This is a genomic window from Variovorax sp. TBS-050B, from assembly GCF_029893635.1.
Classification (GTDB): domain Bacteria; phylum Pseudomonadota; class Gammaproteobacteria; order Burkholderiales; family Burkholderiaceae_C; genus Variovorax.
In genome coordinates this window covers 835,118-890,281 of sequence record NZ_JARXYR010000002.1, presented here as the reverse complement: position 1 = coordinate 890,281, position 55,164 = coordinate 835,118, and the positions used below count along the sequence as shown (strand labels likewise).

53 protein-coding genes, 2 pseudogenes and 1 riboswitch (1 of these 56 running past the window's edge) are annotated in these 55,164 nt (G+C 68.9%); of the genes and pseudogenes, 34 read left to right on the top strand and 21 right to left on the bottom strand.

All coding sequences use genetic code 11. The features are described from left to right. Window positions 1-5 precede the first annotated feature (5 nt). From phhA to hppD, 3 genes and pseudogenes are all read right to left on the bottom strand, one after another. Window positions 6-881: a phenylalanine 4-monooxygenase gene (phhA, locus tag M2165_RS07195; RefSeq protein WP_280813991.1), complete on the bottom strand. Its 876-nt coding sequence runs from the start codon at window positions 879-881 to the stop codon at window positions 6-8. Between the two features lie 16 nt (window positions 882-897). Beyond that, a complete protein-coding gene (locus M2165_RS07190) occupies window positions 898-1,704 on the bottom strand; it encodes a transporter substrate-binding domain-containing protein (RefSeq protein ID WP_280813990.1) in 807 nt (268 codons plus the stop codon). 31 nt (window positions 1,705-1,735) lie between these two features. Next, window positions 1,736-2,864 (bottom strand): annotated as a pseudogene (hppD, locus tag M2165_RS07185) (4-hydroxyphenylpyruvate dioxygenase). A gap of 167 nt (window positions 2,865-3,031) precedes the next feature. Here hppD and M2165_RS07180 point away from each other — a divergent pair. The 4 genes from M2165_RS07180 (at window position 3,032) to lnt (ending at window position 6,910) form a co-directional block, all read left to right on the top strand. Beyond that, window positions 3,032-3,505: an Lrp/AsnC family transcriptional regulator gene (locus M2165_RS07180; protein ID WP_280813989.1), complete on the top strand. Its 474-nt coding sequence runs from the start codon at window positions 3,032-3,034 to the stop codon at window positions 3,503-3,505. A gap of 110 nt (window positions 3,506-3,615) precedes the next feature. Further along, complete coding sequence (locus M2165_RS07175) at window positions 3,616-4,344, top strand: GNAT family N-acetyltransferase (protein WP_280813988.1); 729 nt, start codon at window positions 3,616-3,618, stop codon at window positions 4,342-4,344. A gap of 110 nt (window positions 4,345-4,454) precedes the next feature. Further along, entirely contained in the window at window positions 4,455-5,333 is an 879-nt protein-coding gene (locus tag M2165_RS07170) for a transporter associated domain-containing protein (protein WP_280813987.1), read from the top strand. Next, entirely contained in the window at window positions 5,333-6,910 is a 1,578-nt protein-coding gene (gene lnt / locus M2165_RS07165) for an apolipoprotein N-acyltransferase (RefSeq protein ID WP_280813986.1), read from the top strand. The genes M2165_RS07170 and lnt overlap by 1 nt, the downstream gene beginning before the upstream one ends. A 12-nt stretch (window positions 6,911-6,922) precedes the next feature. Here the strand turns inward: lnt and M2165_RS07160 are convergent, their stop codons facing one another. From M2165_RS07160 to M2165_RS07125, 8 genes are all read right to left on the bottom strand, one after another. After that, on the bottom strand, window positions 6,923-8,299 hold the full coding sequence (locus tag M2165_RS07160; RefSeq protein ID WP_280813985.1) for an FAD-binding oxidoreductase: 1,377 nt from the start codon (window positions 8,297-8,299) through the stop codon (window positions 6,923-6,925). An 11-nt stretch (window positions 8,300-8,310) separates the two neighbouring features. Next, on the bottom strand, window positions 8,311-9,114 hold the full coding sequence (locus tag M2165_RS07155; protein ID WP_280813983.1) for an ABC transporter permease: 804 nt from the start codon (window positions 9,112-9,114) through the stop codon (window positions 8,311-8,313). Next, the gene (locus M2165_RS07150; RefSeq protein ID WP_280813982.1) at window positions 9,111-9,947 is read right to left on the bottom strand and encodes an ABC transporter ATP-binding protein; all 837 of its coding nucleotides are present in this window, start codon (window positions 9,945-9,947) and stop codon (window positions 9,111-9,113) included. Before M2165_RS07150 ends, M2165_RS07155 begins: the two co-directional genes overlap by 4 nt. Before the next feature lie 31 nt (window positions 9,948-9,978). Then, on the bottom strand, window positions 9,979-10,962 hold the full coding sequence (locus M2165_RS07145; protein WP_280813981.1) for an ABC transporter substrate-binding protein: 984 nt from the start codon (window positions 10,960-10,962) through the stop codon (window positions 9,979-9,981). Between the two features lie 66 nt (window positions 10,963-11,028). Continuing rightward, complete coding sequence (locus M2165_RS07140; protein WP_280813980.1) at window positions 11,029-11,892, bottom strand: creatininase family protein; 864 nt, start codon at window positions 11,890-11,892, stop codon at window positions 11,029-11,031. A gap of 17 nt (window positions 11,893-11,909) precedes the next feature. After that, window positions 11,910-13,190, bottom strand: coding sequence for an amidohydrolase family protein (locus tag M2165_RS07135; RefSeq protein ID WP_280813979.1), 1,281 nt, complete (start codon window positions 13,188-13,190; stop codon window positions 11,910-11,912). Beyond that, a complete protein-coding gene (locus M2165_RS07130) occupies window positions 13,187-13,774 on the bottom strand; it encodes an NAD(P)H-dependent oxidoreductase (RefSeq protein ID WP_280813978.1) in 588 nt (195 codons plus the stop codon). Before M2165_RS07130 ends, M2165_RS07135 begins: the two co-directional genes overlap by 4 nt. 95 nt (window positions 13,775-13,869) lie before the next feature. Continuing rightward, complete coding sequence (locus M2165_RS07125) at window positions 13,870-14,145, bottom strand: hypothetical protein (RefSeq protein WP_280813977.1); 276 nt, start codon at window positions 14,143-14,145, stop codon at window positions 13,870-13,872. Between the two features lie 15 nt (window positions 14,146-14,160). Between M2165_RS07125 and M2165_RS07120 the strand changes: the two genes are divergently transcribed. Continuing rightward, window positions 14,161-14,403, top strand: coding sequence for a helix-turn-helix domain-containing protein (locus M2165_RS07120; protein ID WP_280813976.1), 243 nt, complete (start codon window positions 14,161-14,163; stop codon window positions 14,401-14,403). Here M2165_RS07120 and M2165_RS07115 read toward each other — a convergent pair. After that, entirely contained in the window at window positions 14,393-15,073 is a 681-nt protein-coding gene (locus M2165_RS07115; protein ID WP_280813975.1) for a TetR family transcriptional regulator C-terminal domain-containing protein, read from the bottom strand. The two genes, M2165_RS07120 and M2165_RS07115, sit on opposite strands and share 11 nt — an antisense overlap. A 145-nt stretch (window positions 15,074-15,218) precedes the next feature. Between M2165_RS07115 and M2165_RS07110 the strand changes: the two genes are divergently transcribed. Further along, window positions 15,219-16,289, top strand: coding sequence for an asparaginase (locus M2165_RS07110; RefSeq protein WP_280813974.1), 1,071 nt, complete (start codon window positions 15,219-15,221; stop codon window positions 16,287-16,289). A gap of 7 nt (window positions 16,290-16,296) precedes the next feature. On the opposite strand, the gene M2165_RS07105 is transcribed toward M2165_RS07110, so the two are convergent. From M2165_RS07105 to M2165_RS07095, 3 genes are read right to left on the bottom strand one after another with little or no spacing between them, the layout of a single operon-like run. Continuing rightward, on the bottom strand, window positions 16,297-17,118 hold the full coding sequence (locus M2165_RS07105; RefSeq protein ID WP_280813973.1) for a phosphatase PAP2 family protein: 822 nt from the start codon (window positions 17,116-17,118) through the stop codon (window positions 16,297-16,299). A gap of 10 nt (window positions 17,119-17,128) precedes the next feature. After that, on the bottom strand, window positions 17,129-17,938 hold the full coding sequence (locus M2165_RS07100; protein WP_280813972.1) for a metallophosphoesterase: 810 nt from the start codon (window positions 17,936-17,938) through the stop codon (window positions 17,129-17,131). Next, window positions 17,935-18,900: a diacylglycerol kinase family protein gene (locus M2165_RS07095; RefSeq protein ID WP_280813971.1), complete on the bottom strand. Its 966-nt coding sequence runs from the start codon at window positions 18,898-18,900 to the stop codon at window positions 17,935-17,937. The genes M2165_RS07100 and M2165_RS07095 overlap by 4 nt, the downstream gene beginning before the upstream one ends. A gap of 231 nt (window positions 18,901-19,131) precedes the next feature. Here M2165_RS07095 and glyQ point away from each other — a divergent pair, with 231 nt between their 5' ends. The 7 genes from glyQ to M2165_RS07060 are packed head-to-tail and all read left to right on the top strand — an operon-like array spanning window position 19,132 to window position 25,420. Beyond that, complete coding sequence (gene glyQ / locus M2165_RS07090) at window positions 19,132-20,040, top strand: glycine--tRNA ligase subunit alpha (protein WP_280813970.1); 909 nt, start codon at window positions 19,132-19,134, stop codon at window positions 20,038-20,040. A gap of 15 nt (window positions 20,041-20,055) precedes the next feature. Beyond that, the gene (gene glyS, locus M2165_RS07085; protein WP_280813969.1) at window positions 20,056-22,191 is read left to right on the top strand and encodes a glycine--tRNA ligase subunit beta; all 2,136 of its coding nucleotides are present in this window, start codon (window positions 20,056-20,058) and stop codon (window positions 22,189-22,191) included. A gap of 26 nt (window positions 22,192-22,217) precedes the next feature. Continuing rightward, window positions 22,218-22,547 carry a hypothetical protein gene (locus M2165_RS07080; protein ID WP_280813968.1) on the top strand — a complete coding sequence of 110 codons (330 nt, stop codon included), beginning with the start codon at window positions 22,218-22,220 and terminating at the stop codon, window positions 22,545-22,547. Beyond that, entirely contained in the window at window positions 22,537-23,070 is a 534-nt protein-coding gene (locus M2165_RS07075; protein ID WP_280813967.1) for a DUF6036 family nucleotidyltransferase, read from the top strand. The genes M2165_RS07080 and M2165_RS07075 overlap by 11 nt, the downstream gene beginning before the upstream one ends. Beyond that, window positions 23,067-23,645 (top strand): D-glycero-beta-D-manno-heptose 1,7-bisphosphate 7-phosphatase, encoded by a 579-nt coding sequence (gene gmhB, locus M2165_RS07070; RefSeq protein ID WP_280813966.1) that lies wholly within the window; start codon window positions 23,067-23,069, stop codon window positions 23,643-23,645. Before M2165_RS07075 ends, gmhB begins: the two co-directional genes overlap by 4 nt. Next, window positions 23,645-24,418, top strand: coding sequence for a lysophospholipid acyltransferase family protein (locus M2165_RS07065; RefSeq protein WP_280813965.1), 774 nt, complete (start codon window positions 23,645-23,647; stop codon window positions 24,416-24,418). Before gmhB ends, M2165_RS07065 begins: the two co-directional genes overlap by 1 nt. A gap of 51 nt (window positions 24,419-24,469) precedes the next feature. Next, window positions 24,470-25,420, top strand: a complete 951-nt coding sequence (locus M2165_RS07060) for a SprT family zinc-dependent metalloprotease (RefSeq protein WP_280817488.1) — start codon at window positions 24,470-24,472, stop codon at window positions 25,418-25,420. 19 nt (window positions 25,421-25,439) lie between these two features. On the opposite strand, the gene M2165_RS07055 is transcribed toward M2165_RS07060, so the two are convergent. The 4 genes from M2165_RS07055 to M2165_RS07040 form a co-directional block, all read right to left on the bottom strand. Next, window positions 25,440-26,219, bottom strand: coding sequence for an SDR family oxidoreductase (locus M2165_RS07055; protein ID WP_280813964.1), 780 nt, complete (start codon window positions 26,217-26,219; stop codon window positions 25,440-25,442). A 76-nt stretch (window positions 26,220-26,295) separates the two neighbouring features. Next, window positions 26,296-27,216 carry a pseudouridine synthase gene (locus M2165_RS07050; RefSeq protein ID WP_280813963.1) on the bottom strand — a complete coding sequence of 307 codons (921 nt, stop codon included), beginning with the start codon at window positions 27,214-27,216 and terminating at the stop codon, window positions 26,296-26,298. Next, complete coding sequence (locus tag M2165_RS07045; RefSeq protein ID WP_280817487.1) at window positions 27,213-28,526, bottom strand: leucine-rich repeat-containing protein kinase family protein; 1,314 nt, start codon at window positions 28,524-28,526, stop codon at window positions 27,213-27,215. Before M2165_RS07045 ends, M2165_RS07050 begins: the two co-directional genes overlap by 4 nt. 30 nt (window positions 28,527-28,556) lie before the next feature. Next, window positions 28,557-29,615 (bottom strand): MBL fold metallo-hydrolase, encoded by a 1,059-nt coding sequence (locus M2165_RS07040; RefSeq protein WP_280813962.1) that lies wholly within the window; start codon window positions 29,613-29,615, stop codon window positions 28,557-28,559. 103 nt (window positions 29,616-29,718) lie between these two features. On the opposite strand from M2165_RS07040, the gene M2165_RS07035 reads away from it, so the two are divergent. The 8 genes from M2165_RS07035 to iaaH all read left to right on the top strand — a co-directional run bounded on the left by M2165_RS07035 (window position 29,719) and on the right by iaaH (window position 39,100). Beyond that, entirely contained in the window at window positions 29,719-30,117 is a 399-nt protein-coding gene (locus M2165_RS07035) for a MerR family DNA-binding transcriptional regulator (RefSeq protein WP_280813961.1), read from the top strand. Between the two features lie 42 nt (window positions 30,118-30,159). Beyond that, the gene (gene can, locus M2165_RS07030; protein ID WP_280813960.1) at window positions 30,160-30,891 is read left to right on the top strand and encodes a carbonate dehydratase; all 732 of its coding nucleotides are present in this window, start codon (window positions 30,160-30,162) and stop codon (window positions 30,889-30,891) included. A 13-nt stretch (window positions 30,892-30,904) separates the two neighbouring features. After that, window positions 30,905-32,725 carry a bifunctional isocitrate dehydrogenase kinase/phosphatase gene (aceK, locus tag M2165_RS07025; protein ID WP_280813959.1) on the top strand — a complete coding sequence of 607 codons (1,821 nt, stop codon included), beginning with the start codon at window positions 30,905-30,907 and terminating at the stop codon, window positions 32,723-32,725. Between the two features lie 162 nt (window positions 32,726-32,887). Next, window positions 32,888-34,072 carry an acetyl-CoA C-acyltransferase gene (locus M2165_RS07020; protein ID WP_280813958.1) on the top strand — a complete coding sequence of 395 codons (1,185 nt, stop codon included), beginning with the start codon at window positions 32,888-32,890 and terminating at the stop codon, window positions 34,070-34,072. Window positions 34,073-34,155: 83 nt separating this feature from the next. After that, the gene (locus M2165_RS07015) at window positions 34,156-35,403 is read left to right on the top strand and encodes a glutamate carboxypeptidase (protein WP_280813957.1); all 1,248 of its coding nucleotides are present in this window, start codon (window positions 34,156-34,158) and stop codon (window positions 35,401-35,403) included. Between the two features lie 118 nt (window positions 35,404-35,521). Further along, the gene (locus M2165_RS07010; protein ID WP_280813956.1) at window positions 35,522-36,652 is read left to right on the top strand and encodes an acyl-CoA dehydrogenase family protein; all 1,131 of its coding nucleotides are present in this window, start codon (window positions 35,522-35,524) and stop codon (window positions 36,650-36,652) included. Then, on the top strand, window positions 36,649-37,485 hold the full coding sequence (locus M2165_RS07005) for a metallophosphoesterase (RefSeq protein WP_280813955.1): 837 nt from the start codon (window positions 36,649-36,651) through the stop codon (window positions 37,483-37,485). The genes M2165_RS07010 and M2165_RS07005 overlap by 4 nt, the downstream gene beginning before the upstream one ends. 97 nt (window positions 37,486-37,582) lie before the next feature. Continuing rightward, window positions 37,583-39,100, top strand: coding sequence for an indoleacetamide hydrolase (gene iaaH / locus M2165_RS07000; protein WP_280813954.1), 1,518 nt, complete (start codon window positions 37,583-37,585; stop codon window positions 39,098-39,100). A 21-nt stretch (window positions 39,101-39,121) separates the two neighbouring features. On the opposite strand, the gene M2165_RS06995 is transcribed toward iaaH, so the two are convergent. Beyond that, window positions 39,122-39,892 carry a helix-turn-helix transcriptional regulator gene (locus M2165_RS06995; protein ID WP_280813953.1) on the bottom strand — a complete coding sequence of 257 codons (771 nt, stop codon included), beginning with the start codon at window positions 39,890-39,892 and terminating at the stop codon, window positions 39,122-39,124. A 111-nt stretch (window positions 39,893-40,003) separates the two neighbouring features. On the opposite strand from M2165_RS06995, the gene M2165_RS06990 reads away from it, so the two are divergent. The 5 genes from M2165_RS06990 (at window position 40,004) to M2165_RS06970 (ending at window position 45,247) form a co-directional block, all read left to right on the top strand. Beyond that, entirely contained in the window at window positions 40,004-40,435 is a 432-nt protein-coding gene (locus M2165_RS06990) for a YchJ family metal-binding protein (protein WP_280813952.1), read from the top strand. A 27-nt stretch (window positions 40,436-40,462) separates the two neighbouring features. Continuing rightward, a riboswitch (TPP riboswitch) is annotated at window positions 40,463-40,568 on the top strand. 86 nt (window positions 40,569-40,654) lie between these two features. Next, window positions 40,655-42,538, top strand: coding sequence for a phosphomethylpyrimidine synthase ThiC (gene thiC / locus M2165_RS06985; protein ID WP_280813951.1), 1,884 nt, complete (start codon window positions 40,655-40,657; stop codon window positions 42,536-42,538). Window positions 42,539-42,612: 74 nt separating this feature from the next. After that, entirely contained in the window at window positions 42,613-43,305 is a 693-nt protein-coding gene (locus M2165_RS06980; protein ID WP_280813950.1) for an HAD family phosphatase, read from the top strand. An 86-nt stretch (window positions 43,306-43,391) separates the two neighbouring features. Beyond that, entirely contained in the window at window positions 43,392-43,709 is a 318-nt protein-coding gene (locus M2165_RS06975; RefSeq protein ID WP_280813949.1) for a thioredoxin family protein, read from the top strand. Between the two features lie 197 nt (window positions 43,710-43,906). Further along, window positions 43,907-45,247 (top strand): HEPN domain-containing protein, encoded by a 1,341-nt coding sequence (locus tag M2165_RS06970; RefSeq protein ID WP_280813948.1) that lies wholly within the window; start codon window positions 43,907-43,909, stop codon window positions 45,245-45,247. 48 nt (window positions 45,248-45,295) lie between these two features. Here M2165_RS06970 and M2165_RS06965 read toward each other — a convergent pair whose 3' ends face one another. Further along, entirely contained in the window at window positions 45,296-46,321 is a 1,026-nt protein-coding gene (locus M2165_RS06965) for an AraC family transcriptional regulator (protein WP_280813947.1), read from the bottom strand. Between the two features lie 134 nt (window positions 46,322-46,455). Here M2165_RS06965 and M2165_RS06960 point away from each other — a divergent pair, with 134 nt between their 5' ends. The 8 genes and pseudogenes from M2165_RS06960 to M2165_RS06925 all read left to right on the top strand — a co-directional run. Continuing rightward, entirely contained in the window at window positions 46,456-47,628 is a 1,173-nt protein-coding gene (locus M2165_RS06960) for an isovaleryl-CoA dehydrogenase (RefSeq protein WP_280813946.1), read from the top strand. Between the two features lie 46 nt (window positions 47,629-47,674). Next, on the top strand, window positions 47,675-48,643 hold the full coding sequence (locus tag M2165_RS06955; protein WP_280813945.1) for a tripartite tricarboxylate transporter substrate binding protein: 969 nt from the start codon (window positions 47,675-47,677) through the stop codon (window positions 48,641-48,643). A 28-nt stretch (window positions 48,644-48,671) separates the two neighbouring features. Continuing rightward, window positions 48,672-50,340, top strand: a pseudogene (locus M2165_RS06950) (AMP-binding protein). 144 nt (window positions 50,341-50,484) lie between these two features. After that, entirely contained in the window at window positions 50,485-52,095 is a 1,611-nt protein-coding gene (locus tag M2165_RS06945; RefSeq protein ID WP_280813944.1) for a carboxyl transferase domain-containing protein, read from the top strand. A gap of 18 nt (window positions 52,096-52,113) precedes the next feature. Then, the gene (locus M2165_RS06940; RefSeq protein WP_280813943.1) at window positions 52,114-52,629 is read left to right on the top strand and encodes a DinB family protein; all 516 of its coding nucleotides are present in this window, start codon (window positions 52,114-52,116) and stop codon (window positions 52,627-52,629) included. Further along, window positions 52,626-53,414, top strand: coding sequence for an enoyl-CoA hydratase/isomerase family protein (locus tag M2165_RS06935; protein WP_280813942.1), 789 nt, complete (start codon window positions 52,626-52,628; stop codon window positions 53,412-53,414). The genes M2165_RS06940 and M2165_RS06935 overlap by 4 nt, the downstream gene beginning before the upstream one ends. A 159-nt stretch (window positions 53,415-53,573) precedes the next feature. Beyond that, a complete protein-coding gene (locus tag M2165_RS06930; RefSeq protein ID WP_280813941.1) occupies window positions 53,574-54,245 on the top strand; it encodes a DUF4126 domain-containing protein in 672 nt (223 codons plus the stop codon). Next, window positions 54,238-55,164 carry the beginning of an acetyl/propionyl/methylcrotonyl-CoA carboxylase subunit alpha gene (locus M2165_RS06925; protein WP_280813940.1) on the top strand. It continues 1,074 nt past the right edge of the window, so the window shows 927 of its 2,001 coding nt (coding positions 1-927); it begins with the start codon at window positions 54,238-54,240; the stop codon falls past the right edge of the window. Before M2165_RS06930 ends, M2165_RS06925 begins: the two co-directional genes overlap by 8 nt.

Below are 55,164 nucleotides of genomic sequence, written 5' to 3'. Positions count from 1 at the left end.
CCGGTTCAGGCCTTGCCGGTCTCGCCCGGCAGCAGCACCCCGGCGGGGATGTCGGGCTCGACCTCGAGCGCCTTGTAGAGCGGCGTGAAGTCCGGTGCGGTGAGTTCGAACAGCTGCGCGAAGCTCTCGATCACGAAATAGTTGCTCTGGTAGGTGTCGATCTTGTATCGCGTGCGCATGGTCCGCATCAGATCGAGCGGCAGCCGGTGCGGTTCGTCGCTGCGCACCGCGTGCTGCAGTTCGCCGACCGAACTCAGGATGCCGGCCCCGTACGCGCGCAGGCCGTCGCGCTGGCGGATCAGCCCGAACTCCACCGTGTACCAGTACAGCCGCGCCAGCTTCTCGCCGGCGCCGAGCTCGTGCGCCTTGATGCCGCCCTGGCCGTAGCGCTGCACGTAGTCGGCGAAGGTCGGGTCGAACAGCATCGGCACATGCCCGAAGAGGTCGTGGAACACGTCGGGCTCGACGATGTAGTCGAACTCCTCGGGCTTGCGGATCCAGTCGGTCACCGGAAACTTGCGGTTCGCGAGCAGGGTGAAGAACGGCAGCTCGGGAATCAGCCCCGGCACCGCCACGATCTCCCAGCCCGTCGCCTTGGAAAGCCGCTCGTTGATCTCCTCGAAGCGCGGGATGCGGTCCTTCACGCCCAGCGACGGCAGCGCCTGGATGAAGGCATCGCAGGCGAGGCCCGGCAGCTGCGCCGCCTGGCGCTCGTAGAGCCGCCGGTAGGTGTCGTGGTCGGCCGCCGTGTAGCTGGCCCAGTTCTGCGGGCAGGTGTAGTCGGCGTGCACCGCGCCGCCGCGGGCGTAGTCGCCGCGCGGCGGGCGATCCGAGGCACCGTAGACGGCAGGCGTGACGACGGCAGCGGCGGGGATTTCCATGGAAAGTGCTCTCCGGTTATTTGAGCCAGCGGTTCATCACGCGCTGGAAGTCGCCGCCGGCCTGCTGCAGGTGCAGCCATTGGTCGACATAGGCCTTGAAGGCCACGTCGTCGCGCGGCAGCATCCAGGCCATTTCGCCGTACTGCAGCGGCTTGTCGGGGTTGATCGCGCAGAGTCCGGGCTTGAGCTTCTGCTGGGTGATGGCTTCCGCAGACTCGGTCACGAACACGTCGGCGCGGTTCGCGAGGATCTCGTCGAAGATCGTCACGTTCTCGCCGTGCATCGTGAGCTTCGCCTGCTTGAAGTTGGCGCGCGCGAAGCGCTCGTTGCTGCCGCCCGGGTTGAAGATCACGCGCGTCGCGGGCTTGTCGATGTCCGCCACGCTCTGGTACTTGGCCACGTCGGCGCAGCGTGCGATCGGCGTCTTGCCGTTCACCATGTAGGGCGCGCTGAAGAAGGCGCGCTTCTGGCGCTCGGTCGTCACCGAGACGCCGCCCACCGCGATGTCGCACTTGCCGGCCGCGAGGTCCGGCAGCAGGTTGGCCCAGGTGGTCTTGACCCATTCGGGCTTCGCGCCGAGGCTGGCGCTGAAGCCGGTCATCAGGTCGACGTCGATGCCCTCGAAGGAACCGTCGGCCTTGTGGAAGCTGAACGGCCGGTAGTCGCCCGGCGTGCAGATGCGCAGCACGGCGCTCTTCTGGACCGCATCGAGGTGCGAGCCGGCGGCCGGCGACGGGCCCGGCGCCGTGGCGCAGCCCGCCAGCGCGGCGGCTACCGCGATGATGCTCCAACCGATCGAGAACGTGCGGCAACTGCTGCGCATGAGGGCTCCTGGGCCAAGTGTGAAGGGGCGCTTATTTTGCGGCCGTCAGCACGCCCCGGCGCATCTGGTCGAGCTCGATGCTCTCGAACAGCGCCTTGAAGTTGCCGTTGCCGAAACCGTCGTCGCCCTTGCGCTGGATGAACTCGAAGAAGATCGGGCCGAGCTGGTTCTCGCTGAAGATCTGCAGCAGCAGCGCGTCCTTCTTGCCGTCGATCAGGATCTTGCGCTTGTGCAGCTCGGCCACGTCCTCGCCATGGCCCGGGATGCGCTTGTCGACCAGTTCGTAGTAGGTGTCGATGGTGTCGAGCAGCTTCACGCCATTGGCGCGCAGCGCGTCCACCGTCGCGTACAGGTCGTCCGAGCCCATCGCGATGTGCTGGATGCCTTCGCCGTGGTACATGTCCAGGTACTCCTGGATCTGGCCGGCCTGCTCCTTGCCCTCTTCGTTGATCGGGATGCGGATCTTGCCGCAGGGGCTGGTCATGGCCTTGCTCTTCACGCCCGTGACCTGGCCTTCGATGTCGAAGTACTTGATCTCGCGGAAATTGAACAGCTTCTCGTAGAAGGCGGCCCAGGTGTTCATGCGGCCGCGGTAGACGTTGTGCGTCAGGTGGTCGATGTAGGTCAGGCCGTTGCCCTTGGGCGCCTTGGCCAGTTCCGACGACACGCCCGGCAGCGGCTCGAAGTCCACGTCGTAGAAGCCGATGTTGCCGATGTCGCCGGGCTTTGCGCCGTTCTTGCCGGGCCAGCGGTCGACCAGATAGATCAGGCTGTCGCCGATGCCCTTGATCGCGGGGATGTTCAGCTCGCCGGGACCCGCCTTGTCGGCGAAGCCCCAGGCGCCGAGCGAAATGGCGCGCTCGTAGGCCTGCTTCGCGTCCTGCACGCGGAAGGCGATCGCGCAGACGCTCGGGCCGTGCTCGCGCGCGAAGCGCTGCGCGAACGAATCGGGCTCGGCATTGACGATGAAGTTGATCTCGCCCTGCCGGTACAGCAGCACGTTCTTGTGGCGGTGCTTGGCCACCGCGGTGAAGCCCATGCGCTCGAAGACCTTGCCCATGGCGACCGGGTCCGGCGCCGCGTACTCGATGAATTTCGAAGCCGTCGGTGCCCATGGGGTTCTCCCAGGGGGTGAAGGCGGGTGCGTCGGCGTGGCTCATGTGCGGTCTCCAGAAGATTCGGATCGGGGGCTAGAAGAAGGAAGCGGCCGGCCCCGCAACGGCGGAAAACGGCCAGGCGCCCAATGTAGGCCGGATGGCACTCATGATTTCAGCGTTATCGGGCGCTCGCGCACGGCACGACGCAACAAAACTGCAAAAATGGCAAAATGGAAGCACTCGACAAGATTGATAAACTGATTCTGCGCACGCTGCAAGCAGACGGACGCGCGACCTACGACCAGATCGCCGAGCAGGTCAGCCTGTCCCCGAGCGCCGTGCTGCGCCGGGTCAAGCGGCTCGAGGAAAGCGGCGTCATCGACCGCTACGTCGCGCTCGTGCGGCCCGAGGTCGTCGGCCTCGGCCTCACCGCCTACCTCAACGTGCGCCTCGAGAAGCACACCGAAAGCCACAAGCGCAATCCGATGGACCTCTTCCGCGCCAGCGTCCAGACCTGGCCCGAGGTGGTCGAGTGCGCGGCGCTGACCGGCGACATGGACTACCTGCTGCGCGTGGTGGTGGCCGACATGGGCCACTACAGCCGCTTCATCATGGACACCCTGCTCAAGCACCCCAGCGTCGAGGACTGCAAGACCAGTTTCGTGCTCGACCGTGTCAAGGCCACCACGGCCGTGCCGGTCTAGGCATGACTCCCGTGGCGTGAATCCCACGAGAAATCCACAATGGTTCACAAATGAAGCCGGAAAGTACCCTGTGAACTTGAGGTTTAAGGGAAAACCCTTATATTTGAGCCATGCTCACCGCCAAGACCCTTCTCCAGGCGTCTCTCGGCCTCGGCTCGTTCCTGAAGGCGCCGATGGTTGAGGCGCAACCGCGCGCCACCCCGGCGCCCAACCCCGTCATGGTGCCGATCCGCTCGATCGGCCCGCGGGAGCGCGACCGCATCGCCGCGCACCTGCTGGCGCTCTCGCCGCACGACCGTTACCTGCGCTTCGGCTATGCCGCGGGCGACGCGCAGATCCAGCGCTACGTCGACGGGCTCGACTTCGACCGCGACGAACTTTTCGGCATCTACAACCGCCGCCTCGACCTGATCGCGATGGCGCACCTGGCCTTTGCGCCGGAGGGCCAGCACAGCGACTGCGCGGAGTTCGGCGTCTCGGTGGCGGCGCATGCGCGCGGACGCGGCTATGGCGCGCGGCTGTTCGAGCGGGCGGTGGTCGTTGCGCGCAACGAAGGCGTGGGCATGCTCTTCATCCACGCGCTGAGCGAGAACGCGGCGATGCTCAAGATCGCCCGCAACGCAGGCGCCACCGTGGTGCGCAGCGGCTCGGAATCCGAGGCCCATCTGCAGTTGCCCAGCGCCACCCTCGACAGCCGCATGAGCGAGATCGCGCTCGAGCACTTCGCGGCGGTCGACTACCACCTCAAGAGCCGCGCCAAGCAGTTCTGGGCCTTCCTCGCCAGCCTGCAGGAAGTGCGCAGCGGCGTGCGCGACGCGCGCGGCAAGTCGGCCCAGTAGCCGTCGCACGCCGCGCGGCGCGGCCCTCCGCCGCCGCACCGGATCGCCAGGGGTAGAGCCTGTCACACGCAATCCGGTATCCTTGCATCTCTTCAACTACGCCTGCCGCAGTGGCCGAACCTCACCCTGAACGCGCACCCGTCGAACGGGAAGACAAGCGCGGCTTTCTCCAGAAGCTGGCTGAATTCATTCACCCGGGACCCGACTCCCGCGACGAGCTGATCGAAACGCTCGCGGACGCCGAGGACAACGAGGTGATCGGCGCCGAATCGCGCGTGATGCTCGAAGGCGTGCTGCGCATGGCCGACATGACCGCGGGCGACGTGATGGTGGCCGCGCCGCGCATGGACCTGGTGAACATCGACGCGCCCTACGACGCGCTGCTGCACCTCGTCATCGACACCGCGCACTCGCGCTTTCCGGTGTACGAGGGCGAGAAGGAAAACATCATCGGCATCCTGCTCGCGAAGGACCTGCTCAAGCTCCAGCGCGCGCCCGGCCTCAACATCCGCGCCCTGCTGCGCCCCGCCACCTTCGTGCCCGAGAGCAAGGGCCTGAACGACCTGCTGCGCGAGTTCCGCGGCAACCGCAACCACCTGGCGATCGTGATCGACGAGTTCGGCCGCGTGGCCGGCCTCATCACCATCGAGGACGTGCTCGAGCAGATCGTCGGCGAGATCGAGGACGAGTTCGACATCGCCGAGGACGAGGGCGACATCTTCGGCCTCGCCGACCACACCTACCGCGTCTCGGGCGACACGCCGATCGAGCGCGTGGCCGAGGCCTTCGGCATCGTCTTCGATGCAGAGCAGCTGAGCGAGGACTTCGACACCATCGGCGGCCTGATCGCGCACGAGATGGGCCGCGTGCCCAAGCGCGGCGAGCACCATGCGATCGGCGGCTTCGACTTCGTGGTGCTGCACACCAAGGGCGGGGCCGTGCGCTGGTTCAAGGTCTCCCCGGCCCGCGGCGGCAACGCGGCCGACTGATGCGGTCCGCCGCAGCGGCGCCGCTGCGCGCATGGCCTGCCCTGTCCGCCGTCGGGCTGCTGCGCCTTTTGGGCTTCGCGCTCGCGGGCCTCGCGCAGGCCGCTTCGATTGCCTGGCCCTCCAACGGCCGACCGCTCTGGTGGCTGCAACTGCTCTCGCTGGCCGCGCTCGTCGCGCTGCTCGACTGGCTGCGCGCCGAGGGCGCCGGCTGGCGCCGTGCGGGCCTGCATGGCTGGCTCTTCTCCACTACCTGGCTCACGGGCAGCTTCTGGTGGCTCTTCATCTCGATGCACACCTACGGCGGGCTGGCGGCACCGCTCGCGGCCCTCGCGGTGGTGGCGCTCGCGGCGGCGCTGGGGCTCTACTACGCCGTGGCCTGCGCCTGGTTCGTCGTGCGCGGCCCGCGCGGTGCGCCGGGCGGCGCGCTGGTGTTCGCCGCGCTCTGGACCCTGGCCGAACTGGTGCGCGGCAGCTGGTTCACAGGCTTCCCGTGGGGTGCCGGCGGCTATGCGCACGTCGACGGGCCGCTGGCCGCCTGGGCGCCCTGGATCGGCGTGTACGGCATCGGCGCGGTCGCCGCGCTGGTGGCGGCGCTGGGCGTGCTGGTTCGGCCGACGCGGCCCATGGAAGTGGCGGTCGCCGCGATGCTGTCGGCCGGCGCGCTCACGGCGCCGCACTTCGCCACCGCACCGGCCGGCACCGGCGCGTCCAGCGGCACGCTGCAGGTCGCGCTGCTGCAAGGCAACATCCCGCAGGACGAGAAGTTCATCCCCGGCGGCGGCATCGACATCGCGCTGCGCTGGTACGGCGAGCAACTCCGCGATGCCAGGGCCTCGCTCGTCGTCACGCCCGAGACCGCCCTGCCGCTGCTGCCGCAGCAGTTGCCGGCAGGCTACCTCGAAGCCATCCAGGCGCGCTACGCCCAGGGCACGCAGGCCGCGATCGTCGGCCTGCCGCTCGGCGGGCAGGGCACCTACCGCAACGCGGTGCTCGGCTTCCGGCCCGGCGCCGCCGCGCAGCCGTACAGCTACAGCAAGCACCACCTCGTGCCCTTCGGCGAATTCATCCCGCCGGGCTTCCGCTGGTTCATCGACATGATGAGCATCCCGCTCGGCGACTTCGCGCGCGGCGGTCTCGCGCAGGCGCCCTTCGCCTGGCAGGGCCAGCGCATCGCGCCGAACATCTGCTACGAAGACCTGTTCGGCGACGAGATCGGCGCCAACTTCAAGGACGAGGCCACGGCGCCGACCATCCTGCTCAACGTCAGCAACATCGCCTGGTTCGGCAACACCGTGGCGATCGACCAGCACCTCGCGATCTCGCGCATGCGTGCGCTCGAGTTCGCGCGGCCGATGGTGCGCGCCACCAACACCGGCGCCACCGTGGTCATCGATGCCGAAGGCCGCGTCACGCATGCGCTGCCGCGCCTCACGCGCGGCGTGCTCGAGGCCACGGTCGAGGGACGCAGCGGCCTCACGCCCTTCGCGCGCTGGGTCGCGCCCTTCGGCCTGTGGCCGCTGTGGATCGCGGCCTTCGCGATCGTGGCCGTGGCCTTCGCGCTGCGCCGCAAGGGCTGAGGCCCGGCGGGCTCAGGCCGCCACCGGCTCGGCCGCCCGCACCGGCCAGTCGCGCAGCTTGCCGGGGTTCAGCAGGCCCATCGGATCGAAGCGCTTCTTCATCTCGATGACCTCGGGCGGCAGCGGGCCGCCGGCCTTGCCGTCCTCCACGATGTTGACGTGCGGATTGTTGATGTGCACCTCGTGCGCGCGGTGGAGCCGGATGATCTCGGCCAGCCGCTCCTCGGTGCTGAAGCGCACCAGCTGCAGGCCGCTGCAGGTCATGAGCCCCGCCACGTTGCGGATGAACTCGATGTGCATCATCACCTCGCCGCCGAGCAGCTTCTCCATCTCGATGATCTGCGCCACATGACGGCCCGGCACGAAGCCGCTCTGGAGGTAGGTCAGCGTGGGATCGACCTTGAGCGCATGCAGGGTGGTGTGGTTCCAGGTGAACTCCATCAGCGTGCGGTTGCTCTTCTGCACCTCGGCGGCGGTCTTGCGGTAGCTCACGGTGCCGCCGTGCGCGGCCGCGAACTGCAGCATCGCGCCCTCGCACGACTCGGCCACGAGCGACAGCACCGCATGGCAGCCCTTGGGCAGGTAGGCCGACAGCTGCGCGAGGTGGTCCGGGATCGGCGCCGCGAAGAAGGCGATCTCGCGCTTCACGATGCCGGGTGCGTTGGCCAGCTTGTCGGCGAAGTGCAGCGCGTCCGCGAAGTCGTCGAAGGTGACGAGCGTCTCGAGCCAGGGATGCGCCGGCGCGAGCGCGACCTCGAGCTCGAGCACCAGCCCGTTGGTGCCCCACAGGTGGTGCATGCGCATCGCCTCGGGGCCGCGCAGCTCGACCACCTGCGGCTCGGCCTCGATGGTCATCGCGCGGATGCCGAGCACGTTGCCGGGCGCGCCCAGCGGCCCGTAGTTGATCGAGCCGACGCCGCCGAAGCCGCCGCCGAACAGGCCGCCCAGCGTGGCGCTGCGGTAGGTGGAGGGCACGCAGCGCATTTCCTGGCCCGAGGCCTTGGTCTGCTTCTCGAGCTCGCCGAGGCGGATGCCGGCCTGCGCGCGCGCCACGCCGGGCTGCACCCAGAGGCAGGCGTTGTAGCCCGTCATGTCGAGCACCACGCCGCCCGCGAGCGGCGTGGTCTGGCCGTAGTTGCCGGTGCCGCTGCCGCGGATCGTGATCGGCACGCGGTGGCGCGCGCAGGCGCCGACCACGGCGCGGATCTCGTCCTCGCTGCGCGGGCGCACCACCGCGTCGGCGCGCTTGTCCTTGAGTTGGCGGTTCAGCACCGGGCTGAACCACGAGAAGTCCTGCGACAGCCGCGTTACGCGGCCCTCGTCGGTGATCCAGTCGAGGTTCGGCAGTTCGGCGATCAGTGCTTCGATGGTGGAGGCGGAGGCGTTCATGGTCGGTTCAATCAATCCTGGGAAAGTTCGCTCGCATGCCAGGCGCCCAGCGCGAGCTTGGTGAGCCAGGCCATCAGCACGAAGAGCGCGACGCCGGTCAGCGAGATCAGCAGCAGGGCCGCGAACATGCGCGGGATGTTGAGCTGGAAGCCGGCCTGCAGGATCTGGTAGGCCAGCCCCGCGCCCGAGCCGCCGGTGCCGGCGACGAACTCGGCCACCACCGCGCCGATCAGCGCGAGGCCGCTCGAGATGCGCAGCCCGCCGAAGAAGTACGGCAGCGCGCTCGGAATGCGCAGCCGCACCAGCTGCTGCCAGCGCGTCGCGCGGTTGAGCTTGAAGTAGCTCTGCAGGTCGGGATCGATGCTGCGCAGCCCCAGCGTGGTGTTGCTGATGATCGGGAACAGCGCCACCAGCGCCGCGCACACCGTCATCGCCGCCACCGGGTTCTTGACCCAGATGATGATGAGCGGCGCCACGGCCACGATCGGCGTCACCTGCAGCAGCACCGCATAGGGGAAGAGCGCGGTCTCGATGCGCTTGCTCTGCACGAAGAGGAACGAGATCAGCACGCCCGCGACCGTCGCGAGCACGAAGGACAGCAGCGTGATCTTGAGCGTGACGAGCAGCGCGCTGCCGAGCGGCGCCCAGTCGGTGAACAGCGTCTGCACCATGAGGAGCGGCGAGGGCACGAGGTAGGGCGGCAGTTCCATCGCCACCACCAACCATTGCCACAGCGCCAGCAGCACCAGGCCGATGAGCACGGGATAGAGCACGCGCTGCACGCGCGGCCGGGCGAGGAGCGGGACGGTCTTCATCGTGCATGCTCCTCGTCGGCGCGGCTCGCGCGCAGCAGGCTGTCCTGCAGGCGCTTGGCATGGCGCGCGAACTCAGGCGTCACCATGAAGTCGGGGCTGCGCGGATAGGGTTCGTCGATGTGGAACTGCTCCACCACCCGGCCCGGCCGCGCGGCCATCATCACCACGCGCGTCGACAGGAACACCGCCTCGTGGATCGAGTGCGTCACGAAGATCACCGTGAGCTTCTTCTTGCGCCACAGCTCGAGCAGGTCGGCGTCGAGCTTGTGGCGCGTGATCTCGTCGAGCGCGCCGAAGGGCTCGTCCATCAGCAGCAGGTCGGGCTGGGTGACGAGGCCGCGCGCGATCGACACCCGCATCTGCATGCCGCCCGAGAGCGCACGCGGCAGTGCGTCGGCGAACTTCTCCAGGCCCACCAGCGCGAGCGACTCCATCACGCGCGCATCGGCCTCCCTGCGCGGCACGCCGGCCAGGTCGAGCGGCAGCCGCACGTTGGTCTTCACGCTCGCCCAGGGCATCAGCGTGGCCGACTGGAACACGAACGACAGCTTGCGCGGGCAGCTGTGGAGCTCGGCCACCGGCCGGCGCCACACCAGCAGGCGTCCGTCGCTCGGTTCGAGCATGCCGGCCACCATCTTGAGCAGCGTGCTCTTGCCGCAGCCCGAGGGGCCGAGCAGCGTGACGAACTCGCCCTCGGCGATCGACAGGTCCACCGGCAGCAGCGCCTGCGTGCCGTTGGGATAAGTCTTCTCGGCCGAGAGCACCTCGACCGCGGGCACGGCGGGCGCGAGCTCCGCCGGCGGCGCGAGCGTGTGGGGATCGATGCGGTTCATGCGCGGGATTCCGGCTGCTGCAGGGTCGAGGTCAGGGGATGACTTTCGCGTCCTTCACGAACTCGGTCGTGTAGGTCTTCGCGAGTTCGACCTTCGCGGGGTCGAGCAGCTTGGCGCCCACGAGGAAGTCGTAGCTCGCCTTGGCGCGCGCATCGGTGATCACGCCGATGCCGAGCTGCGCCGCGTCGCCGCCGGTGATCATGCCCATCTCCTTGAGCTTGGCCACGCTGTAGGCCAGCTGGTCGTCGGTCATGTTGGGGTTGTCCTTCTTGATCAGCGCGTTGGCGGGCGCGGGATCGGCGAGGTAGCTCTTCCAGCCCTCGGCCGAGGCCTTGACGAAGGCGGCCACCTGCTTGCTGCGGTCCTTGACCGTCTTCTCCATGCACGACACCGTGGTGGCGTAGGCGGGGAAGCCGTGGTCGCTGAACATCAGCACCGTGCTCTTCACGCCGGCCTTCTGGATCGCATAGGGCTCGGAGGTCAGGTAGCCCTGCTGCGCGGTGTTCCTGTCGGCCACGAAGGGCTGGATGTTGAAGGTGTAGGGGCGCGTCTGCTCGTCCTTGAGGCCGAACTTGGCCTTGAGCCAGGGCCAGTAGCCGCGGTTCGCCTGCGCGCCGATCAGCAGCGTCTTGCCCTTCAGGTCCTCGAACTTCTTCACGTCGTCGTGCGCGATCAGCACCTGCGGGTCCTTCTGGAAGAAGGCCGCGACGTTGACCACCGGCACGCCGCCTTCGCGCACCTGCATCATCTGGATGTCGCTCGAGCCCATGATGCAGTCGGCCTGGCCGGCGGCCATCATCTGCGTGATGTTGACCTGCGGGCCGCCCATCTTGATCGTCACGTCGAGCCCGTGCTTCTTGTAGATGCCCAGGGCCACCGCCTGGTAGAAGCCGCCGTGCTCGGCCTGCGCGTACCAGTTGGTCATGTAGGTGAACTTCTCCTGGGCCTGCGCGGGCGCGGCGGCGAGGAGGGCGATGGCGGCGGCGCCGGCGAGGGACAGTGCGAAGGAGCGCATGGGAGTCGGCCTTTCGGGGAGGTGGGGTTGGAAGATGTCGGAGATTCGGCGATGCAAGAAGCAGGCTCAGGCCGGCTCGAAGCGCTGCTGGACGAAGCCCTGCTGGTGGCCGCGCTCCCAGGTGGCTTCCTCGCGCACCAGCCAGCGCAGCGCATGCAGTTCGGTCAGCGCCTGCACCCAGCTGTCGGACAGCGTCTCGAGGATCGCTTCGCCCTGTTCGCGCGTGGCCGTGGTCGGGTCGCCGATCACGCCGCTCGGGCCGAAGTCGCGTGCGGTCCAGGCGCACGCCGGACGGCCGTCGGCCGAGAGCAGCTTGATCGGGAAGGGCGGCGGAAAGTTGGCCACCGCGCGTTCCATGTGCACCGTCTCGGGCGCGAGCGCGAGCATCAGCGCGGTCTCGGAATGGCCGGCGTGCATCGCGAGCTTCTTCTCCTGCTCGCTCACCTGCCGGCTCGCCGCGCTCGGCAGCCGCGACACGCCGTGCGGCACCACCACGAAGTCGCCGTGGCGCAGCCGCAGTTCGCGCGCCGCCATCTCCAGCACCTGCGGCTGGCCGCCGTGGCCATTGGCGAACAGCAGCTTGCGAAAGCCCGCGCGGTAGACCGATTCGCCGATCTCGGTCACGGTCGCGAGCAGCGTGGTGCCGGTCAGCGTCATGGTGCCCGGAAAGTGCAGATGCTCTTCCGACTTGCCGTAGGTGATGGTCGGCAGCGCGAAGGCGCGCACCTCCGCCGGCAGCTTCTCGAGCGCGCGGCCCATCACGCCCGAGCTGATGACGCTGTCGACCGAGCAGGGCAGGTGCGGGCCGTGCTGCTCGATCGCGCCGCAGGGCAGCACGATGACGGTGTTCTCGCGGTCGGGCAGCGCCGCGATCTCGGTCCAGCTCAGGTAGGGCAGGAAGCGATGGGGTGGGATGTAGCCGTGGAGCATCGGAAAGGTCCTTGGGGTTAAGGGGCACGCCATGCGGCGGGCGGCGCGCCGCGCGTCACGCGGCCCTCGCGCAGCACCACGCGCGCGGCGCTGCGCGAGGGCCAGCCGAAGCAGTCGGCCTCGGTGAAGAGCACCAGGTCGGCGGGCGCGCCCGCCAGCGTCGGGCGTTCGGGCGCGCGGCCGCGCTGCAGCCAGTCGGCGCGGCACAGGGCCTGCGACCAGGTGTCGAAGGGCTCGTCGAGCTGCGCCACCAGCGCGGCCGTGCCCAGCGCCTCGACCGGGTCGAAGCTGCCGAGGCGGCAGAACGGGTCCTGCACGTTGTCGCTCGCGAACAGCAGCGGGATGCCGCGCTCGCGCGCTTCCTTGACCAGCGTGATACCGCGCTGCCGCGGCGTGCGGCCCGTGACCGCGTCTTGCAGCAGCAGGTTGGTGGCCGGCAGCGAGACGATGGTGATCGGCGCGCGCGCCACTGCGTCGAGCGTGGCGAGCGCGCGGGCCTCGGGCTGGGCCGCGAGCGCGCAGACGTGGCCGCAGACCACGCGGCCTTCGTAGCCGATCTCGCGCAGGATCCGGGCCGTGGTTTCCAGGCCTAGCGCCGCGGCATTGAGTTCCTCGTCGACATGCAGGTCGATGTCGAGCTCGCAGGCCTGCGCGGACACCAGCAGGTTGCGCAGCGCGTTCTCGCTCCAGTTGGTCGAATGCACGAAGCCGCCGAGCAGCGCATGCGGCCCCGTGGCCTTGACCTGCCGCGCGAGCCGCAGCGCCTGTTCCGCATCCTCGAAGAGCGGCAGCTTGATCAGCCCGACCTGCTCCAGCCTGATGCGGCCGCGCCATTCCTGCGCCAGCTCGGCCATCACCGGCCAGGCCAGCGGCACCGCATCGGGCTCCCACCAGTCCACGTGCGTGCGCACATGGGTGGTGCCGCATTCCCAGGCCCACTGCAGCCCGCGCGCGGCGCGCTCGCGCACGTCGGCCGCGTTCCAGTGCACCCGGTCGGCCAGCATCGCGTCGATCGCGCCGAGCAGGCCCGGCTGCACCTGTTTCATGCGCGGCAGCGTGAAGGCCTTGTCGAGGTGCGTGTGCGCATCGACGAATCCCGGCAGCACGAGCGTGCCGGCCAGATCCCAGCCGCCCGGTGCGGGTGCGGCATCGGCGGCAGCTTCCGGTCGCACCGCGTGGACGCGGCCGTTCTCGATCGCGATCCGCGCCAGCACCGGCACGCCGTCGCGCGCCGGCCAGTCGGCAGGCAGCAGCCAGCGCGGCAGGCGCGCGTTGTGGAGCACGGCGGGCGCGTTCATGCGAAGCCCGCCATCGCGCGGCCCACGCGCGCCATGAAGCGCTTCAGCTGGGGCTCGGTCGCCACGTTCATGTGGTAGTGCGCGTGGTAGTCCACCTTGGCGCGCCGGCCCGTGAGCCGCAGCAGGTAGCGCGTGACGATCTTGCGCGGCGGATCGCCCATGTACCAGGCCATCCAGCGCGGCCGGCCATAGGTCACGACCGCGCTGATGCGCTTGATGTGGGTGAGCATCGGCTTCACGTTCGCCGGGTCGCTGATGTCGAAGGCCACGCCCGGCATGAACAGCCGGTCGAAGTAGCCCTTGAGCATCGCCGGCAGGCCGAAGCACCAGGTCGGGAAGCAGAAGACCAGCGCCTCCGCCCATTGCAGCCGCTCCACGTAGGGCTTGAGCGGCAGCTGGTTGCTCGGCACGTCGTGGTAGCCCAGGCGCTCCTCGCGCGAGAGCACCGGGTCGAAGCCTTCGGCGTACAGGTCGCAGTCGTCCACTTCGTGCCCGGCCGCGCGCAGGTTCCTCAGCACTTCCTGGTGCAGGGCTGCGTGAAAGCTGGTTTCGACCGGGTGGCAGTAGACGACGAGCACGCGCATGGTGATTTTTGACCGCTTAATCAGAGCAAGTGGTCAGGTTATGCAAGCGACGTGCCAAGCCGGATGCACCGGATTGGGGCCGGCGCCCGGGGGCGCTATTCGAGCGCGCGGTCGATCACGTAGCGCCAGCCGCCGTCGGGCTGGCGCCGCGCCACTTCGACGCTGCTGCCGCGGGCGCGCACGGCGCCTGCGTCGTCCTCGATCGTCCATTCGGCCTTGAGCAGCGCGATGTCGCCGCATCGGAAACCATGACAAGCCCCTCTACCGAAAGCCCCCGGTCCGTCGCCGCCGCGCCGGCGCCGCTCGACCTGCCGGCGCCCGTTCCGCCGCGGGCGTGTCCGGTCGAGGACTGGCTCGCTTTCCTCGGCCATCGCTGGAACGCCCTCGTGCTCTGGCACCTGAATGCCGCGGCGCTGCGCCATGGCGAGCTGATGGCATTGCTGCCGGGCATCACGGCCAAGGTGCTTTCCGAGCGACTGACGGCGCTGCAGCGCCGCGGGCTGGTGCGACGGGAAGTCGCCGCGGGCTTCCCGCGCGCGGTGCGCTATGCGGTCACGCAGCGTGCGCGCGGCTTGCTGGAGCTGCTCGACGGCATCGAGCGCTGGTCGAAGCAGGCGCTCAGGCCCTGATGCCGCAGCCCGCGAGCACGAAACCCACGAGCTCGCGCGCGATCGGCTCGCGGTCGATCGGCGCGTCGGGCGCGAGGCCGAGCATCACGCGGGTCTGGATCGCGTAGTCGGCGTAGCTCTGGGTCATGGCCCAGATGTGCATCAGCAGGAGGCGCGCATCGAGCGGGCGCATCTGTCCGCGCGCGATCCAGCCGTTGATGATGTCGACCTTCTTCTGCGTCCACGCGCGCGCGTTGGGCCAGTAGCGGTCGAGGTTGCGCCCGCCGTCGAGCACCTCGCGCGTGAAGATGCGCGAGATCTCGGGGTTGTCGAAGGCATGGTCGAGCTTCTTGCGGATGTAGTCGCCGAGCACCGTGGCCGGATCGCTCGCGTCCTCGAACGAGAACACCACCTTCCAGGCATGCAGCACCTGCATCAGCAGCTCTTCGTAGAGCTCCTCCTTGCCGGCGATGTAGTAGTGCAGCTGGGGCTTGGTGAGGCCGGCGCGGGCGGCGATGGCCTGCGTCGAGGTGCCCTTGAGGCCGTGCAGGCTGAACTCGGCGATGGCCGCCGTGCGGATCGCCGCCATGATGCGCTCGCGCCCCGGCCGCGCGCGCGAGAGCGGGCCTTCGGGGGCGGGCATTTCCTGGGGGGCGGCAGCGGGCGGCAGGGCGGCGGGATCGGCGTTCATGTCTGGAGCGGCGCGAGGCGCCGGCCCGAATGGTAATCCCACGCGCATGGCCGCATGCCGTGCCGGCATGGCGGGCGCGGGCATGCCGGCACGGTTCATGTATCTTTTCGCCGCTTCCAAAATTGTTAAAGCAAAGGAGTTCCTCATGCACTTTTCTTCCCGCCTCCGGGCTTTCGCGGCCGGTGCCGCACTGCTCGCCGCCAGCGCCATCGCGCAGGCGCAGCAGGCCCTGCCCAACGTGGTGATCCTCGCCACCGGCGGCACCATCGCGGGCGCCGGCGCCTCGGCCGTCAACAGCGCCACCTACGCGGCCGCCAAGGTCGGCGTCGACAAGCTCATCGCCGGATTGCCCGAACTCTCGAAGATCGCCAACGTGCGCGGCGAGCAGGTGTTCCAGGTCGCTTCCGAAAGCATGACCAACGACAACCTGCTCACGCTCGCCAAGCGCGTCTCGGCGCTCTCGAAGCAGGCCGACGTGGACGGCATCGTCATCACCCACGGCACCGATACGCTCGAGGAGACCGCTTACTTCCTCACGCTGACCGTGCACACCGCCAAGCCGATCGTGGTGGTCGGCTCGATGCGCCCGGGCACGGCGCTCTCGGCCGACGGCGCCCTCAACCTCTACGACGCGGTCAGCGTGGCCGGCAGCAAGGACGCCATGGGCAAGGGCGTGCTCGTGACCATGGCCGACAACATCGACAGCGGCCGCGACGTGAGCAAGAACGTCAACATCAAGACCAGCGCCTTCTCGAGCCAGTGGGGTCCGCTGGGCATGGTGGTCGAGGGCCGCAACTACTGGTTCCGCGCGCCGGTCAAGCGCCACACCATGAACTCGGAGTTCGACATCGACAGCATCAACGCGCTGCCGCCGGTGGAGATCGCGCTCGGCTATGAAGGCGTCTCGCCGATCGCCATCGATGCGTTCGCGAAGAGCGGCGTGAAGGCCATCGTCCACGGCGGCACCGGCAACGGCTCGGTCGCGGCGCGCGTGGTGCCGAACCTGCAGAAGGCACGCGCCGACGGTGTGATCGTGATCCGCAGCTCGCGCGTGGCCGACGGCTTCGTGATCCGCAACGCCGAGCAGCCCGACGACAAGTACGACTGGGTGGTGGCGCACGACCTGCGTCCGCAGAAGGCGCGCATCCTGGCAATGGTGGCTTTGACGAAGACCAGCGACACCAAGGAACTGCAGCGCATCTTCTGGGAGTACTGACCCGCGTTCAACGCGCGGCGCGGCGCCTGCGGTGCCGCGCGTATTCGAGGCTGCCCACGCACACGAGCAGCCACGCGAGCCCGGTCAGCAGGCCGGCCACGACGTCGCTCGCGAAATGCACCTGCAGGAACACGCGGCTGCTCGCGATCGTGACGATGGCGGCGGCCGCCGCCATGGCCGCGGGCACGTGCCAGCGCGGCGGCAGCAGGCGCAGCGCCAGGTACATCAGCATGCCGTAGCTCACGATCGCGCCGGCGGCATGGCCGCTCGGGAAGCTGAAGCTGGTCTCCATCGCGAGGCCGTGGTCGTGCACCGGCCGCGCGCGGGCGAAGATGCGCTTGAGCGCGGGGTTCAGCAGCACGATGCCGCCGAGCGCCATCACCCATCCGAGCGCGAGCCCGTGGTGCGCCTTGCGCCACAGCAGCCAGCCCACCGCCACGCACACGGGCGCCAGCAACTCGAAGTCGCCCAGGTGCGTGAGCCAGCTGAAGGCGACGAGCGCCGCCCACGGCACGCTCGCGCCGATCGCATCGGCCAGAGCCTGGTCGGCCAGGCCGAGCAGGCGGCCGTCGCCGAGTTTCGACGCGAGGTAGGCGACCAGGCTCGCGGCAGCGAGGATGCCGATGAAGCCGAGGACCAGCGCGCCTGCGAGCCGCGGCTCCTCGGGTTCTCCCTCGCGCGCATTGCGGGCCCGGCGCCGCTTCATCAGCGCATGGCAGACCGCACCGGTGCCGAGCACCGACACCGCGAGGGCGGCAAAGAACCAGGCCAGCGCATGCGCGCCGAGCTGCTGGGCGAGAAGAACGAGGGCAGGTGCTTCCGATGGCATGTGGCCGACTCTAGCCGCCCGCGAGCGCCAGCCGCCACGACCTGGCGCGCACGAAGGCGCCCTCGACGGCCGAATGGTCCCAGCGCTCGGCCTCGCAGCCGCGGGCGTCCGCAGGCCCTGCCGCGCGCAGCACGTTGACCGAGTTCGGCTGGCCGCCGCGCACGCGCGACGACACCGCCGTGCCGGCCTGCACGGCCCATGCCGTGGGCGGGCAGCTCGCGCAGGCCTCGTCGAGCGAACGCACGAAAGGCAGGTGGATGTGGCCGCCGAGGATCAGGTCCACGCCCGCCGCGCACCAGCGTGCGAGCGCCGCCTCGTGCCCGTGCAGCCGGTTGTGCAGGTCCTCGGGCCGCGTCACCAGCACCGGCTGGTGCGTGACCACCACGCGCAGCTGCCCGGGCGCGGCGCGCGCGAGCCGGTCAGCCACGCGGTCGATCTGCGCGGGCGAGACCTCGCCGTCCTCGTGCCGGTACCAGCGCGTGGTGTTGACCGCGATCACCAGCCATTCGGGCGATTCGAACACCGGCTCCAGCTCGGCGCCGAAGGCGTCGGCATAGCGGCCGTAGGGCGTGAGAAGCCGCGCGCCGAGCTGGAACAGCGGAATGTCGTGGTTGCCCGGAATCGCCACCACCGGCGCCGGCAGCCGGTCGACGAAGGCGCGCGCCGCCGCGAACTGGCGGCGCGTGGCGCGCTGGGTGATGTCGCCGGAGAGCACCACCACGGCTGGCGCGAGTTCGCGCGCGAAGCGCTCCAGCGCGGCCAGCACCTCGGGCTGCTCGGTGCCGAAGTGCGGATCGGAGATCTGCAGCAGGCAGCTCATTGCTTGGCCGCCTCCAGCTCCGGCGCCGTCTCGGGCCGCACCAGCCACAGCGGTTCGGGCGAGACGCGGAACAGCAGCGGCATCTCGGTCCAGGCGATCTCGCCGTCGGTCGCCACCTTCACGCGGCGCGGGCCGCGCGAGCGGCCCGCGTTCACCGTCAGCGATTCGAACGGAAAGCTCAGCACCTCGTCGGCGCTGCCGAGCCGGCCCAGCGCGCCGCGCACCAGCAGGCCCGGCATCGCGAGCATGCCCAGCGGCTTGAGCGTGACGGCGGCGAGCTGCCCGTTCTCGGGCGCATCGGCATGCGCGATGCCCACCTGCAGCAGCTGCAGCGGGTTGTTGCCCACGAAGAGCGTCGGCGTGCGGATGGCGCGCTCCTGCCCGCGCCAGGCCATGCGCAGGTTCCAGTTGCGGTGGCCGCGCATCACGGTCAGCAGGCCGGCAAAGAACGCGATCCACCGGCTGCGGCCGTAGCGCGCCTTGTAGCTTTCGCGCTCCTCCAGCAGTTCGGCGTACAGGCCCATGCTGGCGTTCACGAGGAACACGCGGTCGTTCACCAGCCCCACCTGCACCGGCTGCGGCTGTTCCGTCAGCAGCACCTGCAGCGCGGCGGCCGTGTCGCGCGGAATGCCATGGGTGCGGCTGAAGTAGTTGAAGGTGCCCTGCGGCAGCACGCCGAAGGCCAGGCCGCTGCCGAGCGTGGCCTGCGCCACCGTGTTGATCGTGCCGTCGCCGCCCGCGGCCACCACCACGCCGCCGACGGCGCGGGCGCGCTCGACCGCCTCGCGCGCGAGCGCCTGCACCGTCGCGCGCGCGTCGACCTCGAAGATGCGGTGCCGGCGCCCGGCCGCGGTGCAGCCCTCTTCGATGACGCGGCGGGTCTCGGCGGCATCCGTGCTGCCGGAGCCGGTGTTGAGAACGATGAAGAGCGGGGTGTCCGGACCGGTGAGGGGCGGTGGCATGTCTGTGAAGCGGCTGGGGGCCGGCCCGGGGGGCCGAGGGAAGGAGCGGAAGTCCGGCCGCGCAAGCGGTGCGCGGCCCGGCCCTGTTTGTCGCACGGCCGGCCGGAAGGTTCCGGCGGCCGGCATCCCGGCTCGCTGTGGGAGAGTTGCCCTCCACCCGTAAAATCGGCCCCTTTCGCGGTGGACCACCGCGCTACCGTCCAATGTCCGGTCACGCCGGCCTGCTGCTTCATGTTGACCTTCCAGCAAATCATTCTCAAATTGCAGTCGTACTGGGCCGACAAGGGCTGTGCGCTGCTGCAACCGTACGACATGGAAGTGGGCGCGGGCACCTCGCACACCGCCACCTTCCTGCGCGCGCTCGGCCCCGAGCCCTGGAAGGCCGCCTACGTCCAGCCCAGCCGCCGCCCCAAGGACGGCCGCTACGGCGAGAACCCGAACCGCCTGCAGCACTACTACCAGTACCAGGTCGTGCTCAAGCCCGCGCCGGCCAACATCCTCGAGCTGTACCTCGGCTCGCTCGAAGCCCTGGGCTTCGACCTCAAGAAGAACGACATCCGCTTCGTGGAAGACGACTGGGAGAACCCCACGCTCGGCGCCTGGGGCCTGGGCTGGGAGGTCTGGCTCAACGGCATGGAGGTGACGCAGTTCACCTACTTCCAGCAGGTCGGCGGCATCGACTGCAAGCCGATCACCGGCGAGATCACCTACGGCCTGGAGCGCCTGGCGATGTACCTGCAGGGCGTGGACAACGTCTACAACCTGACCTGGACCGAAGGCCTGAGCTACGGCGACGTCTACAAGCAGAACGAGGTCGAGCAGTCGACCTACAACTTCGAGCACAGCGACGCCGAGTTCCTGTTCACCGCCTTCGCCGCGCACGAGAAGCAGGCCAAGCACCTCATGACCGCCCAGCTCGCGCTGCCGGCCTACGAGCAGGTGCTCAAGGCCGCGCACAGCTTCAACCTGCTCGATGCGCGCGGCGCGATCAGCGTGACCGAACGCGCGGCCTACATCGGCCGCATCCGCAACCTCGCGCGCAGCGTCGCGCAGAGCTACTACGACAGCCGCGAGCGGCTGGGCTTCCCGATGGCGCCGCGCGAATGGGTCGCGCAGATCGCACCAAAGAAGGCCGCCTGAGCGATGACGACCCCCATGAACAACAAGAACGCCCTGCTGGTTGAACTGTTTGTCGAAGAGCTGCCGCCGAAGGCGCTGAAGAAGCTCGGCGAAGCCTTCGCCGGCGTGCTGCGCGAGCAGCTCGTGGCCCAGGGCCTGGCCGAGGCCGGCTCGGTGCTCACCGCCTACGCTTCGCCGCGCCGCCTGGCGGCGCACCTCACGCTCGTGGCCGCGCGCGCGGCCGACAAGGCCGTCTCGCAGAAGCTGATGCCCGTGACCGTGGGGCTCGACGCCTCGGGCCAGCCCACGCCCGCATTGCTCAAGCGCCTGGCCGCGCTCGGCGCCGACGCCTCGGCCGTGCCGGCGCTCAAGCGCGCGATGGACGGCAAGGCCGAAGCCCTGTTCTACGAAAGCACCGCCCGGGGCGCGACCCTGGCCGAGGGGCTGCAGAAGGCGCTCGCCGAGGCCATCGCCAGGCTGCCGATCCCCAAGGTCATGAGCTACCAGCTCGAAAGCGGCTGCGAGCTGCCGGGCTGGAGCAGCGTGAGCTTCGTGCGCCCCGCGCACGGCCTGGTGGCGCTGCACGGCAGCGAGGTGGTGCCGGTCGAGGCGCTCGGCCTCCGGGCCGGCCGCGAGACCCACGGCCACCGCTTCGAGGCCGCGGTCGATCCCGTGGTGCTGCGCGATGCCAACAGCTACGCGCTGCAGCTGCAGGAAGAGGGCGCGGTCATCGCCGGCTTCGAGGCGCGCCGCACCGAGATCGCGCGCCAGCTCGCCGCCGCGGCGGTGCGCGTGGGCGGCGGCACCGCGCCGATCCAGGACGATGCGCTGCTCGACGAAGTCACGGCGCTGGTGGAGCGCCCCAACGTGCTGGTCTGCAGCTTCGAGCGCGAGTTCCTCGAAGTGCCGCAGGAATGCCTGATCCTCACGATGAAGGCCAACCAGAAGTACTTCCCGCTGCTCGACGGCGCCGACCGGCTCACCAACAAGTTCCTGGTGGTCAGCAACATCAGCCCCGACGACGCGAGCGCGGTCATCGGCGGCAACGAGCGCGTGGTGCGCCCGCGCCTGGCCGATGCCAAGTTCTTCTTCGACCAGGACCGCAAGAAGTCGCTCGCCTCGCGCGTCGAGTCGCTCGGCAAGGTGGTCTACCACAACAAGCTCGGCACCCAGGGCGAGCGCGTGGAGCGCGTGATGCGCATCGCGCGCGCCGTCGCCGAAAAGCTCGGCGACGCCACGCTCGCGGCGCGCGCCACCCAGGCCGCCCAGCTCGCCAAGGCCGACCTCGTGACCGACATGGTCGGCGAGTTTCCCGAACTGCAGGGCACCATGGGCCGCTACTACGCGCTGCACGACGGCCTCGACGCTTCGGTCGCTGACGCCATCGAAGACCACTACAAGCCGCGCTTCGCGGGCGACGAACTGCCGCGCAACACCGTCGGCCTGGTGGTCGCGCTGGCCGACAAGCTCGAGACCCTGGTCGGCATGTTCGGCATCGGCAACCTGCCCACGGGCGACCGCGATCCCTTCGCGCTGCGCCGCCATGCGCTCGGCGTGATCCGCATGCTGATCGAGAAGAACCTGCCGCTCGACCTCGACGCGCTGCTCGCCGAAGCGGCCGCGCAGTTCGACGGCATCGAGGGCTTCGACGCCACCCGCGCCACCGTCGAGCTGCAGGACTTCGTGCTCGACCGCCTCGCCGGCAGCCTGCGCGAGCAGGGCGCGAGCGCGCAGGAGGTCGATGCCGTGCTGGCGCCGCGCCCGCAGCGCCTGGGCGAGGTGCCGCGCCTGCTCGCCGCCGTGCGCGCCTTCGCCGCGCTGCCCGCCGCCGCCGCCCTGGCCGCTGCCAACAAGCGCATCGGCAACATCCTCAAGAAGGCCCCCGAGGCCGATGCGCACGTCAGCGCGCTGCTGCTGCAGGAGCCCGCCGAGAAGGCGCTGCACGCCGCCATGGCCGAGGTGGTGCCCGCCGCCAACGCCCAGTTCGAGGCCGGCGACTACACCGCCTCGCTGCAGACCCTGGCGGTGCTGCGCGAGCCGGTCGACGCCTTCTTCGACGGCGTGATGGTCAACGCCGAGCAGGCCGACCTGCGGCTCAACCGGCTGGGGCTGCTGATGTCGCTGCATGCGGCGATGAACCGGGTGGCGCAGCTCGAGCGGCTGGCCGTTTGATTTCGCGCGCTCGATAATTCGGCTCCATGAACCGGCAGCAGCAGATCGACGACTTCCTGCTCCAGGCGCACCGCCTTGCCGTGGCGCGGCTGCGCGCCGAGCCGGCGCGCATCGCCGAGGTCGCAGCGACGCTTGCTCGGTGGCAGTCCCAGGCCGGCGCCACGCGATCCGATCCGTACTGGAGCGAATGGCGTGCGATGCTGGACGCCGGCGTCGACGCCGTCGAGCGCGGCACCTGCGGCGACGATGACCATGCTGCCGCTTTGCGCAATGTCTCTCCCATTGGCGTTCTGATGACGCAGCGCGAGCGCGGCGAGCTGCTGCGCGCGGCGCGGCAAGGCGCACATGCGGCGTAGCGAAGCGGAGCACGTGCTGCGCGCGGCGGCGGCCATTGTCGAGGAGCAGTCCTTCGTCGTGATCGGCAGCCAGGCGCTGCTGTTTCTGCTGCCTGAGGCGCCCGAGACACTGCTCGTCTCCCGCGAACTCGACCTGTATCCCGCGCTGCACCCGGAAAAGGCGGACCTGATCGACGGCGCCATCGGCGCGCTGTCGAGTTTCGACGATACCTTCGGATACCACGCCGATGGTGTCGGCCCCGAGACGGCCGTGATGCCCAGCGACTGGATGCAGCGTGCCAGCCTTCACTATGTGGACCAGCTGACGGTGGTGTGCCCTGAACTGCACGACCTGGCGCTGTCCAAAGCCGTTGCGGGCCGCGAGAAGGACGCAGACTTCGTGCGCGAGCTGCTCAGGCTCGGCTTGGTCTCGGCCTCCATCCTGCGCGAGCGGGCGGCGCTGCTCGATCCGCTGAAACACCCGGTGGCGCAGATCGGCGACTGGATCGAACGCCGCCGCATCGAAGCGGGAAAGACTGCATGAAACTCGTCATCCTCGACCGCAACGGCACGATCAACGTGCACCGCGAAGACTTCGTCAAGAGCGACATCGAGTGGACGCCGCTGCCCGGCGCGCTCGAGGCCGTGGCGCGGCTCAACCATGCGGGCTGGCAGGTGGTGATCGCCTCCAACCAGTCGGGCCTGGGTCGCGGGCTGTTCGACATGGCTTCGCTCAACGCGATGCACGCGAAGATGCACAAGATGCTCGCGGCCGTGGGCGGGCGGGTCGAGGCGGTGTTCTATTGCCCGCACAGCCCGGACGAGGGCTGCGACTGCCGCAAGCCCGCGCCGGGGCTGTTCCGCCAGATCGCGGACCGCTTCGGCATCGACCTGAAGGGCGTGCCGACGGCCGGCGACAGCCTGCGCGACCTGCAGGCCGGCGCGGCGGCGGGCTGCGAGCCGCACCTGCTGCTCACCGGCATGGGCGCCGCCTGCCGCGGCGTCGATCCGCTGCCCCCCGAATACCCGGCGAACACGGTCGTCCATGACGACCTCGCCGCCTTTGTCGACTTTCTGCTTGCGCGCGAAGCGCAGGCCGCACTCCAGGTAGCTGTCTGATGGCGTTTCTCCGTTCCGTGATCCATGGCCTGTGGATGCTCGTCACCGTGGTGCCCTGGGGCATCATCATGTGCGTCAGTTCGCTCTGGAAGCGCGGCATTCCGCTCTACTGGATGGCGGTGCGCTGGCTCGGCTGGGCGATCGGCGGCGCACGCGTGCTGCTGGGCATCCGCACCCGCGTGAGCGGCATGGAGCACCTGCCCACCGACAAGCTCGCGGGCGCGGTGCTGCTGGTGAAGCACCAGTCGACCTTCGAGACCTTCCTGATGCCCACGCTGATGCCGCATCCGCTGGCCTTCGTGTTCAAGAAGGAGCTGATCTACGTGCCCTTCTTCGGCTGGGCGATGGCGCGGCTCGACATGATCCACATCGACCGCAGCCAGCGCGCGCAGGCCTTCAACAAGGTGGTGACGCAGGGCCGCAAGCTGCTCGCGCAGGGCATCTGGATCATCATGTTCCCCGAGGGCACGCGCATCCCGCGCGGCCAGAAGGGCACCTACAAGAGCGGCGGCACGCGGCTCGCGTGCGAGACCGGCGTGCCGGTGATCCCGATCGCCGTCACCTCGGCCAAGGTCTGGCCGCGCAAGGCCTTCATCAAGCGTCCCGGCGTGGTCGACGTGTCGATCGGCCCGGCCATCTCGAGCGTGGGCCGCAAGCCCGACGAACTGATGCGCGAGGTCGAGGCCTGGATCGAGGCCGAGATGCGCCGCCTCGACCCCGAGGCCTACCGCGACGGCCTGCCCACCCAGGCGCAGCAAGCGCACGGCGGCTGAAAACAACAAGAGAGAAGAAGAGCCGCGATGCGGGGGCTGCTCCAGTTCACGATGGATCTGTTCGAGGGGCTCGGCAGCGAATTCGCGCCGTCGAAGCCGCCCGAGCGCCGTTCGCGCAAGCCGGGGAAAAAGGCCGCGCCGCCGGCCGTGGTGCCGCTGCCTCCGCCGGCCGATGCGCAGCAGCACGCCGACACCGGCCCCGCGCAGCCCGCGGTGCCGCTGCGCGACACGCTCTCGCTCGCGAGCTTCGTGCACCCCCAGGCCACGCGCGAAGCCGTGCTCGGCACCGCGCGCGTGGCCTACGAATTCAAGCGCGGCAAGCGCAAGACCATCGGCTTCCTGGTCGGCGCCGAAGGACTGTCGGTGCGCGCGCCGCGCTGGGTGACGCTGCGCGACGTCGATGCCGCGGTGCAGGAGAAGGCCGACTGGATCCTGCGCAAGCTGCTCGAGACCCGGCAGCGCCAGGCGCGCGTCGAGGCCACGCGCATCGAATGGAAGGACGGCGCCGAATTTCCGTTCATGGGCGAGCCGGTGGTGATCCGGCTCGATCCGAAGCACGGCTTTGCCAGCGTCGGCGGCACGCTCGACGAGAGCAGCGACGGCGCCGGCCCGCGCACGCTGCGGCTCGCGGTGGCGCAGAACGCCGGGCCGGCGCAGATCCGCGACGCGGCGCAGGCCTGGCTGATGCGCAACGCACGCCGGCTCTTCATCGAGCGGCTCGACCACTTCGCGCCGCGGCTCGGCGTGCAGTGGCGCAAGCTCTCGCTCTCGAATGCGGCCACGCGCTGGGGCAGCGCGAGCGCCGACGGCTCGATCCGGCTCAACTGGCGGCTGATCCACTTCCGTCTGCCGGTGATCGACTACGTGGTGGCGCACGAGCTCGCGCACCTGCGCGTGATGGACCATTCGCACCGCTTCTGGGAAACGGTGGAGAGCGTGGTGCCCGACTACGGCCTGCTGCGGCAGCAGCTCAAGGACGAGGCCGTTCCGCGCTGGAACTGACCGCGCCCGCAGTGGCGCCTTATTCGGTGCCGCGCGTGTGGATCACGCCGCCGTCGACCACCAGCGTGGAGCCCAGCACGTAGTCGCCCGCGCGCGAGGCCAGGAAGATGGCCGCGCCGGCCATGTCCTCGGGCGTGCCGATGCGGCCGGCCGGAATGCGCTTGCCGACCTCGTCGGCATGGTCGCGCGCATCCTTGTTCATGTTCGACGCGAAGGCGCCGGGCGCGATGGCGCTCACCACGATGCGGTCGCGCGCGAGGCGCGTGGCCATGCGGCGCGTGAGCTGGATCACGCCGGCCTTGCTGGCGGCATAGGAGTAGGTCTCGAGCGGGTTCACCGCGATGCCGTCGATCGACGCGATGTTGATCACCTTCGCCTGGTGTTCGGTGGCCGCGGCGCGCAGCATCGGCGTGAGCATCTGCGTGAGGAAGAAGGGCGTCTTCATGTTCAGGTCGACCACCTTGTCCCAGCCGTTTTCGGGAAACTCGTCGTAGGGCGCGCCCCAGGCCGCGCCGGCGTTGTTGACCAGGATGTCGAGCGTCTTCTCGTGCGACGCATAGGCCGCGACCAGCGCCTGCATGCCTTCCTGCGTCGACACGTCGGCCGGCAGCGAGACGCAATGGCCGAAGGCGGAGAGCTCCTGGGCGGCCGCGTCGCAGGCCTCGGCCTTGCGCGCCGAGATGTAGACGCGCGCGCCCTGCGCCAGAAAGCCTTCGGCGATCATGCGGCCGATGCCGCGCGAGCCGCCGGTGATCAGGGCGCTGCGGCCCTCGAGCGAGAAGAGTCGGGTGGTGTCCATGGGCGGTTGTCTCCGTGTCGATCGATGGGGATGGAAGCCAGCCGACGAGCTTAGTGCGCCCCGCGCCCGCCGGCCGTCACCTTGGCGGCAGTGCCAGGCTGCGCGGGCTGGTGAAGCTGCGCGCCTCGCCGGTCAGCGGGTCCTCGAACGCCACCGACTTCGCGAGCAGCTGCAGCGGCCGGTCGAAGTCGTCGCTGCCGGCCGGCTGCAGGGTAGGATAGAAGGGGTCGTTGACGATCGGCATGCCCAGTGCCATGCAATGCACGCGCAACTGGTGGCGGCGGCCGGTGACGGGCGAGAGCTTCAGCAGCGCATGGCCGCCCGCGGTTTCCGCCACCGCCAGGTGCGTCTCGGAATTCGGCTCGCCGTCCTCTTCCTTCACCTGCATGAAGTGCGCATCGTCGACGAGCCGGCTGCGGTAGACCGCGGGCACGGCCGAGACGCCGGGCTGCCACGGCACCACGGCCTCGTAGTGCTTGGCGATGCGGCGCGCCGGAAACATCGCCTGGTAGGCGCCGCGGGTCTCGCGCCGCACCGAGAACAGCACCAGGCCCGAGGTGCTGCGGTCGATGCGGTGCAGCGGCACCAGGTCGTCGAGCCCGAGCTTGCGCTTCAGCCGCACCAGCAGGCTCTGGTGCAGGTATCTGCCGGTGGGGATGACCGGCACGAACGGCGGCTTGTCGACCACCAGCAGCTCGTCGTCGCGGAACAGCACCTGCTCCTCGAAGGGAATCGGCTGCTCGCCCTCGAGCGTGCGGTAGTAGTACACCCGGAGCGGCGATTCGTAGCGGCGCGACGCGGTCACCGGCACGCCGTGCTCGTCGATCACGTCGCCGGCCGCGATGCGTTCGAGCCAGGCGTCGCGCGTGATCGCGGTGAAGCGCTCGATCAGGAACTCGGCGATCGTCGGCCAGGGTCCGTGCGAGAGGCCGACGCAGCTCGGGCCCACGCCGTCGCGCGTGGGCAGCGGCAGTTGCGGCGGGCGGCGGCGCGTCATGGCGACCCGGCCTGCGCGAGCAGCGCCAGCGCCTCGGCGAACGACGGGCGCGCGGCCGGCGCGGGCTGCAGGCAGCGGTCCCGCAGGGCGATGGCGGCGGCCGGCGGCGCATCGCTGCAGCGCGCGAGCAGCTCCTCCAGCAGGCAGCCGAAGGCGCGCATCTCCAGCGCCTGCAGTGCCCGGGTGTGCGCCGCATCGAGTGCGCCGGTCATCCAGGCCGCACCGAAGTCGCCGAGCCGCGCCTCGCCCTCGGGCCGCCACAGGATGTTGTGCGCATAGAGGTCGCCATGCAGGATGCCGCGTGCATGCAGGTGCGCCATGGCCGCGGCGATGTCGCGCGCCATGCGCAGCGCCACGCCGGCGGGCCATTGCGCGCTTTGGGCATAGACGTCGCGCGTGCAGGAATCCAGGCTCGGCGGACCGGCGAGCGTGCTGAACGCGGGATCGACGAGCGCCAGCACCAGGCCTTCGATGCCCTCGGGATGGCCCTCGATGCGCCCTTCCGCGGCGATCAGCGTGCGGTGCGCGCCGGCCGCGATGCTGGCCGCCATCTCGCTGTGCGGCCAGCCGTCGCTCGTGACCGCGCCCTTGAAGAGCTTCACGGCCACGGGCCGGCCCGCCGCACCCAACGTGGCCTGGTGAATGACGCCCGAGGCGCCTTCGCCGAGTTGGCGGCCCAGCGCGAGCTCGCGCCACGGCACGCGCGGCACCGAGGGCGCGGCGATCGCCGCGTCTTCGGCGCCCGCATCGAAGGGATTGCCGGCCGCCGCGAGCCAGGCGAGCCGCGGCATCGCGAGCAGCCAGCCGGGCAGCTGCTCGAAGCGGTTGGCGGAGATGCGCAGCAGTTCGAGCCCGCTGCAGGCCGAGAGCGACGCGGGCAGTTCGCGGAGCCGGTTGCCCGCGAGCATCAGCTTCTGCATGCGCGTGCAGGCGCCGAGCGCATCGGGCAGGGCCTCGATCGCGTTGTCGGTCAGGATCAGCCAGCGCAGCCGCGGCAGTTGCAGCGCGGCCGCCGGCACGCTGCGGATGCGGTTGGCCTTGAAGCCGACCATCTCCAGCGCCTGGCAGCGGCCGATCGCGGCGGGCAGCTCGGTGAAGCGGTTGTCCGAGCAGAACAGCACGCGCAGGCGGTGCAGCCGGCCCAGGTCGTCGGGCAGCGCATCGAGCGCGTTGCCCGACAGGTTCAGGATCTCGAGCGTGTCGGCCAGCCCGAAGATCTCGCGCGGAAACTCGTTCAGCCCGCACGAGAGATCGAGCCGCGTGGCGCCCGCCAGCCGGCCGGCGCGCAGCTCGGCGAGCGTCTGCGGCATGTTCATGCCGCCGAGTTTAGGCGCGCGGGATCAGGCGGCGCGGAAGCGATAGACGCCGTCCTCGCCCAGCTCGCGCCGCACCTGGCCCGCGAACCACAGCAGGTGCAGGTGGGCCACGGTCTCGCCCATCGCGAAGGTCATCTGGTGCAGGTCGAGCGCGCGTTTGAAGAGGATCGGCAGGCCCTCGGCCGCCGTCAGCGGGCGCTGGGTGCAGGCTTCGAGCAGTTCGGCCAGCCGGTCGCGGTGGTGTTCCTGCAGCTGGTCGACGCGCCGGTGGATGCCGGTGAAGGGCTTGCCGTGCGCGGGCAGGCCGAGCGTGTCGGCCGGCAGCGCCTTGAACCGGTCGATGCTGTCGAGGAAGAGGCGCAGCGAATTCGCCTCGGGCTCGCCCGCATGCACGCTCACGTTGGTCGAGATGCGCGGCAGCATCATGTCGCCGCCGAGCAGCAGCTTCAGTTCGTCGCAGAAGAGCGCGATGTGCTCCGGCGCATGGCCGTAGCCGCTGATGCAGCGCCACGCATGGCCGTTGATCGTGACCGTGTCGCCGTCCATCATGCGCACGAAGCGGTCGGGCACCGACGGCACCATGTTCGCGTAGTAGCTGGTGCGGGCGCGGATCTTGGCCATCGCCTCGGGGTCGCTCAGGCCGTGCGAGGCGAAGAAGCGCGCCGCGGCCTCGCCGCCCGCGAGCGTGTCGCCGGCGGAGGTGAGCACGCGCGCGACGTGGTAGTCGGTCGAGCTGATCCACAGCGGCGCGTTCCAGCGCGTGCAGAGCCATTCGGCCAGCCCGATGTGGTCGGGATGCATGTGGGTCACGATCACGCGCAGGATCGGCAGGCCCTGCAGCTGGGTCTCGAAGACCTGCTCCCACTGCGCGCGCGCCTCGTCGTGCGCGATGCAGCAGTCGACCACGGTCCAGCCTTCCACGCCGCCGATGCTGTCGCGCAGCAGCCAGAGGTTGATGTGGTCGAGCGCGAACGGCAGCCGCATGCGGATCCAGCGCACGCCCGGCGCGACCTCCAGCGCTTCGCCGGGGGCGGGCAGGGTATCGCCCAGGGGGTAGTGGAGTTCGCGTTCGAGGAGGTTCATGTAAGATTGACGTTTACGTAAACGTCATGGATTGAGGCAACCATTGTAGGGACGGCGGCAAGAACCTGCTGTCGCCACCGCAACGCCCCCGTTCTTCCTCCGCATGCCCTCGCAGACCTTCACCATCAGCCAGCTCGCGAAGGAGTTCGACCTCACGACGCGCGCGATCCGCTTCTATGAAGACATGGGACTGCTCGCGCCGGAGCGCTCGGGCATGCAGCGCGTCTACAGCGCGCGCGACCGCGCGCGGCTCACGCTCACGCTGCGCGCCAAGCGCCTGGGCCTGAGCCTGACCGAGGCGAAGGACATCCTCGACATGTACGACAGCCCGCGCGACACCGTGCCGCAGCTGCAGAAGTTCCTCGGCGTGCTCGGTGCCCACCGCGCGCAGCTCGAGGCGCAGCTGGCCGAGCTGCAGGCCAACCTGGCCGAAGTGCGGGAGCACGAGAAGAAAGGCCGCGCCGCGCTCACGCGCGCGCAGAAGGCCGCCAGACCGGCCTGAAATCATCGCCCCACCCCACGACTCATCCACAATCGACCCCCTATGTCCGACACACTCGACGACCTCTTCGCCCACAACCGTGCCTGGTCCGCACAGATGGAACGCGACCGGCCCGGTTTCTTCACCAGCCTGGTCAAGCAGCAGACGCCGCGCTACATGTGGATCGGCTGTTCCGACAGCCGCGTGCCCGCGAACCAGATCACCGGCCTCGAGCCGGGCGAGGTGTTCGTGCACCGCAACGTCGCGAACATCGTGGTGCACTCCGACCTGAACGCGCTCTCGGCGATCCAGTTCGCGGTCGAGCACCTCAAGGTCGAGCACATCATGGTGGTCGGCCACTACGGCTGCGCCGGCGTCAAGGCGGCGCTCGACGGCAAGCGCATCGGCCTCGCCGACAACTGGATCCGCCACATCCAGGACGTGCGCGACAGGCATCACGTGATGCTCGACAGCCTGCCCGAGGACGTGCGTGCCGATGCGCTGTGCGAACTCAACGTGGCCGAGCAGGTGGTCAACGTCGCGGTGAGCACCGTGATGGTCGATGCCTGGAGCCGCGGCCAGAAGGTCACGATCCACGGCTGGACCTTCGGCGTGCACGACGGCCTGCTGCAGGACCAGGGCCTGAGCGTGGACGGCGCCAAGCCGCTCGACGCGCTGTACAAGGCCGCGGTGCAGCGCATCCGCTACAAGTGGAGCCGGCCGTCCGAGTTTCCGGCCGCGCCGCAGGACGCCGGTGCCGCCGACGCCAGCGAAGGCGGCGCCGGCCAGGCCTGACCGGGCCGCGCCCATGTTCCCGCAGCGTCTCGATTCACCGCTCGCCTACGACATCGCGAAGGCGATGATCGACGGCTTCAATCGCCACTACACGCTGTTCCGCGCCGAATCGGCGCGCGCCAAGCACCGGTTCGAGACGGCCGACTGGCATGGGCAGCAGCGTGCGCAGCGCGAGCGCATCGAGTTCTACGACCTGCGGGTGAACGAGGCCGTGACGCGCCTCGAGAAGGAGTTCAAGGCCGGCGAACAGCCGATGGAGGTGTGGCACCAGGTCAAGCTGCACTTCATCGGCCTGCTGGTGGACCACCACCAGCCCGAGCTGGCCGAGAGCTTCTTCAACTCGGTCACCACCAAGATACTGCACCGGGCGTATTTCCAGAACGACTTCATCTTCGTGCGCCCGGCCATCAGCACCGAGTACATCGAGCCGCGCGGCGCACCGACGTACCGGCCTTACTACCCGAGCAACGACACGCTGGCCGACACCATCGAGCAGATGCTCGACGACTATGCGCTGCAGGGCAGCTTCGCCAACAAGCGGCGCGACGCCGAGCGCGTGGCCAAGGCCATCATGGGCCGCTTCCAGCAGGTCAAGCTGCGTGCCAACTTTCAGCTGCAGGTGCTCTCGGGGCTGTTCTACCGCAACAAGGGCGCCTACGTGGTCGGCAAGATCATGAACGGCTTCACCGAGCTGCCGTTCTCGCTGCCGATCCTGCACGACAGCCGGGGGCGCTTCTACATCGATGCGGCGCTCTTCGGCGAGGACGACCTGCAAATGCTGTTCAGCTTCGCGCGGGCCTACTTCATGGTCGACATGGAAGTGCCCTCGGCCTGCGTGCAGTTCCTGCGCTCGCTGATGCCGCGCAAGCCGCGCGCGGAAATCTACAACGCGCTCGGTCTCGCGAAGCAGGGCAAGACGCTCTTCTACCGCGACTTCCTCTCGCACCTGAACTATTCGAGCGACCGCTTCCGCATCGCGCCCGGCATCAAGGGCATGGTGATGCTGGTGTTCGACCTGCCCTCGTTCCCCTTCGTGTTCAAGGTCATCAAGGACTTCTATCCGCCGCAGAAGGACACCACGCGCGAGCAGATCAAGGCCAAGTACCTGCTCGTGAAGCAGCACGATCGCGTGGGCCGCATGGCGGACACGCTGGAGTACAGCGACGTCGGCTTTCCGCTCGACCGCTTCGAGCCCGAGCTGATCGAGGAGATCCGGCATTTCGCGCCCAGCCAGCTCGAGATCGCCGACCGCGACGGCAACGGGGAGATGGAGCTGGTGCTCAAGCACGTCTACATCGAGCGCCGCATGATCCCGCTCAACATCTACCTGCAGGAAGCCTTCGACACGCTGGCCGAGCCCGAGAGCCCGGCGCATGCCCGGCGCGCGAAGGAGCAGCTCGAACATGCCGTGATCGAATACGGCAACGCCATCAAGGACATGGTCGCCGCCAACATCTTTCCGGGCGACATGCTGTGGAAGAACTTCGGCGTCACGCGCGGCGGCAAGGTCGTGTTCTACGACTACGACGAGATCGAATACATCACCGACTGCCAGTTCCGCAAGGTGCCGCCGCCGCGCAACGAGGAAGACGAGATGAGCGGCGAGGTCTGGTACTCGGTCGGCCCGAAGGACGTCTTCCCGGAGACCTTCGGCCCCTTCCTGCTCGGCAACGATGCGGTGCGCGAGGCCTTCATGGCGCACCATGCCGACCTGCTCGACGCGGCCTTCTGGCAGCACCACAAGCAGCGAATCCAGGCCGGGCAGATGCTCGACGTGTTCCCGTACGAAGAGTCGCAGCGCTTCCCGCACGAGGGACATGCGACGCATTTTTGACCATGAAAGCGGATACCGAACGCAGAGGTCGCGAAGGTTCCGCGAAGGACGCAGAAGAAACAGCCGGAACAGATTGAAGTTTTCCTCTGCGACTTCTGCGCAACTTTTGTATTTGTTCTGCGTTCGGTTCCCGATTTTTTCCATCCTCGAAAGGAGACCACCATGTCCGAATCCATCGTCATCGTCGGTGCCGCCCGCACCCCCATGGGCAGCTTCCAGGGCGACTTCTCGTCGCTCGCCGCGCACGACCTCGGCGGCGCCGCGATCAAGGCCGCCGTCGAGCGCGCCGGCATCGCGCCCGAGAGCGTGGGCGAGGTGCTGTTCGGCAACTGCCTGATGGCCGGCCAGGGCCAGGCGCCGGCGCGCCAGGCGGCCTACAAGGGCGGCCTGCCCGACAGCGCGGGCGCGGTCACGCTCAGCAAGATGTGCGGCTCGGCCATGAAGGCCGCGATGCTCGCGCACGACCTGCTGCTCGCGGGCACGCACGAGGTGATGGTCGCGGGCGGCATGGAGAGCATGACCAACGCGCCCTACCTCATGCTCAAGGGCCGCGGCGGCTACCGCATGGGCCACGACCGCATCTTCGACCACATGATGCTCGACGGCCTCGAGGACGCCTACCAGCCGGGCCGCTCGATGGGCACCTTCGGCGAGGACTGCGCCGCCAAGTACAAGTTCACGCGCGAGCAGCAGGACGCCTTCGCGATCGCGAGCGTGACGCGCGCCCAGAAGGCCACCGAGACCGGCCTCTTCAAGGACGAGATCACGCCCGTCACCGTCAAGGGCCGCGGCGGAGAGACCGTGATCTCGGTCGACGAAGGCCCGGGCAAGGTCAAGCTCGACAAGATCCCCACGCTCAAGCCCGCCTTCAAGAAGGAGAACGGCACCATCACCGCCGCCTCGAGCTCGTCGATCAACGACGGCGCCGCCGCGCTCGTGATGATGACCGAGTCGCATGCGAAGAAGATCGGCGCCAGGCCGATCGCCCGCATCGTCGCCCACGCCACGCATGCGCAGCAGCCCGAATGGTTCTCCACCGCGCCCGTCGGCGCCGTCGCCAAGCTGTTCAAGAAGACCGGCTGGACCGCACGCGACGTGGACCTCTGGGAAGTCAACGAGGCCTTTGCGGTGGTGCCGATGGCCCTGATGCACGAGCTCGACGTGTCGCACGAGATCGTCAACGTGCACGGCGGCGCCTGCGCCCTCGGCCATCCGATCGGCGCGAGCGGTGCGCGCATCATGGTCACGCTGATCCACGCCCTCAAGTCGCGCGGCAAGAAGCGCGGCGTGGCCACGCTGTGCATCGGCGGCGGCGAAGGCACGGCCGTGGCCCTCGAATTGCTATAAGACGACGGATCGCCGGCGGGCCCAACAGCCCCCGGCGCTTCGATCAACCTCGACAACGAACAATGCGTCAAGCAGGAGTTTTCATGCGCCCCTTTCTCCACCGTACCGCCATCGCCGCCGTGCTGGCCACCGCCTTCGTGGCGAGCGCCGCCTGGGCGCAGAAGCGCGACAACGTGCTCTTCCAGGCCGCCACCGACGAGCAGCCCGCGGTGGTGAAGACGCTCGAGAAGCTCGTCAACATCGAGACCGGCACCGGCGATGCCGAGGGCCTCGCGGCCGCGGGCAACTTCCTCGAGGGCGAGCTCAAGAACCTGGGCTTCACCGTCACGCGCCACAAGGCGGTCGGCCCGGTGGTGGGCGACAACATCGTCGGCCGGCTCAAGGGCCGCGGCGGCAAGAACCTGCTGCTGATGTCGCACATGGACACCGTCTACCTCAAGGGCACGCTCGCCAAGGCGCCGTTCCGCGTCGAGGGCGACAAGGCCTATGGCCCGGGCATCGCCGACGACAAGGGCGGCAACGCCGTCATCCTGCACACGCTCAAGCTGCTCAAGGACTACGGCGTGCGCGACTTCGGCACCATCACCGTGCTGTTCAACACCGACGAGGAGAAAGGCTCCTTCGGCTCGCGCGACCTGATCCAGGAAGAAGCCAAGCAGGCCGACTACGTGCTCTCGTTCGAGCCCACGGGCGCTGGCGACGAGAAGCTGTCGCTCGGCACCTCGGGCATCGCCTACGTGCAGGTCAACATCACGGGCAAGGCCTCGCATGCGGGCGCCGCGCCGGAGCTTGGCGTGAATGCGCTGGTCGAGGCCTCCGACCTGGTGCTGCGCACCATGAGCATCGACGACAAGGCGAAGCACCTGCGCTTCAACTGGACCATCGCCAAGGCCGGCAACGTGTCGAACATCATCCCCGCCAGCGCCACCCTCAATGCCGACGTGCGCTATGCGCGCAACGAGGACTTCGACGCCGCGATGAAGACGCTGGAAGAGCGCGCGCAGCAGAAGAAGCTGCCCGAGGCCGAGGTCAAGGTGCTGATCACGCGCGGGCGCCCGGCGTTCAACGCCGGCGAGGGCGGCCGGAAGCTGGTCGACAAGGCCGTGGCCTTCTACAAGGAGGCCGGCGGCACGCTCACGGTCGAGGAACGCACCGGTGGCGGCACCGACGCGGCCTACGCGGCGCTTTCGGGCAAGCCGGTGATCGAGAGCCTGGGCCTGCCGGGCTTCGGCTACCACAGCGACAAAGCCGAGTATGTGGACATCAGCGCGATCCCGCGCCGCCTGTACATGGCCGCGAAGCTGATCATGGACCTCGGCGCCGGAAAGTGACGTCGCCCCCCGGCTTTTCACTCGCTTCGCTCCTGTAACTCCACCCCCCGAGGGGGAGGCGCGGTCCGCCTTGGGGCGGCCCGGCGGCGACCGCCTCGGCCACTGAAGGAACTTCGATATGCTGCTCAGCGCCGACCAGGAAGCCATCCGCGACGCGGTGCGCGACTTCTCGCAGGCCGAACTCTGGCCCAACGCCCCGAAGTGGGACCGCGAGCACAGCTTTCCCAAGGAGGCCCACCAGGGCCTCGCGGCGCTCGGCGCCTACGGCATCTGCGTGCCCGAGGAACACGGCGGCGCGGGCCTGGACTACCTCACGCTCGCCCTGGTGCTCGAAGAGATCGCGGCGGGCGACGGCGGCACCAGCACCGCGATCAGCGTGACCAACTGCCCGGTCAACGCGATCCTCATGCGCTACGGCAATGCGCAGCAGAAGAAGCAGTGGCTCGAGCCGCTCGCGCAGGGGCAGATGCTCGGCGCCTTCTGCCTCACCGAGCCGCAGGCCGGCAGCGATGCCTCCAGCCTGCGCACCACCGCGCGCAGGGACGGCGACGGCTACGTGATCGACGGCGTGAAGCAGTTCATCACCAGCGGCAAGAACGGCCAGGTGGCGATCGTGATCGCGGTGACCGACAAGGGCGCGGGCAAGCGCGGCATGAGCGCCTTCCTCGTGCCCACCGACACGCCCGGCTACCAGGTGGCGCGGCTCGAGGACAAGCTCGGCCAGCACAGCAGCGACACCGCGCAGATCAACTTCGACGGCTGCCGCATTCCGGCCGAGAACCTGATCGGCCAGGAAGGCGAGGGCTACAAGATCGCGCTCGGCGCGCTCGAGGGCGGTCGCATCGGCATCGCCGCGCAGAGCGTGGGCATGGCGCGCAGCGCCTTCGAGGTCGCGCTCGCCTATGCCAAGGAGCGCCAGGCCTTCGGCGGTTCGATCTTCGACCAGCAGGCCGTGGGCTTCCGCCTCGCCGAGTGCGCCACGCAGCTCGAGGCCGCGCGGCAGCTGATCTGGCATGCCGCCGCGCTGCGCGACGCCGGCCGGCCCTGCCTCAAGGAAGCCGCCATGGCCAAGCTGTTCGCGAGCGAGATGGCCGAGCGCGTCTGCAGCGCGGCGATCCAGACCCTCGGCGGCTACGGCTACGTGAACGACTTTCCGCTCGAGCGCATCTACCGCGACGTGCGGGTGTGCCAGATCTACGAAGGCACCTCGGACATCCAGAAGCTGCTCATCCAACGCGCACTCGCGTGAGCGGCACGCGCCGCGGGCTGCCCGTTGGCCGGATCGCCGCAGCGCTGGTGCTGCTGGCGCTGGTGGTGTGGACGGTGGTCATCGAGCCGCGCTGGGTGGCCGCGCGCATCGAGCCGCTGGGCTCGGCGTCATGGCAGGCACCCGCGGGCCTCAAGGTCGCGGTGGCGGCCGACTGGCATCTGAGCACGCAATCGCTGTGGCGGGTGACGAGTGCGGAGCGCGCCGCGCGCATCGTCGACCAGATCAATGCGGCGCGGCCCGACGTGGTGCTGCTGCCGGGCGACTTCCTTGCCGGTTCGGGCGAGGACGAGGACTTCGCCATCGAAGACATGGCCGCCGTGCTCGGCCGGCTGAAGGCGCCGCAGGGCGTGTATGCGGTGCTCGGCAACCATGACTGGTGGCACGACGGCGAGCGCATCGCCCGGGCGCTGACGGCGCAGGGCATCCGCGTGCTCGAGAACGCGTCGGTACGCCTGCCGGGCCATGCGCTCTGGGTTGTCGGGATCGGCGACGGCTCGACCGGCCATTCGCGGCCTGAACTTGCGCTGGCCGGCGTTCCGCCCGGCGCACCGACGCTGGTCATGATGCACGACCCCTTCAGCTTCGCCGCGATGCCGCCCACCAAAGGCCTGGTGGTCGCCGCGCACACGCATGGCGGCCAGATCAGCCTGCCGGGCCTCGGCGCGCTGGTGGTGCCGGGTCGCGCACCGCGCGAATGGGCCTATGGCTGGATTGCGCACCAGGGCCGGCGCATGTACGTGACCAGCGGGCTCGGCGTGAGCATCCTGCCGGTGCGTTTCAACATGCGCCCGGAGTGGGTGCTGTTCCAGTAGCCGCGACGCTCGCCCGCCGCCCGTGTCGTCGGTTTCGACGACAGACAGGCGAGCTCCAGCGGCGCAGCATGGCGGCCTCTACGTCGGAGTTCCCGCCATGCACCTTTCGAAGAAGACCGTTCCTTTCGCGCTCGCGCTGCTGTCGGGCGCCGCGGGCCTTGCCGCCGCGCACGCCCAACCTGCCGCGCCGGACATCGCCACGCTGACCGCCAAGGAGGCGGTGCGGCAGCTTTGCGCCGGCACGCTCGGCAGCGAGCAGCTGGTGGCCGCGTACCTTGCGCAGGCCAGGTCGAACGCGAAGCTCAATGCCTTCATCACGCTCGACGAGGCCGGCGCGCTCGAGGCCGCGCGCGCCGCCGACGCATGGCGCCGGCGCGGCGGCGCCTGCAAGCCGCTCGCCGGCCTACCCGTGGTGATCAAGGACAACATCCAGGTGCAGGGCCTGCCCGCCACCGCCGGCACGCCGGCGCTCAAGGGCTTCGTGCCCGCGGCCGATGCGCCGGTGGTCGCGAGGCTGCGCGCGGTCGGCGCCATCGTCCTCGGCAAGACGAACATGCACGAACTGGCGTTCGGCGTGACCGGCTACAACCCCGCGTTCCAGAGCGGCCCCGAGGTGGGCGTGCGCAATGCGTACGACCCGGGCCGGGTGGCCGGCGGGTCGTCGTCGGGCAATGGCGCCGCGCTCGGCGCGCGCATGGCGCCGGCCGCGCTGGGCACCGACACCGGCGGCTCGGTGCGCATTCCGTGCGCGTTCAACGGCTGCGCGGCGCTGCGGCCGACGGTGGGGCGCTATCCGCAGCAGGGCATCGCGCCGATCTCCCACACGCGCGACACCGCCGGGCCGATGGCGCAGTCGGTGGCCGACCTGGTGCTGCTCGACCGCGTGATCGCGGGCGGCGCCCCGGTCCGGTCCGCGAACCTGAAGCGGGTGCGGCTCGGCGTGGCGCCCGCGTTCCTCGCCAACCTCGATGCGGACACGCGCGCCGCCACCGACGCCGCGCTCGCCAGGCTGCGCGCGGCCGGCGCCACGCTCGTCGACGTCGAGATGCCGGGGCTCATGGAACTCAACGGCGCCATCGGCTTTCCGGTGGCGCTCTACGAGGCGCACGACGACGTGGCGGCCTACCTCGCGACATACCGCACCGGCATCGACATCGCCCAACTGACGGCCGGCATCGCCAGCCCGGACGTCAAGGGCACCTTCGAGGCCTTCGTGCTGCCGCGCAAGCTGCCGGGGCCGAACGGTGCGGTGGCCGACGCCAGGCCGGCCTACGAGCACGCCATGCGCGTGGCCCGGCCCGCGCTGCAGAAGCTCTACCGCGACACCTTCGCAAGACACAGGCTCGATGCGCTGGTGTTCCCCACCGTGCCGCGCGTAGCGCTGGCGGCCACGCCCGCATCGAGCAGCCCCGAGAACTTCGGCGCGCTGATCCAGAACACCGACCCCGGCAGCAATGCGGGCATTCCGGGCCTGCAGCTGCCTTCGGGGCTCGGCACGAGCAGCGGACTGCCGATCGGGCTGGAGCTCGACGGCCCCGCCGGCAGCGATCGCCGGCTGCTCGCGCTGGGGCTCGCGGTGGAAGCGGTGCTCGGGCGGCTCGCGCCGCCGAAGTAGGCCGGCAGCGACGGCGCGCGGTCAGCGCGGCGGCGCCGCGGCCGTCCATCCGGCCAGCGCCGACCGCCGTGCGATGCCGAGCTTGTCGAAGATGCGGCGCAGGTAGGTGCGCACGGTGGGCACGCTCACGCCCATGTGCCGCGCGATCGCCTTGTCGGTCAGCCCCTCGCGCACCGCGTCGGCCACCTGGCGCTCGCGCGCGCTCAGCAGTGCCCATGCCGCTGCGGCACCGGCCGGGGAGTCCGAGCCGACTTGCTGCTGCTGCTGTTGTTGTTGATGCTGCGCACGCCGCAGCGCACCCGCGAAGGCCGGTTCGACGAGGTCCAGCAGCGCCTTCTCGTGATCGCCGAAATCGCCGCGGCCCCTGACGCGCCAGATCCGCAGGTCGCCCAATGCGCGCGCGCCGTCGAAGGCATGCAGGTTCATGCCCCAATGCAGCCCGTCGCGCGCGAGAAAGTCGCAGAAGAAGGGCGTGCGCATCAGCGCGCGCTGCGGCATCACCTCGGTCACGCGCGTGGCGCGGCGCCGCGACTGCAGCACGAAGGTGATCGGATCGTGGTGCTGGTGCCATTCGCCGTAGCGGTCGAGGTTGGCGGGGTCCATGTTCAGCGCCACGCGTTGCCCGAAATGGCCGCGCCCGGCGTCCCACACGTAGGAGGCGAACTGGTCGGCGCGCAGCAGGTCGAGCAGCGCCCGGCCGAGGCGCTCGCGGATCTCGCGCTCGCCGCAGTCTTCGGCGAGCAGCGCGAACACGCCGCGCAGCGCCTGTTGCTCGGAGGCCTTGAGGTACATCGCATCATCTCCTCTGGGGTGGGAGGCTAGCGACGAGCAAGCGCCGCGCCAACAGGAGTTCCACGCACCGCGCGGGCCCCTGGCGGCGAAGATGTTCCAATAGCGGTCTTCATGAGCGCCACCGCCCCCACTTCCGGCCCGTGCCCCTGCGGCCGCACCGACCGCCGCGACAAGCCCATCGCCTACGCGATGTGCTGCGGCCGCCACGTCGAAGACTTCGAGCATGCGCCCGCGCCCGATGCCGAGTCGCTGATGCGCTCGCGCTATACCGCCTTCGTGCTCGAGCGCGGGCCCTATCTGCTCGCCACCTGGCATCCCTCGAAGCGGCCGGCCTCGATCGAGTTCGAGCCGGGCGTCAAATGGCTGGGGCTCGACGTGCGCTCGCGCTCGGTGCTCGATGCCGACCATGCCGAGGTCGAGTTCGTCGCGCGCCAGCGCAGCAGCACCGGCGCCGCCACGCGCCTGCACGAACGCAGCCGCTTCGTGCGCGAGGCCGACGGGCGCTGGTACTACCTCGACGGCGATCTGCAGACCCCCGGTTGACGAACCGGGCCGCGGGCCCGCACAATCAGCCCCGCTCCGGGGTGCACGCATGTGGCGTGCTGAGATGGCAAAGCTGCCGACCCGCGAACTTGATCCGGGTCATACCGGCGTAAGAAGAGCTGCACTCCCGACTCCGGCCCCGTCATCCGTCCCGACGAGGCCACCAGAGTCACAGAGCGATTGCGGAGCACCCTTTCCCTCAACAAGGAGTGCCCCGCCATGAATGCCCCCGATAAATTCACCTCGCTGCTCTCGCTCACGCGCGAGCCCTTTCCCGCCTCGCACAAGTGCGTCATTCCCGGCAGCCGGCCCGACCTGTTCGTGCCGGTGCGCGACGTGCAGCTGACCAACGGCGAGACCGTCTCGCTCTACGACACCTCGGGCCCGTACACCGATCCCAAGGTCGAGATCGACGTGCGCCGCGGCCTGCCCGATGTGCGCGGCGCCTGGATCGCCGAGCGCGGCGACACCGAAAGCTACGAAGGCCGCGTGCACCATGCGCTCGACGACGGCGCGAAGAACGAGGACCGCGACGCCCAGCGCCTGGCCGAACTGCGCGCCGGCGCCTCCGCGCTGCAGCGCACGCCGCGCCGCGCGAAGGCGGGTGCCAACGTCACGCAGATGCACTACGCGCGCCGCGGCATCGTCACGCCCGAGATGGAGTACGTGGCGCTGCGCGAGAACGGCAAGCGCGAGTGGATGGCCGAGTACCTCGCCAACGAGGAGCGCACGAAGCGCGTGGCCGGCAACCCGATGGGCGCGAGCATTCCGCGCGTCATCACGCCCGAGTTCGTGCGCGACGAGGTGGCGCGCGGCCGCGCGATCATCCCCGCCAACATCAACCACCCCGAGGTCGAGCCGATGGCGATCGGCCGCAACTTCAAGGTCAAGATCAACGCCAACATCGGCAACTCGGCCGTGACCTCGAGCATCGAGGAAGAGGTGGAGAAGCTCGTCTGGGCCATCCGCTGGGGCGCCGATAACGTGATGGACCTCTCGACCGGCAAGAACATCCACACCACGCGCGACTGGATCGTGCGCAACAGCCCCGTGCCGATCGGCACCGTGCCGATCTACCAGGCCCTCGAAAAGGTCGGCGGCGTGGCCGAGGACCTGACCTGGGAGATCTACCGCGACACGCTGATCGAGCAGGCCGAGCAGGGCGTCGACTACTTCACCATCCACGCCGGCCTGCGGCTGCCGTTCATCCACCTGACGGCGAACCGCATGACCGGCATCGTCTCGCGCGGCGGCTCGATCATGGCCAAGTGGTGCATCGCGCACCACAAGGAGAGCTTCCTCTACACGCACTTCGAGGACATCTGCGACATCATGAAGGCCTACGACGTGAGCTTCTCGCTCGGCGACGGCCTGCGCCCCGGCTCGGGCGCCGACGCCAACGACGAAGCCCAGTTCGCCGAGCTGCGCACCTTGGGCGAGCTCACGCAGATCGCGTGGAAGCACGACGTGCAGACCATGATCGAAGGCCCGGGCCACGTGCCGATGCACATGATCCAGTCGAACATGGACGAGCAGCTGAAGCACTGCCACGAGGCGCCGTTCTACACCCTCGGCCCGCTGACCATCGACATCGCGCCCGGCTACGACCACATCGCGAGCGCGATCGGCGCCGCGATGATCGGCTGGGCCGGCACCGCGATGCTCTGCTACGTCACGCCGAAGGAGCACCTGGGCCTGCCCGACCGTGACGACGTCAAGCAGGGCATCATCGCCTACAAGATCGCCGCGCACGCGGCCGACGTCGCCAAGGGTCACCCCGGCGCGCGCTCGCGCGACGATGCGCTGAGCAAGGCGCGCTTCGAGTTCCGCTGGCAGGACCAGTTCAACCTCGGCCTTGACCCCGACACCGCGCGCGAGTTCCACGACGAGACGCTGCCGAAGGACTCGAGCAAGGTGGCGCACTTCTGCTCCATGTGCGGCCCGAAGTTCTGCTCGATGAAGATCACGCAGGAGGTGCGCGAGTACGCGGCGGCCAAGGGCGTGGCCGAGGCCGAGGCCGTGTCCGCGGGCATGGCGGAGAAGTCGCAGGAGTTCGTGGCGGGCGGCGGGGAGATGTACATCCCGATCCGCGCGGTGTCCTGAGGCGGGCGAGGGGAAGGCTGCGGTTGCTACCATCGGCCCCGGCGCTTCCCCTCCTGTCCCAGAACACCGCACCCATGTCCGCATTCCCCTTCGACGCCGTCCTCTTCGACTGCGACGGCGTCCTCGTCGATTCCGAACCCATCACCAACCGCGTGCTCGCCGAGATGCTCGGCGAACTCGGCTGGCGCCTGAGCACCGAAGAGGCGATGAACGCCTTCACCGGCAAGGCCGTGAAGGACGAGGCGGCGCTGATCGAATCGAAGACCGGCTTCCGCATCACCGAGGATTGGCTCCGCACGTTCAGGGCGCGCCGCAACGAAGCGCTCGAACGCAACCTCGAGGCCATCCCGCATGCCGTCGAGGCGATCCGGAAGATCCACGGCGCGCTCGACGGCCGCATTGCCTGCGCCTCGGGCGCGGATCGGCACAAGGTCGAGCTGCAGCTCGCCAAGACGGGGCTGATCGACTTCTTCGAAGGCCGCATCTTCAGCGGCCACGAAATGCCGCGCTCCAAGCCGCATCCCGACGTCTACCTCGCCGCGGCCGCCGCGCTCGGTGTCGATCCGAAGCGCTGCGCGGTGGTGGAAGACACCGTCACCGGCGCCACGGCCGGCGTGGCGGCGGGCGCGACCGTGTTCGGCTACAGCACCGGCGAATCGGGCCACAGCGGCCCCGAGGCGCTGCGCAGCGTCGGCGCCCGGCAGGTGTTCAGCGACATGCGCCAACTGCACGCGCTGCTCGCGGGCCACGGCATGCAGCCGGCCTGAAGCCCCTGCCACGAACAGGCCCGCGGGCTTTCTGCTGCAATGGCAGCAGCCAATGCCAGAACGTCGAAGAAAGGAGCCAGAGCGCAATGACTTCCGAATACAAGACCGAGCAGCCCGAGCGCGCCGAGATCGATGCCCTCAAGGGCCCCGCCGTGGTCGAGTTCGGCACCAACTGGTGCGGCATCTGCAAGGCCGCGCAGCCGAACATCGCAGAGGCCTTCGCCCAGTACCCGAACATCCCCCGCATCAAGGTCGAGGACGGCAGCGGCCGCCCGCTCGGCCGCTCCTTCGGCGTCAAGCTCTGGCCGACGCTGGTGTTCATGCGCGACGGACGCGAGGTGGCGAAGCTGGTGCGGCCGGAGGACAGTGCGTCGATTGCTGCGGCGCTGGCGCAGATTGCCTGAACCGCGGGCAGTCCCTAGCCCCGCGTGCCGCCATGACGCGCGCATGCCTGCCTGGAATCCTGACGCAACTGGTGGAGCGGGAGTTCTGCCGATTCGCTTGTACGGTGGCGCAATGACGATGAGGCGGCACATCTGAGTAGAGTGTCATATCCGTCATTCGGAGAAGGCGAGGGGCGCGATGCTCTCAGGAGTCGCTCATGGTTGCGCTAACTACCCCGCAGAAGAAGGCCCTCGTAAGCTATCTGCGCACCTGGAAAATAATGCCAGGCGCGGAGGTCGAAGTGCTCGACACTGCAACCGATCGCTTCTGTGAGGTTCTTCTTCAAGACCAACCGTGGAGAGACATATGGTCGATCGACGACGTCAAGGAATTGGTCGAAGAAGCTCGGCTCAAGGTCGCTCACACCGCGAGCGCACGAGTTCTCGGGGATCCGGCCTTGATGTACAGCGCGCTCGAGCGGCATTTGCTGGCAGAGATCGAATCCTATCCGAGAGACTACTTTGTCTATGTAGAACTCCCAGGCTTAGATCCCAGCTATCTTGACGAGGAGATTCTTGTTCTCTCCGACCAAGTCGCTCTGATCAGAACAAGTTCGCCTCTCAAAGAAATCAAGGAAATAGTTCGCCCGAGTTTTCCTTTCGGTTCAGGGAACCTACTGGAGGGCGCCATTACAGTCGATGAGGCGCGCGAAGCGCTCCGCCCTATCAGCTCGTTTCTGTTGGAGCAAGACTCCGTTTACTTGCGCATAGCCGAGTCCGGTGCACTCCCGGATCTTCTCTATGGAGATGAGCCTGCATTGCTTCCACGTGCGCTTACGTCCGTGAAGATTCTCGTTTTCTATGGACTGGAGATCGGTTTGCTAGAGCGGCGGGAAATTTTCCGTGGCAGGGACCAGAACTCCGGGCCTCGAACCATCGCACATATCGCGGTTCACGCAGTCCACGGAGAGGAGCGGAGGCCAGAAAAGATGTCACGGGATTTCGAAAACTTTCTTCGCGGCGTAACCTTTAACTATTCAGATGGAAGAGAAGTCGCGTCTTCGGAGCATCGCAACCTGGCACTCGACCTCCATCCTATTGTTCGCTTTCTCTCTCTGCTGCATTCAGACGACCATGCTCTTCGGATTGCAGCAGGCATGGAGTGGTTGATCGATTCGCTAGTGACAACCAATCAGACGTTGTCGCTAGTACAAAGCTGCATTGGCATCGAAGCTATTCTTGGGGACAGCAATTCTGGGTCGTACGAGCTAGGGATAACTGCACGCCTCTCAGAGCGATTCGCATATCTGATGGGGACCAGTGCTGAGAATCGCAGTGAGCTACGAGAACGACTTCGAGCTATCTTTGCAAAGAGAGGCGATCTTGTGCACGCACGAAGACATCGGTTGCCACCCTCTGATTTACAAGTCGTGCACGCAGCCCAGAAGATGCTGCAAGAGCTCATTCGAAAGGAGCTCTCTCTGGTACTTGACCTGCCCCCAGTTGTGCTTGGCCGACTGAACCCGGTGGAGATTAAGCGCGACCTGAGGACGTTCTAAGGTATGGCCGCGACCCGGTCGATGTGGAAATGAAAGTAGGCCCTGCGCTCATCTCTGCACCCTCCGAAATACTCCCGGCGCCACCCCCGTCCACTGCCGGAACGCCCGCACGAAGCTCTTCTCATTGCGAAACCCCACCTCCAGCGCAATCTGCTTGATCGGCTGCGTGGTGCGCCTCAGCCGCTCCACCGCCTGCGCGTGCCGCACTTCGTCCTTGAGCGCCTGCAGGCTCAGTCCCTCGTCGCGCAGTTGGCGGTGCAGGGTGCGGCTCGACATGTTCAGCAGGATGGCCACGCCCTCGGCGCTGCCGGTCTCGGCGGGGCGGGTGCGCAGCAGTTCGCGCACGCGCTGGCCCAGCAGGCGGTCGCGCCGGTACTGCAGCACGGTGAGCGGCAGGGCGCGCTTGAGCATGGCGCGCAGGGCGCGCTCGTCGCGCTGCAGCGGCAGTGCGAGGTAGCGCTCGTCGAAGCTGTAGCCGGCCTGTCGCGCGCCGAAGCGCAGGGCGCCGCCGAACATCAGCGGGTAGGCGTCCGCATGCGCCGGCGCATCGAAGGGGAAGGCGGCCTCGCGCAGCGAGACGCGCGAGTCGATGGCCCAGCTGGCGTAGCCGTGCAGGAAGCGCAGGATCGACACCAGGCAGAACTCGCGGAAGTCGCCGAGGGCGCGGCGCTCCTCGATGGAGATGGTGGCGACGCCGTCGGCCACGCCGAGGTGCAGCACGATGTCGTCGGTCAGCAGCCGGTGGTGCCGGCACCACCGCTTGATGGCCACCCCGAGGTCGGGCGCGGTGAGGGAGGCGCGGCACAGCATGCCGTAGCTGCCCCAGGGCAGCCGGCGCGAGAACCAGCCCAGGGCCTCGTCATCGAGTTCCTGCATGGCGTGGGCATTGAGCGCCTCGAACTGGGCGGCGGTGACGCGGGCGTCGGCGCGGTCGATGTCGCGCGGCGCGATCTGTGCCTGGGCGAGGGCGGCGGCGGGGCTGACGCCGTAGTGTTCGTAGGCCCGCACGATGGCTCGGACGAAGGCCATCGGCGTGGCGGCGCGCGGGGGCTTGGGCAGGGTGGGCGGGGCCATGGCGAGGGCAAAAGGGTGTGGCGCGATTTGCAACCATTGTGGCGCCAAATGCGGGCCTGCCGGGCGTAAGCTGCGGCTTTCGCGCGCGGCGGGCTGGGCTGCCGCGCGCTTCCCCACAGAGAGGAGACATGCTCATGAGCACCCCCGGCCTGAATTTCGACCTGGGCGAGACCATCGATTCGCTGCGCGACGCCGTCGCCGACTTCGCCGCCAACGAGATCGCGCCGCGCGCGGCCGAGATCGACCGCGAGAACCTGTTCCCGCACGACCTGTGGAAGAAGCTCGGCGACCTCGGCCTGCACGGCATGACGGTGAAGGAGGAATACGGCGGCACCGAGCTCGGCTACCTCGCGCACATCGTGGCGATGGAGGAAGTCTCGCGCGCCTCGGCCTCGGTGGGCCTCTCGTACGGCGCGCACTCGAACCTGTGCGTGAACCAGATCCACCGCAACGGCAGCGAGGCGCAGAAGAAGAAATACCTGCCCAAGCTCGTGAGCGGCGAGCACGTGGGCGCGCTCGCGATGAGCGAACCCAACGCCGGCTCCGACGTGGTGAGCATGAAGCTCAAGGCCGAGAAGAAGAACGGCTACTACGTGCTCAACGGCGGCAAGATGTGGATCACCAACGGCGGGGACGCCGACACGCTGGTGATCTACGCCAAGACCGAGCCCGAGATGGGCGCGCGCGGCATGACGGCCTTCATCGTCGAGAAGGGCTTCAAGGGCTTCTCGGCCGGCACCAAGCTCGACAAGCTCGGCATGCGCGGCTCCAACACCTATCCGCTGTTCTTCGACAACTGCGAAGTGCCCGAGGAGAACGTGCTCGGCGGCGAGGGCAACGGCGCCAAGGTGCTGATGAGCGGCCTCGACTACGAACGCGCGGTGCTCTCGGGCGGCCCGCTGGGCATCATGGCCGCCTGCATGGACGTGGTGCTGCCCTTCGTCCACGAGCGCAAGCAGTTCGGCCAGAGCATCGGCGAGTTCCAGCTCATGCAGGGCAAGATCGCCGACATGTACTCGACCTGGCAGGCCACGCGCGCCTACGTGTACGCGGTGGGCAAGGCCTGCGACCGCAACGACCATGCGCGCACCTTCCGCAAGGACGCGGCCGGCGCGATCCTGTACTCGGCCGAGAAGGCGACCTGGATGGCCGGCGAGGCGATCCAGGCGCTCGGCGGCGTGGGCTACACCAAGGAGTTCCCGGTCGAGCGGCTGTGGCGCGATGCCAAGCTCTACGAGATCGGCGCGGGCACGAGCGAGATCCGCCGCATGCTCATCGGTCGCGAGCTGTTCGCAGAGACGGCCTGAATCTGGACAGCGGGGCTTTCGAATGACAACGAGGAGACAACAACCCATGACCTTGACTCGCCGCCATGCCGCGCTGGCCGTGGCCGCCGCGTTGTGCACGGCCGCTTTCGCCCAGGACAAATACCCGTCCAGACCCATCACCCTCATCGTTCCCCAGGCCGCCGGCGGCGCAAACGATGCCATCGCGCGCGTCGTGGCGCAGCGCCTGTCGGAGCAAATGGGCCAGAGCGTGCTCGTGGACAACCGTCCCGGCGCGGGCGGCACGCTGGCCACGGCGGCGCTGGCGCGCGCCAGGCGTGACGGCTACACGCTGCTGCTCACGGCGGACAGCGCCCATGTGGTCGGTCCCGCGCTCTACAAGAACCCCGGCTTCGACGCGGTCAAGGACTTCGAGCCGGTCGCACCCGTCGCCACGGCGGGCTATGTGCTGGTCGCCAACCCGTCCTTTCCCGCCAACAACGTGGCGGAGCTGATCGCCCAGGCCAAGGCCCGGTCCGACCCCTACGCCATCGCCTCGGCGGGCAACGGCACACTCAACCACCTGATCGGTGAAATGCTGCAAAAGCAGGCAGGCATCCAGCTCCAGCACGTGCCCTACAAGGGCTCGGCGGCAGCGGCGACCGACGTGGTGAGCGGGCAGGTGCCCTTGTCGGTGCAAAGCCTGCCTTCGGTCATGGGCTTCATCAAAGGAGGCAAGCTCAAGGTGCTGGGGGTGGTGAACGCCAAACGCGTGGCCGCCTTGCCTGATGTGCCGACCATCGGTGAAACACTCAAGGGCTTTGGCGAAGCGCCGTGGTACGCGCTGTTTGCGCCCGCGGGGACGCCCGCGCCCATCGTGGCGCAGTTGCAGACCGAGGTGGCCCGCGCGCTGGACCAGAAGGAGGTGGCGGACAGGCTTGCCGCCGTGGGCTGCGAGCCCTTCAAGGGCACCTCGGCGCAGTTGAGCGCGCTGGTGCGCGCCGACCTGGTCAAGTGGGCGCGCGTGGTGAAGGACACCGGCGCAACGGTGGATTGATTTCCAACCTCAGCAGGAGACAGGCGCCATGCCCCAACCATTGAGTTTTGCCCAGGGTGATACCCGCGTCCCGCTGATCGAGCAGACCATCGGCGACTTCTTCGACGACATGGTCGAGCGGCAGCCGGACCGCGAGGCGCTCGTGAGCCGCCACGAGGGCCTGCGCTTCAGCTACCGCGAACTGCAGGCCGAATCGAACCGCCTCGCGAGCGCGCTGCTGAAGCTCGGCCTCGAACCCGGCGACCGCGTGGGCATCTGGTCGCACAACAACGTCGCCTGGGTGCTGATGCAGATCGCGACCGCGAAGGCGGGCCTGATCCTGGTCAACATCAACCCCGCCTACCGCACCGCGGAGCTCGAGTACGCGCTCAACAAGGTCGGCTGCAAGGCGCTGGTGACGATGGCGCGCTTCAAGACCAGCGACTACCTCGGCATGCTGCAGGAACTCGGCCCGAAGCGGCTGCCGCAGCTGCTCCACACCTTCTGGATCGACAAGGCCGGCGAAGGCGCCGAGGTGCCCGGCATGCGCCGCTTCAGCGAACTGCTGGCCGGCGGCGATGCGGCCGACCCGAAGGTGCCGGCGGTGCAGAAGACCCTGAAGGCCACCGACCCGATCAACATCCAGTTCACCAGCGGCACCACGGGCTTTCCCCAAGGGCGCGACGCTCACGCACCGGAACATCCTCAACAACGGCTTCTTCATCGGCGAATGCATGAAGCTCACGCCGGCCGACCGGCTGTGCATCCCGGTGCCGCTCTACCACTGCTTCGGCATGGTGCTCGGCAACCTGGCCTGCCTCACGCACGGCGCGGCGATCGTGTATCCGAACGACGGCTTCGATCCGCTCACGGTGCTCGAGACCGTGCAGGCCGAGAAGTGCACCGGGCTGCACGGCGTGCCGACCATGTTCATCGCCGAGCTCGACCATCCGCGCTTCAAGGAGTTCGACCTTTCCACGCTGCGCACCGGCATCATGGCCGGCTCGCCGTGCCCGATCGAGGTGATGAAGCGCGTCGTGAACGAGATGCACCTCAGCGAGATCACCATCGCCTACGGCATGACCGAGACCAGCCCCGTGAGCTGCCAGAGCAGCACCGACACGCCGCTCGACCGCCGCGTCTCGACCGTGGGCACGGTGCAGCCGCACGTGGAAGTGAAGATCGTCGATCCCGAGACCGGCGCCATCGTGGCACCCGGGCAGTCGGGCGAGCTCTGCACGCGCGGCTACCTCGTGATGCACGGCTACTGGGACGACGAGGCGCGCACCCGCGAAGCCATCGACGCCGAGCGCTGGATGCACACCGGCGACCTCGCCACCATGGACGCCGAGGGCTACGTCAACATCGTCGGCCGCATCAAGGACATGGTGATCCGCGGCGGCGAGAACATCTATCCGCGCGAGATCGAGGAGTTCCTCTACCGCCATCCCAAGGTGCAGGACGTGCAGGTGGTCGGCCTGCCCGACGCGAAGTACGGCGAGGAGCTCTGCGCCTGGATCATCCCCAAGCCCGGCCAGATGCTCGAGGAGGCCGAGGTGCGCGATTTCTGCAAGGGCCAGATCGCGCACTACAAGGTGCCGAAGTACATCCGCTTCGTCGAGGCTTTCCCGATGACCGTGACCGGCAAGATCCAGAAGTTCAAGATCCGCGAGGAGATGAAGGCGCAGCTCGGGCTGGACGAGGCGCGCACTGCATGAATACGGACATCCGAACGCAGAAGGAAGTCAAAAGTTACGCAGAAGTCGCAGAAGGAAATCCATATTTTTTGAGTTTCTTCTGCGATTTCTGCGAAACCTTCGCGCCCTCTGCGTTCGGTCCCCGTTTCCGAATTTGACCCCCACATGACCCAACTCGAAACCAAACTCAACGCCCGCTCCGCCGACTTCCAGGCCAACGCCGCGGCCATGCGCGCGCTCGTGGACGACCTGCGTGCGCAGTTCGCCAAGGTGGAACAGGGCGGCGGCGAGGCCGCGCGCGCCAAGCACACGGCGCGCGGCAAGCTGCTGCCGCGCGATCGCGTGGCCGAGCTGCTCGACCCGGGCACGCCCTTCCTCGAGATCTCGCCGCTCGCCGCGCACGGCATGTACAAGGGCGATGCGCCCGGCGCCGGCCTCATCGCGGGCATCGGCCGCGTCAATGGCGTGGACTGCATGATCGTCTGCAACGACGCCACGGTGAAGGGCGGCACCTACTACCCGATGACGGTCAAGAAGCACCTGCGCGCGCAGGAGATCGCCGAGCAGAACCGGCTGCCGTGCATCTACCTCGTCGACTCGGGCGGCGCCAACCTGCCGAACCAGGACGAGGTCTTTCCCGACCGCGACCACTTCGGCCGCATCTTCTACAACCAGGCCAACATGAGCGCCCAGGGCATTCCGCAGATCGCGGTGGTCATGGGCTCGTGCACCGCGGGCGGCGCCTACGTGCCGGCGATGAGCGACGAATCGATCATCGTGAAGAACCAGGGCACCATCTTCCTCGGCGGCCCGCCGCTCGTGAAGGCCGCGACCGGCGAGGTGGTGACGGCCGAAGACCTCGGCGGCGGCGACGTGCACACGCGCCTGTCGGGCGTGGCCGACCACCTGGCACAGAACGACCTGCATGCGCTCGCCCTCGCGCGCTCGGCGGTCGCCAACCTCAATGCGCAGAAGGCGCCGGCGGCCGCGGCGAAGGCCGAGGTGCGCGCACCGGCGTTCCCGCGCGAGGAGCTCTACGGCGTGATCCCCACCGACACGCGCAAGCCCTTCGACGTGCGCGAGATCATCGCGCGCATCGTCGACGGGAGCGAGTTCCACGAATTCAAGGCCCGCTTCGGCGCCACGCTGGTCTGCGGCTTCGCCGAGATCGAGGGCATGCCGGTGGGCATCGTCGCCAACAACGGCATCCTGTTCAGCGAGTCCGCGCAGAAGGGCGCGCACTTCATCGAGCTGTGCTGCCAGCGCAAGACGCCGCTCGTGTTCCTGCAGAACATCACCGGTTTCATGGTCGGGCGCAAGTACGAGAACGAAGGCATCGCGCGCCACGGCGCGAAGATGGTCACGGCGGTGGCCACCGCCAACGTGCCCAAGTTCACCGTCATCATCGGCGGCAGCTTCGGCGCCGGCAACTACGGCATGTGCGGCCGGGCCTACAGCCCGCGCTTTCTCTGGATGTGGCCCAACGCGCGCATCAGCGTGATGGGCGGCGAGCAGGCCGCGAGCGTGCTCGCCACCGTCAAGCGCGACGGCATCGAGGCCAAGGGCGGCCAGTGGAGCGCGGAAGAGGAAGAGGCCTTCAAGGCGCCGATCCGCCAGCAGTACGAGGACCAGGGCCATCCCTACTACGCCACCGCGCGGCTGTGGGACGACGGCATCATCGACCCGGCCGACACGCGCCGCGTGCTGGCGCTGGGCCTGGCGGCCGCGCGCCACGCACCGATCCCCGAGCCGAAGTTCGGCATCTTCCGCATGTAGCTTCGGGAGCGATCGACCATGCCTTCCATGCAGCAGCACTTCGCCGTCCTGGCGCGCTACAACGCCTGGGCCGTCGACTGCCTGCTGGATGCCGTGGCGGAACTGCCCGAGGCGGACTACCGGCGCGACCTGGGCCTGTTCTTCAAGAGCATCCACGGCACCTTGAACCACCTGCTGGTGGGCGAGCACCTGCTGTGGTTCCGGCGCTTCGACGAAGGCGTCTCGGCGCCGATGGCGCTCGATGCGGAGGCCGAGCCCGACCGCGCGCGCCTGGATGCACGCCTGCGCGAAGGCGCGGCGCGCTGGCTGCCGCTCATCCAAGGCTGGCCGGCCGAGCGCTTCGAGGGCGTGCTGAGTTACACCACCACGCGCGGCGAACCGCTTGCGCTGCCTTTCGCCGCCACGCTGACCCACGTGTTCAACCACGGCACCCATCACCGCGGCCAGGTGACCGCCGCGCTGACCGCGCTGGGGCGGCCCTGCCCCGTGCTCGACCTCGCCCGCCTGCTGCAAGAACAGGCAAGAACATCATGACCGACTTCACCAAGCTCCAGCTCTCGTACGACGGCGCTATCGCGCGCATCTGGCTCGACCAGCCCGAGGCGCGCAACGCCTTCGACGACGGCGTCATCGCCGAGCTCACGCAGGCCTTCACCGAGGCCGGCGCCGCGCCGCAGGTCAAGGCCATCGTGCTCGGCGCCAACGGCCCGGCCTTCTGCGCCGGCGCCAACCTCCACTGGATGCGCCGCATGGCCGACTACACGCGCGACGAGAACATCGCCGACGCGGGCAAGCTCGCCGCGATGCTGCGCACCATCGCCGAATGCCCCAAGCCGACGATCGCGCGCGTGCAGGGCGACGTGTACGCGGGCGGCATGGGGCTCGTCGCCGCCTGCGACATGGCCGTGAGCGTGGACACCGCGTGGTACTGCCTCAGCGAGGTCAAGATCGGCCTCGTGCCCGCAACCATCAGCCCCTACGTGCTGCGCGCCATGGGCACGCGCGCCTCGCAGCGCTACTTCCTCACGGCCGAGCGCTTCAGCGCCGCCGAGGCGCACCGCATCGGCTTCGTGCACGAAGTGGTCGCGGCCGATGCACTCGATGCCAAGGTCGACGAACTGCTGAAGGCGCTCACCGGCGCCAGCCCCGCCGCCGTGCGCGCCTGCAAGCAACTGGTCGCCGAGGTCGCCGGCCGCGAGATCGACGATGCGCTGATCGCAAAGACGGTCGAGGGCATCGCCGACATCCGCGCCAGCGACGAGGGCCGCGAAGGCGTGCAGGCCTTCCTGCAGAAGCGCAAGCCTTCCTGGTTGGGCTGATGAATGCGAACAGCCGAACGCAGAAGGAAGACAAAAGCGACGCAGAAGTCGCAGAAAAGACCATGAAGAATCTTCCTTGGATTTTCTTTTGCGACTTCTGCGAAACCTTCGCGACTTCTGCGTTCGGCTGCCCGATCCCGCATTCACCCGGATGACACCATGACTTCCCTCGACATGCCCCAGCTGCTCGCCCTGGCCGCCGCCGTCGGCTGGGCCAGCGGCGTGCGTCTCTACCTCGTGGTGCTGCTGACCGGCCTGGCCGGCTACCTCGGCTGGGTGCCGCTGCCGGGCGGTCTGCAGCTGCTCGCGCATCCGGTGGTCCTCGCGGCCAGCGGCTTCATGGTGTTCATCGAGTTCTTCGCCGACAAGATCCCGGGCCTCGATTCGCTCTGGGACGTGGTGCACACGGCCATCCGCATCCCGGCGGGCGCGGCGCTCGCGGCCAGCGTGTTCGGCGCCGACCATGGCGTGATGGCGGTCGTCGCGGCGCTCGTCGGCGGCGGCTTCGCGGCCACCGCACATGCGGCCAAGGCCACCACGCGCGCGGCCATCAACACCTCGCCCGAGCCGTTCTCGAACGTCGGCGCCTCGCTGATCGAGGACACGATGGTGCCCACGGGCCTGTGGCTCGCGGTGGCGCATCCCTTCGTCTTTCTCGTGCTGTTCGTGCTCGTGCTGGTCGCGAGCGTGTGGCTCATCCGAAAGAGCTGGCGCTTCCTCAAGGCGCTGTTCGTCCGCGTGGCCCGCATCTTCAGCGGCCGCACCGATCCGGGCGTGGTGCCCGCCTTTCAACTGAAAAAGAATCCTCCGGGAGACTCGTCCAATGTTTAAGAAAATCCTGATCGCCAATCGTGGGGAGATCGCCTGCCGGGTCGCCGCCACCGCGCGCCGCATGGCGATCCGCACCGTGGCCGTGTATTCCGATGCCGACGCGCATGCCAACCACGTCCATGCCTGCGACGAGTCGGTGCACCTGGGCGGCAGCGCGCCGAAGGACAGCTACCTGCGCTGGGAAAAGATCCTCGAGGCCGCCAAGGCCACGGGCGCGGAGGCGGTGCACCCCGGCTACGGCTTCCTGAGCGAGAACGAGGAGTTCGCGCAGGCCTGTGCCGATGCGGGCCTGGTCTTCATCGGCCCGCCGCCTTCGGCGATCAAGGCCATGGGCCTCAAGGCCGAGTCGAAGCAGTTGATGGAAAAGGCCGGCGTGCCGCTGGTGCCGGGTTATCACGGCGCCGACCAGGACCCGGCGCTGCTGCAGCGCGAGGCCGACCGCATCGGCTACCCGGTGCTCATCAAGGCCAGCGCGGGCGGCGGCGGCAAGGGCATGCGCGCGGTCGAGAAGGCGGCCGACTTCGAGGCCGCGCTCGCATCCTGCAAGCGCGAGGCGATCAACAGCTTCGGCGACGACGCGGTGCTGATCGAGAAGTACGTGCAGCGCCCGCGCCACATCGAGATCCAGGTCTTCGGCGACACGCATGGCAACTACGTCTACCTGTTCGAGCGCGACTGCTCGGTGCAGCGGCGGCACCAGAAGGTGCTCGAGGAAGCGCCCGCGCCGGGCATGACGGAAGCCATGCGCCGGCAGATGGGCGAGGCCGCCGTGGCCGCGGCGCGCGCCGTGAACTACGTGGGCGCAGGGACGGTGGAGTTCATCGTCGAGCAGCGCTCGGGCGGGCAAATGAATTTCTTCTTCATGGAGATGAACACCCGCTTGCAGGTGGAGCACCCGGTGACCGAGGCCATCACCGGC

What these genes read in the sequence shown, in the direction of transcription:
- phhA (WP_280813991.1), bottom strand. Translation starts at nt 881, where the DNA reads ATGGAAATCCCCGCCGCTGCCGTCGTCACGCCTGCCGTCTACGGTGCC.
- M2165_RS07190 (WP_280813990.1), bottom strand. Translation starts at nt 1,704, where the DNA reads ATGCGCAGCAGTTGCCGCACGTTCTCGATCGGTTGGAGCATCATCGCG.
- M2165_RS07180 (WP_280813989.1), top strand. Translation starts at nt 3,032, where the DNA reads ATGGAAGCACTCGACAAGATTGATAAACTGATTCTGCGCACGCTGCAA.
- M2165_RS07175 (WP_280813988.1), top strand. Translation starts at nt 3,616, where the DNA reads ATGCTCACCGCCAAGACCCTTCTCCAGGCGTCTCTCGGCCTCGGCTCG.
- lnt (WP_280813986.1), top strand. Translation starts at nt 5,333, where the DNA reads ATGCGGTCCGCCGCAGCGGCGCCGCTGCGCGCATGGCCTGCCCTGTCC.
- M2165_RS07160 (WP_280813985.1), bottom strand. Translation starts at nt 8,299, where the DNA reads ATGAACGCCTCCGCCTCCACCATCGAAGCACTGATCGCCGAACTGCCG.
- M2165_RS07155 (WP_280813983.1), bottom strand. Translation starts at nt 9,114, where the DNA reads ATGAAGACCGTCCCGCTCCTCGCCCGGCCGCGCGTGCAGCGCGTGCTC.
- M2165_RS07150 (WP_280813982.1), bottom strand. Translation starts at nt 9,947, where the DNA reads ATGAACCGCATCGATCCCCACACGCTCGCGCCGCCGGCGGAGCTCGCG.
- M2165_RS07145 (WP_280813981.1), bottom strand. Translation starts at nt 10,962, where the DNA reads ATGCGCTCCTTCGCACTGTCCCTCGCCGGCGCCGCCGCCATCGCCCTC.
- M2165_RS07140 (WP_280813980.1), bottom strand. Translation starts at nt 11,892, where the DNA reads ATGCTCCACGGCTACATCCCACCCCATCGCTTCCTGCCCTACCTGAGC.
- M2165_RS07135 (WP_280813979.1), bottom strand. Translation starts at nt 13,190, where the DNA reads ATGAACGCGCCCGCCGTGCTCCACAACGCGCGCCTGCCGCGCTGGCTG.
- M2165_RS07130 (WP_280813978.1), bottom strand. Translation starts at nt 13,774, where the DNA reads ATGCGCGTGCTCGTCGTCTACTGCCACCCGGTCGAAACCAGCTTTCAC.
- M2165_RS07125 (WP_280813977.1), bottom strand. Translation starts at nt 14,145, where the DNA reads ATGGCCGAGGAAAGCGAGCCAGTCCTCGACCGGACACGCCCGCGGCGG.
- M2165_RS07115 (WP_280813975.1), bottom strand. Translation starts at nt 15,073, where the DNA reads ATGAACGCCGATCCCGCCGCCCTGCCGCCCGCTGCCGCCCCCCAGGAA.
- M2165_RS07110 (WP_280813974.1), top strand. Translation starts at nt 15,219, where the DNA reads ATGCACTTTTCTTCCCGCCTCCGGGCTTTCGCGGCCGGTGCCGCACTG.
- M2165_RS07105 (WP_280813973.1), bottom strand. Translation starts at nt 17,118, where the DNA reads ATGCCATCGGAAGCACCTGCCCTCGTTCTTCTCGCCCAGCAGCTCGGC.
- M2165_RS07100 (WP_280813972.1), bottom strand. Translation starts at nt 17,938, where the DNA reads ATGAGCTGCCTGCTGCAGATCTCCGATCCGCACTTCGGCACCGAGCAG.
- M2165_RS07095 (WP_280813971.1), bottom strand. Translation starts at nt 18,900, where the DNA reads ATGCCACCGCCCCTCACCGGTCCGGACACCCCGCTCTTCATCGTTCTC.
- glyQ (WP_280813970.1), top strand. Translation starts at nt 19,132, where the DNA reads ATGTTGACCTTCCAGCAAATCATTCTCAAATTGCAGTCGTACTGGGCC.
- glyS (WP_280813969.1), top strand. Translation starts at nt 20,056, where the DNA reads ATGAACAACAAGAACGCCCTGCTGGTTGAACTGTTTGTCGAAGAGCTG.
- M2165_RS07080 (WP_280813968.1), top strand. Translation starts at nt 22,218, where the DNA reads ATGAACCGGCAGCAGCAGATCGACGACTTCCTGCTCCAGGCGCACCGC.
- M2165_RS07075 (WP_280813967.1), top strand. Translation starts at nt 22,537, where the DNA reads ATGCGGCGTAGCGAAGCGGAGCACGTGCTGCGCGCGGCGGCGGCCATT.
- gmhB (WP_280813966.1), top strand. Translation starts at nt 23,067, where the DNA reads ATGAAACTCGTCATCCTCGACCGCAACGGCACGATCAACGTGCACCGC.
- M2165_RS07065 (WP_280813965.1), top strand. Translation starts at nt 23,645, where the DNA reads ATGGCGTTTCTCCGTTCCGTGATCCATGGCCTGTGGATGCTCGTCACC.
- M2165_RS07060 (WP_280817488.1), top strand. Translation starts at nt 24,470, where the DNA reads ATGGATCTGTTCGAGGGGCTCGGCAGCGAATTCGCGCCGTCGAAGCCG.
- M2165_RS07055 (WP_280813964.1), bottom strand. Translation starts at nt 26,219, where the DNA reads ATGGACACCACCCGACTCTTCTCGCTCGAGGGCCGCAGCGCCCTGATC.
- M2165_RS07050 (WP_280813963.1), bottom strand. Translation starts at nt 27,216, where the DNA reads ATGACGCGCCGCCGCCCGCCGCAACTGCCGCTGCCCACGCGCGACGGC.
- M2165_RS07045 (WP_280817487.1), bottom strand. Translation starts at nt 28,526, where the DNA reads ATGCCGCAGACGCTCGCCGAGCTGCGCGCCGGCCGGCTGGCGGGCGCC.
- M2165_RS07040 (WP_280813962.1), bottom strand. Translation starts at nt 29,615, where the DNA reads ATGAACCTCCTCGAACGCGAACTCCACTACCCCCTGGGCGATACCCTG.
- M2165_RS07035 (WP_280813961.1), top strand. Translation starts at nt 29,719, where the DNA reads ATGCCCTCGCAGACCTTCACCATCAGCCAGCTCGCGAAGGAGTTCGAC.
- can (WP_280813960.1), top strand. Translation starts at nt 30,160, where the DNA reads ATGTCCGACACACTCGACGACCTCTTCGCCCACAACCGTGCCTGGTCC.
- aceK (WP_280813959.1), top strand. Translation starts at nt 30,905, where the DNA reads ATGTTCCCGCAGCGTCTCGATTCACCGCTCGCCTACGACATCGCGAAG.
- M2165_RS07020 (WP_280813958.1), top strand. Translation starts at nt 32,888, where the DNA reads ATGTCCGAATCCATCGTCATCGTCGGTGCCGCCCGCACCCCCATGGGC.
- M2165_RS07015 (WP_280813957.1), top strand. Translation starts at nt 34,156, where the DNA reads ATGCGCCCCTTTCTCCACCGTACCGCCATCGCCGCCGTGCTGGCCACC.
- M2165_RS07010 (WP_280813956.1), top strand. Translation starts at nt 35,522, where the DNA reads ATGCTGCTCAGCGCCGACCAGGAAGCCATCCGCGACGCGGTGCGCGAC.
- iaaH (WP_280813954.1), top strand. Translation starts at nt 37,583, where the DNA reads ATGCACCTTTCGAAGAAGACCGTTCCTTTCGCGCTCGCGCTGCTGTCG.
- M2165_RS06995 (WP_280813953.1), bottom strand. Translation starts at nt 39,892, where the DNA reads ATGTACCTCAAGGCCTCCGAGCAACAGGCGCTGCGCGGCGTGTTCGCG.
- M2165_RS06990 (WP_280813952.1), top strand. Translation starts at nt 40,004, where the DNA reads ATGAGCGCCACCGCCCCCACTTCCGGCCCGTGCCCCTGCGGCCGCACC.
- thiC (WP_280813951.1), top strand. Translation starts at nt 40,655, where the DNA reads ATGAATGCCCCCGATAAATTCACCTCGCTGCTCTCGCTCACGCGCGAG.
- M2165_RS06980 (WP_280813950.1), top strand. Translation starts at nt 42,613, where the DNA reads ATGTCCGCATTCCCCTTCGACGCCGTCCTCTTCGACTGCGACGGCGTC.
- M2165_RS06975 (WP_280813949.1), top strand. Translation starts at nt 43,392, where the DNA reads ATGACTTCCGAATACAAGACCGAGCAGCCCGAGCGCGCCGAGATCGAT.
- M2165_RS06970 (WP_280813948.1), top strand. Translation starts at nt 43,907, where the DNA reads ATGGTTGCGCTAACTACCCCGCAGAAGAAGGCCCTCGTAAGCTATCTG.
- M2165_RS06965 (WP_280813947.1), bottom strand. Translation starts at nt 46,321, where the DNA reads ATGGCCCCGCCCACCCTGCCCAAGCCCCCGCGCGCCGCCACGCCGATG.
- M2165_RS06960 (WP_280813946.1), top strand. Translation starts at nt 46,456, where the DNA reads ATGAGCACCCCCGGCCTGAATTTCGACCTGGGCGAGACCATCGATTCG.
- M2165_RS06955 (WP_280813945.1), top strand. Translation starts at nt 47,675, where the DNA reads ATGACCTTGACTCGCCGCCATGCCGCGCTGGCCGTGGCCGCCGCGTTG.
- M2165_RS06945 (WP_280813944.1), top strand. Translation starts at nt 50,485, where the DNA reads ATGACCCAACTCGAAACCAAACTCAACGCCCGCTCCGCCGACTTCCAG.
- M2165_RS06940 (WP_280813943.1), top strand. Translation starts at nt 52,114, where the DNA reads ATGCCTTCCATGCAGCAGCACTTCGCCGTCCTGGCGCGCTACAACGCC.
- M2165_RS06935 (WP_280813942.1), top strand. Translation starts at nt 52,626, where the DNA reads ATGACCGACTTCACCAAGCTCCAGCTCTCGTACGACGGCGCTATCGCG.
- M2165_RS06930 (WP_280813941.1), top strand. Translation starts at nt 53,574, where the DNA reads ATGACTTCCCTCGACATGCCCCAGCTGCTCGCCCTGGCCGCCGCCGTC.